The sequence below is a fragment of the Pseudoalteromonas sp. SR41-8 genome (assembly GCF_014163915.1).
GTDB classification, from domain to species: domain Bacteria; phylum Pseudomonadota; class Gammaproteobacteria; order Enterobacterales; family Alteromonadaceae; genus Pseudoalteromonas; species Pseudoalteromonas rhizosphaerae.
The window spans coordinates 115,344-173,014 of sequence record NZ_JACJEE010000004.1 but is presented as its reverse complement, the minus strand read 5'-3'; the positions used below and the strand labels follow the sequence as shown (position 1 = coordinate 173,014).

The window sequence follows — 57,671 nt, the reverse complement described above, 5'->3', positions numbered from 1 at the left end:
TGCTGCATGTAGCGAAATAAATAGAATCAAATCCCAGCCAGTTGTTTTTTGCTGGGATTTTTACCATTTGCAATGATACAATCTTTGTATATCTTGCATAAATTTTTGATCTGCTCTCCCTTTCTGCCTTGCAGAAACATGGCAGTTAAACTTTAGGGCAGTGTCCCGTTCAAACAATTAAGGTAAAAGCATGAGCAACGAATTAAAAACTCAAGTTGTTGTACTAGGCGGTGGTCCTGGTGGTTATTCTGCGGCTTTCCGTGCTGCTGACTTGGGCTTAGAAGTAACAGTAGTAGAATCTCGCGACACATTAGGCGGTGTATGTCTTAATGTTGGTTGTATTCCTTCGAAAGCACTTTTACACGTAGCTAAAGTAATTGATGATGCAGCAGAAATGTCATCTCATGGTGTTACTTTTGGCGCACCACAAATTGATTTAGATAAAATTCGTTCGTGGAAAGAGTCAGTTGTTAGCCAACTTACTGGTGGCCTAGACGGCATGGCTAAAATGCGTAAAGTTAAAGTGGTTTACGGTTACGGTAAATTCACAGGTAGCAACACGCTTGATGTTGAAGGCGCTGACGGTAAAACAACAATTACTTTTGATAACGCTATCATTGCTGCTGGTTCTAAACCTGTAAACTTACCTTTCATTCCTGAAGATGACCGCGTAATTGATTCAACCGGTGCACTAGAGCTTAAAGACATCCCTGAAAAGCTATTAGTATTAGGTGGTGGTATTATTGGTCTTGAAATGGGTACTGTGTATCGCGCACTAGGTTCTGCAATCGACGTGGTTGAATTTGCTGACCAACTAGTACCAGCTGCTGATAAAGACATCATCAAGATTTACCAAAAATACGTAAGTGATAAATTTAACGTTATGCTATCAACTAAAGTTGTTGGCGTAGAAGCGAAAGATGACGGCTTATACGTTACATTTGAAGGTAAAAACGCACCAGCTGAACCAGTACGTTATGACAAAGTATTAGTTGCTGTTGGTCGTACACCAAACGGTAACTTATTAGATGCTGACAAAGCGGGTGTTAATGTTGATGAGCGTGGCTTCATTAATGTTGATAAGCAACTTAAAACTAACGTTGACCACATCTTCGCGATTGGTGACTTAGTTGGCCAACCTATGCTTGCGCACAAAGCGGTTCATGAAGGTCACGTTGCTGCTGAAGTTATCTCTGGTCAAAAACATTACTTTGATCCGAAATGTATTCCTTCAATTGCCTATACTGACCCAGAAATCGCTTGGGTTGGCGTAACTGAGAAAGAAGCAAAAGAGCAAGGCTTAAGCATCGAAACAGCTGTATTCCCATGGGCTGCATCAGGTCGTGCAATTGCATCTTCTCGTACTGAAGGTTCTACTAAACTGATCTTTGATAAAGAAAGTGGCCGTATTATCGGTGGTGCTATGATTGGTATTAACGCAGGTGAAATGCTGGGCGAAATCGGTCTAGGTATCGAAATGGGCGCTGACGGTGAAGATTTAGCATTAACTATTCATGCTCACCCAACATTGAACGAATCAATCGGCCTTGCAGCTGAAATATTTGAAGGTTCAATCACTGATTTACCAAATAAAAAAGCAGTTAAAAAGAAGAAGTAAGTTCTTTTAGTTAATTGTTTAAAAACCCAAGCCTCGGCTTGGGTTTTTTGTTTTTAATGGTCATAAGTTGATTAATATGACCCTTTAAAATTTACGGCTTATTGCTAAGTCCTGTTTACCTCGCTCCCACCCCTTTATGCTCAGCTTGCGCAAGTTGTATATATTTACGTTCGACTAGTTGTGATAGCGGCACGAGTTCAAAACCTTGTTGTTCAAGTTCGGGTAGCATGCGCTGTAAGAATTCAATGGTTTCAGGGTAAGGGTGGGCAATCGCGATGGCGAAGTTATAACGTTCGGCTTTATACTTTAGTTCGTTGAGGCGAAATTGTAACTGTTTCTCATTGGGAATATTATCTAAAAACACATGGCGGCCGACATTTTCAACGCCATATAAGTTGGCAACATTTTGCGCTTGGCTTAAGCCTGTAGTGCGGCTATCTAAAAAGTACAGGTTGCGCTTTTTCAGCACTTCCATAGTCCATTTCATGGGCAGGCTTTCTTGAGTAAGTGCTGAGCCCATATGATTATTTACACCTTTGACCTGCGGTAAGGTTGCAAGCGCATTGCCGAGGGTGATTTGTAATTGTTCTTTACTCATATTGCTGGTGAGTGCGCCGGGGCCAAGTGCTTTGCTGCTGTCGAGTGCTTGCATGGGAATATGCAGCAGTAATTCTTTATTCGACTTACTGGCTAGGCGCGCAAAAACTTGCGAATACGGGGTATGAGGCAAAATCGAGAACGATATTTTACCTGGTAAATTTAGGATTTCGAGGTCGCGTTGATGATTGCCAATATCATCAATCACAATCGCTATTTGCTTATTTGCGGCAAGCGTAGGCAAGCTAAAAAAAAGCCAGAACAACCAAGTTAATTTTTTCACGTTTATAATTTTTATTATCTTTTTTATAGTGAGCTAAAAGCTTTATTTCATAGTTAATAGCTGCTGTGCTTTTAATAACAGTGGATCAGCTGAGTCTTTGCGTGACCATGGCCGATCGTCATTTCCTTGTTCGTTTTTTATTATAACTACTTTATCAATTTGCGAAAGGGTTGATTGATTAATCGCCACATCGGGGGTGACTCCAATCCCCTCAATAGATTGACCCGATGGGGTAAAGTATTTTGCAGTGGTTAATTTTAGTGCTGTATTACCATTGCCTAATGGGATCAAAGATTGCACCGATCCTTTGCCAAATGATTGGCTGCCAATTAGTGTGGCACGGTGATTGTCTTTAAGTGCAGCGGCTAAAATCTCTGCTGCTGAGGCCGAGTTTTCATTAATAAGTACGACGATTGGCGCACCATTTAAAATATCACCTTTTTTGGCGCGAAAGTGCTGGTTTGCATCATAAAAGCGACCTTTGGTGGTGACTATGGTGCCACTTTGTAAAAATAGATCCGATACCGCTACAGCACTTTGTAATGTGCCGCCTGGATTGTCGCGTAAATCGAGCACTAAGCCTGTAAGTGGGTTACCGTAATGGCTTTGCAGTGCTGTTATTTGCCGCGCAACATCATGCAAGGTGTGATTGGTAAAGCTATTTATTGCCAAATAACCAATACCAAACTCTGATAATGAACTGGTGACACTCTCTAAGTTAATTTCTGATCTAGTCAGGGTAAAATAAATGGCTTGTGGTGAATTACTTCGTTCAACCGTTAAAGTAACCGTTGCTGTGTCACTAGCTTTAATCATTTGCGCAACTTGATTGATGTCTTTATGTGCGACTGTTTGCTGATTAACGGCAAGTAGCACATCATTTATTTGTACTCCGGCAATGGCTGCGGGAGAGTCTTTAATTGTGTTTACAATAATAACTTTTTGTTGTTGCTGTTTTATTTCAATCCCAAGGCCTGTGTAGCGGCCATTAGTGCTGCTAAATAGCGCTTCTAACTCGTGTTCATTAAGGTACTTAGAGTAAGGGTCTAGCTGTGCGAGCAGGGCTTCAAATTGTTGACTGCTTTCAAAGCTTTGTTGCAAAGCTAAGTCTTCAACATAATAGGCATGGATATTAAAGAGGATTTCGTTTTTTTGTTGGCTTTTTAAATCGCCCACCGAGGTCACTGCAAAGCTATTAAAACTCAGGCACAAAAAAACGCTAACGAGTAATAAATAGCTTATTAGGATGCGATTAAAAGCAGAGTATTGTAACTGCTGTATTTGTAATTGTGTATTTAGCATCAGCTGCTCCCAGTGGGGTGCAGCTGTTTAATCAATTAAATGCGTCTGCACCATGTTACAGGATTTACTGCGCGTCCTTTGTGGCGTATTTCAAAGTATAGACCAGAATTTGCTTGTCCGCCGCTTTGACCAACTAAAGCGATAATATCGCCTTGGCGTACTATATCACCTACGTCTTTTAGTAAGGTTTGAGTATGGCCGTATAAACTCATAAAGCCTTCACCGTGGTCAATAACAATAACCCAGCCGTAGCCTTTTAACCAATCAGCAAACACGACTTGACCGTTGTGGACGCTATGCACATTATTGCCTTCATTAGCGCCAATTAATACGCCTTTCCAGTCAATACCACCGTGCTTATGTTGGCCGAAGCTGTGCTCAATTTTACCTTTTGTTGGCCAGTTTAATTTACCTTTACTGGCTGATAGGCCCAGTAACTCAACCTTTTTAGTTTTTTCTTTTTCAAGTTCTTGCAAGGTAGCTACTAGGGTTTTTTCATTATCTTTTAAGTAATCAATTGAGTTTTTGGTTGAGCTAAGCTTGGTTTTTAATTCACTGATGTTGGCTTTTCGTTGTTGTTGCGCTGCAATGAGAGCTTGATGACGATTGGCTTGCTCTTCATGGAGCACAACTAAGTGTTGTTTGGTTTTTTCAAGTTCGGTTTGTACATCCGCTATTTCAATCAGGAGTGCTTTTAGCTCATCAATTTGCTCAATGCGCGCTTTGTTGAGGTAATTATAATAACTTAATGTGCGTTCAACCTGTGCGGTATTTTCTTGATTCAATAGCATTTTAGAGTAGTCATGTCCGCCAGACATATAGGCACTTTTAATTTGTGCGGCGAGTGCATGTTGCTGCTCTAGGCGTTTTTCCTCAAGTGCTTCAGCTTGCTGCTGTTGCTGTTGTTGTTGTTTTTCAGTATCGCGAATTGATTGCTCGGCAATATTTAGTGCCTTAGCGTTTTTTGCGATCTCGAGTTCGTGCTGTTGCAGGTTCTTTTGCGATTTTTCGATGTCTTTACGCTGGGCGGCAAGTTCAGCTTGGCTTTGCTTTAACGCCGTTTGGATTTCGCTGAGATCTTTTTTAGTACGATCTTCATTAGCGACGGCAGGCGCCGTCACTAATAAAGTGAGTATTAACGCAGTAACAACGAGCGTACTAAAAATTAATGGGTTAATACTTTTATTCATGGTTTATTTCAATGTCATGATTGGTGTGCCAGTCATCTCGCTTGGTTGTTCCATGCCCATTAAGTGCAACATGGTTGGCGCAACATCACTGAGCGCTTTGCCTTCGCTTGGTGTTGCATCACGACCAACATAAATGAAATGAACAGGTTCACTGGTGTGTGCTGTATGCGCTTGGCCAGTTTTAAGGTTAGCCATTTGTTCAGCATTACCGTGATCAGCTGTAATTAATGCTTCACCACCAAATTCTTCAAGGGCAGCAACAACACGACCAATACAATGATCGACTGCTTCACAGGCTTTTACTGCGGCTTCAAATACACCTGAGTGACCGACCATATCGCCATTTGGATAGTTACAAATAATTGCATCGTATTTACCGCTTTTAATCGCTTCGACGAGTTTATCGGTGAGCATTTCTGAATTCATTTCAGGTTGTAAATCGTAGGTCGCAACTTGTGGTGATGGGATCAGCTCGCGGGTTTCACCTTCAAATTCATCTTCACGTCCGCCACTGAAGAAAAACGTCACATGTGCATATTTTTCAGTTTCAGAAATACGTAGCTGTGTTTTATGGTGTTTTTCAAACCATTCACCCAATACATTAGTCAAAGGGACTGTGGCAAAGGCTGCTGGTGCGTCGATGTCTGCTGCGTATTCGGTCAACATAACAAAGCCGCTTAGTGCGGGGGCTTTTTTCTTGGCGAAACCTTCAAAGTCTTTATCAACAAATGCGCGGGTCATCTCACGAGCACGATCGGCTCTAAAGTTTAAGAAAATAACCGTATCGCCGTCATTAATTTGTACTGCGTCTTGGCCTTGTGCTGCTATGGTAGTTGCAGCAACAAACTCATCGTTTTCATCACGTTCGTAAGCCGCAGCTAATGCATCAACACCATTTTTGTAACTATGTTGCGCAATACCACTGACCATTAGGTCATAGGCTTGTTCTACTCGGTTCCAGCGATTATCGCGGTCCATTGCATAGTAGCGGCCAATGATCGATGCTAAGCGACCACAATTTAATTTGCTAAATAGCGCTTCAATACGTTCAATTGACGTTTTTGCGCTACGTGGTGGAGTGTCTCGGCCATCTAAAAATGCATGAAAGTACACTTCTTTAGCGCCGCGCGCTGCAGCTAATTCAATTGCAGCTACAATATGGTCTTCATGACTATGCACACCACCTGGGCTTAATAAGCCCATTAAATGCACTGCTTTAGCAGCATTCACAGCTTTATCAATGTTTTCAACTAGTGTTGGGTTATGCGCAAACTCACCGTCATTTATTGCTTTAGTGATGCGGGTGAAATCTTGATAAACCACACGGCCAGCACCTAAGTTGACATGGCCTACTTCTGAGTTGCCCATTTGCCCATCAGGAAGACCAACATCTAAACCAGAGGCTGAAATTAGGGTGTGCGGGCGAGTTGCCCAAAGTTCGTCTAAAACAGGGGTGTTTGCCGCTAAAATTGCGTTGCTTTGGGTATCTTCACGGTATCCCCAACCATCTAAAATCATGAGTACGAGAGGTTTTTTATGTTGTGTCATTTTTGTTCCTGAAAATTAGCTCCTGCTTAGCCTTAGCATACCGTGTTTTGTGGTTATGATCAGCAATCAAAAGGGCATATTAAAATATTTCACTCTCTGGTAATTTCTAATCAAGCACGTATACTTGCGTGGCTAGGGCATTACCCTTACGTTTAACCCCAGTGCTAAAGGCGCGGGACAATTTTCATAGTGGAAGACGCATGGATCAATATATTGAATTTGTCGGTAATCATCCGATATTAAGTTTAGCTTGGGTTGCTTTAGTAGCACTCATCGTGGGCGGCTGGTTTAAAAGTAAGTTTTCAGCAATTCGTCAAATAAATCCGCAACAATTAACATTATTAATTAACCGTGAAGACGGTGTCGTTGTAGATATACGCGCACAAAAAGAATTTAATAATGGCCGTATTGCAGGCGCTGAGCACCTTAGCTCTGAAAAAGCGAAACAATCTGACTTCTCAAGCCTTGAAAAGTCTAAGAGTAAACCCATTATATTGGTATGTACCACAGGCATGACAGCCTCAGGTATCGCAACTGCTATGCATAAAGCTGGTTTTGAATCAGTTTATGTTTTATCTGGTGGTATGGGTGCATGGCAAAGTGCTGGTCTACCAACGACAACAGGTCGCTAATTAAGTTAGTTAGGCCGATAGAGGAATTGTTATGAGTAATGTTGTTCTTTACACCAAAGCGTATTGCCCTTTTTGTCAGCGTGCTTTAGCGTTGCTAACAAATAAAGGTGTGCAATTTACAAATATCGACATTGGTGTACAGCCTGAATTACGTGATGAAATGATTGCCAAAGCAGGTGGCGCGAGCACAGTACCGCAAATTTTTATTAATGATGAGCATATCGGCGGTTGTGACGACATGATGGCGATTGAAGCCCAAGGCAAACTTGACGCTAAGTTAAACGCTTAAGCATTTATTATAAAAACGATTAAAAGTTAGGAATTATCATGAACGAAGAAAACCAGAACGTAGCAGCACAAGAAGAAACTGGCGCACAATTTACGATCCAACGTATTTACACAAAAGACGTGTCTTTTGAAACGCCTAATTCACCTGCTATTTTCCAAAAAGAATGGACACCAGAAGTTAAGCTTGACCTTGATACACGTTCTAATAAATTAGACGAAGGCGTGTTTGAAGTAGTATTAGCACTGACTGTTACTGCTTCTATCGGTGAAGAAACGGCTTTTTTATGTGAAATTCAACAAGCGGGTATTTTCACTATCGCTGAAGTTGAAGAAGTACAACTTGCACACATGCTTGGCGCATTCTGCCCGAACGTATTGTTCCCGTACGCACGTGAAGCGGTATCTAACTTAGTTAACCGTGGTACATTCCCACAGCTTAACCTTGCACCTGTGAACTTTGATGCGTTATTCGCTCAATACATGCAGCAACGTGCAGCGCAAGCTGAACAGGCAACTGCAGACGCATAACTTATGAGTACAGCCAATTCAGCTGTTACTGTATTAGGGGCGGGGTCTTATGGCACCGCCCTTGCTATTTGTTTAGCCCGAAACGGTCACCAAGTGACACTTTGGGGTCGCAATAGCGATGACGTTGCCACGCTTGCAGCTGAGCGGAAAAATCAACGTTACCTGCCCGATGTCACTTTTCCTGACACTTTACACCTTGAAGCCGACTTACACACCGCAGTAACTGCAAGCCAAGTGATTTTGGTTGTTGTACCAAGTCATGCATTTGGCGATACGCTACAGCAAATTAAGCCTTCATTACTTGAAGGGGCACAAGTTGCATGGGCAACCAAAGGGCTTGAACCAGATACAGGCCGACTTTTGCAAGAAGTTGCCCAGCAAGAATTAGGTGATGATGTGCCACTGGCAGTCGTATCAGGCCCTACATTTGCTAAAGAAATGGCGATGGGTTTACCTACTGCTATTTCAGTGTCGTCAACATCAACAGCCTTTGCAAAACAGTTAGCTGAACTATTGCATTGTGGTCGCTCATTTAGGGTCTATAACAATAATGATTTTATTGGTATTCAGCTCGGTGGCGCGGTTAAAAATGTGATTGCGATTGGCGCTGGTATGTCTGACGGCTTTGGTTTTGGTGCTAATGCACGGACAGCATTGATCACCCGTGGTTTAGCTGAGTTATGCCGGTTAGGCTGCGCGCTTGGTGCTAAGTCAGAAACCTTTATGGGCATGGCTGGGCTGGGGGATTTGATCCTAACGTGCACCGATAATCAGTCTCGTAACCGTCGTTTTGGTTTAGCACTGGGTAAAGGTGAAAAGGTAGAGCAGGCGATAGCATCAATTGGTCAAGTGGTCGAAGGTTATCGCAACACCAAAGAAGTCTATTTACTTGCACAACGTACTGGTATTGAAATGCCGATCACTGAGCAAATCTATCAGGTACTTTATGAAAATAAAGACGTGAAAGAAGCCGCGATGGCTTTATTAGGTCGCGAGCAAAAATCAGAGTAACAGTGCCTTGTAGCTGCCAGCGTTTATGGGATTGTATAAACGCTGGCAGTTAATCTAATAACTAACATGGTACTTAGTCATTCATCAAATTAGATTGTTTTCTCAGGTTGTTTTTTTCGAGATAAGCAGCTACTTTTTCAGCACAAAGCGGGCGACTATAATAATAGCCTTGCATCGTATTACAGCCCATAACATGCAACATATAAGCCTGCTCTTTAGTTTCAACCCCTTCGGCAACAACATCGATATGTAAGTATTTAGCGAGGCGAATAATTGTCGCGGTAATATTACGATCCTGCTCACTATCGACAATATCTTTTATGAAAGAGCGATCAATTTTTAAAGTATCAATTGGAAAACGTTTTAGATAGCCCAATGATGAATGACCAGTACCAAAGTCATCTAGCGCAATGGTAAATCCTAGTGCTTTTAAGCGATTCATTTGCTGTTGGGCAAATTCAGGGTTGTCCATCATGGCACTTTCAGTTATTTCTAACTCAACACAGCGCGCAGGTACGTCGTAGTTTGTTAAACACTCAGTGAGGGTTTCGACTAAACTACTTTGCTGAAAGTGCAGAGCTGAAACATTAATAGCTACTTTGCCAAAACTCACCCCTTCATTACGCCATAACTCTAGTTGCTTAAATAGCTGCTTCATTAGCAATAAAGTGAGAGGAATAATTGCGCCATTTTGTTCTGCAAGAGGGATAAATTCAACAGGACTAATTATACTGCCATCAACTTGTGGCCAACGGACTAAAGCTTCAAAACCATGTACTTGATCTTTATCTGCGTTATATTTTACTTGGTAGAATAATTGAAAATCCTGATGTTCGATAGCCCGAAAAAGTGCACTTTCTTTACTTAGCTCATTAGTATCAATCGTGTGTTTAGATTTATCAAAAAATTGATAATTATTGTGACCCATCTTTTTGGCGTGATTAAGCGCACTGTTGGCGCTGCGCATCAGCGCTTCGCTGTTATAACCATTTTCTGGGTACCCAGCGATGCCACAACAGGCAGAAATAAAGCTCTCTATACCATCAAGCATAAACGGTGTTTGGAATTGTTTAAGAATATTATCGGCCAGTTTTTTGGCGAAAAAGACGGTCTTACCTGAATATAAATAGGGCGGTACAAGTACAGCAAATTCATCTCCCCCTAAGCGGGCCAAGGTATAACCAGAATCAAGGTTTCGAGTGAGTCTGCCCGCAACTTCTTTTAATAGTTCATCACCGATTGCGTGACCAAGGGATTCGTTAATTTTATTAAAATTGTCTAAATCTATAAAAATAATCAGTAAATTAGGGAAGTTGTTATTACAGCTGGCAATTGCCTTATTTACAGATTCAATAAAAATAGTGCGATTGGATAGCCCAGTGACAGAATCTCGAGTGGTTAATTTAAGCATCGCACGTTCATTATTCTTACGTGCAGTTACATCTGAAAATAACCCAATATAATGCGCGCTACTAGTACGTAGGTTAGGGGTTTTTACTTTCGTTATCGATAAATCTAAGGCATAGGGTTGCCCGTCTTTACGCACATTCCAAATTTCACCAGACCAATAACCATCAACCTCTAGATCATTATAAATGAGGCTTTCTAATTTTTTATCGCGGCCGTTTACAGTAAAGGCTTTTGGTTTTTTACCCACTACATCAGCAAGAGTAAAGCCACAAATAGTTGTAAATGCTTGGTTTATGTTCGTTATTTGAAACTGTTCATTGGCGATCCAAATGGCATCTTTTGATTGCGTCATTAACGCGTTGACCAAATTATGTTTAGCACCACTTTTTAATCTATAAACAATTAACAGCAGTAAAATAGCGAAAATAGCCGCTAAAATGAGATAATTGATCCAGTGAGGGAAAGTAAAAGCAGTTTGTTTAATCATTAACACTAGCGGTTCGCTGTTTACTTGATTAAGGTTTTTAACTTCAAGATAAATATTCTTTTCACTACTTGCCAGTGACAGCATAGTTTGAGTCGGCGGCAGTGCTAGCCAATCGCCATTGGGATCAAGCCGGTAATTTAGCCGCATAGGTAAGAGGCTATTACTGCTAAACCAAACAGAAATCCCTTTTAGCGGTTGGCTGGTATTTACTGCGTTGGTTGCTAAGTGGTAATAGTCTTGGCTTTTATCTTTGTAGTGCAAAGTCAAATGACTGACTAAAAAAGAGCTGCTTTGAGGTTGTGCTTGTTTTGAATGTACTTCTAATAAAGTATTACCTGTTGGTGCAAACAACATTATTTTATCACGATAGCTAACGCTAAAGAGTGAACTCGGAAGTTGCTCATAACTTATAGAATCATCAATATAAGCGGCAATACTATGAGTGGCATTTTCAACCCATAGGTTAGTGCTGGGTTTGTAGAGTTTTATCGCTTGAGAATCAACTATCCACAAAGCATTTTGTGGTGCTTCGTAAATGGCTGTGGTGTTAAACGTACTTACTTTATCAAAATTTATCTCAAGTGTTATTTGCTGAGAATTTTCAGGTGCTTGCCATTGGCTCAGCCATAAGCCGTTACTTGTTGCAAGCCAAAGCCTTGAAGAGTTGCGTTGATAATAAATAGCGTTGATCTGCCCGAGGGCTTCAGTTTCAAGCACAAGGGCGGTGAGCTGTTGTTTAGCAATATAAAATAATTGCTCACCATTACTTGCTAGATATTGCTCGTCATTAAGGGATGTTAAAGCATTAATGTTATTAATTGGTAGTGTTTGGTTTTGTTGCTGCGTCGCAAAATCATATTTTATTAATTGCTTTTTGGTTGCTACCCAAAGTGTTGTTGGGGCGGTTGAATACAGGGCAGTAACTTGATCCTTTATTAATAAATCAAAAGTGAGGTTGCGGGCACTGTATAAATATAAACCAGTGTCGGTTGCAACAGCCCATTTATCTTCGCGCAGATAAGCGATGGTAATAATTTTTTTATGTTGTGTAAAATTATCTAACTGTTCCAACATGTCAAAGTATTGCTGCATACGCGGAGCAGGATTATCGGTGATAGGGGTTGTGATAATTTGCATTGCAGGGAGCTTTAGCCAGCTTTTAGTGGCAGTTTGCAGCCACAGTTGTTGGTTGTTTTGTTTAATTGATAAAAAGCGTGCAGGAGCACTATAAAATAAAGGATTAGTGTTTTTGGTCGTTAAATCATGTTTATAAGCGCGATTTTTATGCAAATAATAAAGCTGATCATCAAAGTAATTTAGTTGTTGAACATGCGCATGCTGGAGTTTTATTTCTTGCATAGAGTGCGTGTTGTTAAACAGGTAATGTTGGTCGTTATTGGTATTGATAAGGATCGCTGCTGAGGTTTGACTTGGACTCAACTGCGCGATAGGTGCGGGGACGATAAGCTGAGCTGTAATTGCATTACTTGCTAAATCAAAGTGACTAACTAAATTACTACCTGAATGTAGCCATAGGCTGTTGTTAAATCCCAATGCGAGTTCGACGATCTGCTCTGAAAAGGCGAATGGAGAATAGATTTTTTCGTCTTTTATAGTGTGGATCTGACCTTGGTACAGAAAGTAAAAGCCGAGCTCGGTGGTTAATATCGGCTGTTTTAGCGGTGTTGCTGTTAGTTGAATTAACTGGTTGTTAATTAAGTTTATTAAACTCAGCCCTTGCTCAGTGTTAATTAATAACCAGGATTTATAAGTAGCTACTTGTAAAATGGCTTGATTCGCAAATGATGAAAAAGGTGGTGCTTGGCCACTAAAAAGATGCACCGAGTCGTAATTAAACAGCCCTTTATTGGTAGCGAGCCAAAACGCATTACTCGGGTCTTGAGTAAAGTCATTAATGGCGGGTAGCGAAAGTTCATTCGCATTTAATTCAGCTACACTCGCGTTTGCATTTACAATAGATAACATGCTAATAAAACAGCATATTTGAAGGGAAAAACGCATTACAATCCATTGAATCAGTTTAAAAAGAACTTATTTAGAATAGTGTAGGAATAGAAATAATGCGAATCCACTCGAAGCAAATTTATTGCTATATGTAGTGCTAAATTATAATGGTGATTATAAAACAAGGCGCCCAACGATATAGGCGCATTTTAATATAATTTACTGCGCGTTAGGAAAGCCTAACTGACGCCATGATTCATAAACAAAAACAGCCACTGCGTTAGATAAGTTCATGCTTCTACTGTTAGCTTGCATAGGAATACGCACACGTTGTTCATTAGGTAGTGATTGAATTAAATCATCTGGTAAGCCACGGGTTTCTGGGCCAAACACTAAACAATCACCTGCTTCATAATTCGCTTGATGGTGAAATTGACTGCCTTTAGTGGTACATGCATATACTTTTTTAGGTTGGCATTTTTCTAAGTAAGCTGCAAATGACGGATGGCGTTGCACATGGCTAAATTCATGGTAATCAAGGCCAGCTCTTTTCACGCGCTTATCGTCCCACTCAAAGCCCAAAGGCTCGATTAAATGCAAAGCATAGCCCGTATTTGCACACAGGCGAATAATATTCCCTGTGTTAGGTGGAATTTCAGGTTGGTATAAAACGATATCAAGCATAACGAGCCTTATTGGTGATCTACATTTTGACGTTCGAGAGTATACACGAAACAGATAAAAAAAATGATATACTCATTTTAAGTAAACACTTTAAGCATAGGCAAAAACGTGCATCAGCGCAGTTATGAGTTTTGGGTAAAAACAGCAAGTGTGGTCACTATGGTGATGGTGAGTTTAATGATTGCTGCTAAATGTTGGGCATGGCTTGCGTCTGGCTCTGCCTCTATGCTCGGATCACTCACCGATTCCTTGATGGATATTACCGCTTCAGCAATGAGTTTTATGGTGCTCTTTTATGCACTGCGCCCAGCTGATGACGATCATCGTTTTGGCCATGGTAAAGCCGAAGCCTTGGCGGGTTTAGGGCAAGCGGCATTTATTGCAGGCTCTGGTTGTTTATTGGCGTTTCATGGTATAGAGCGATTATTTAATCCTGTGGTACTAAGTCATTCAATGCTCGGGGTATGGGTTAGTCTATTTGCGATTGCTTGCACCTTAGTGGTGGTTTATGTACAAACTCAAGTCATTAAGCACACCGAGTCAATTGCAGTTAAAGCAGACTCTGTGCATTACAAAGGTGATATAATTTTAAATGCAGCAGTACTGCTGGCCATACTGCTTGCGCAAAATGATATGCTGTACGCGGATCCTATTTTTGCCATTGGCGTTGCGGGTTATTTGCTTTATAACAGTTGGGATATTGCTAGGCAAAGCGCTGACCATTTAATGGATAAAGAGCTACCTGAGGACGAAAAAGCCAGTATTATATCAATCGCTAACAGCCATAACGATGTATTTGGCGTACATGACGTACGCACGCGACAAGGTGGTAAAGTTAAGTTTATTCAAATGCATTTAGAGCTTGAAGATCAACTCCCCTTGATCCGTGCTCATTATGTAGCGGATGAAGTAGTGGCGATGATCCAACAAGAATTTAATTGTGAAATGGATATTTTGATCCATCAAGATCCAATGTCATTGAGTAATAGCCGCGCTCAAGTTAATGAATCACAAAACTGATAAAAACGGCTAAGCACAGCTTTGCGAATGGTGTCTTGTTCAAATAGTAACTCGTGCTTAGCATTCGCAAATGTTTGTAAAATAGCATTACTTTGACGGTGAACTAAGGCTAATTGGGCTTGGTTATCAACCACAGTATCATTCTCAGCACTGGCTACAAAAAGTGGAATCGATAGCTGTTGTTTTTCAAGAGTTGCCATAAAGCCAAAAGCTTCATTCAACCAGCCGTAAGTCACCCCGCCTAATTGTAGCGCGCTATCCGTTTGGTAGGTTTGTCTAAATAAATCATAGCGAGTTTCGCTACTGGTAAGGTCATTCTGTGCGAATTCATCAGGCAGGTAATCTGCTTGGCCAAACGCATAGTGTTTATTAAAACCAAACAAACAGGCAGCACGGGCGGCAAGTTTAGCCAGTGGTTTGGGAGTACCTTTAGTGAAAATATCAAACATGGGCGAAGACAAAAATACCCCACTGTAGTTATGTTCAAACCGGGTCAGGAAATCAAAGGCAATCGCGCCGCCCATTGAATGCCCTAGGATGACTTTTTTGCCTTGGTAGAGTTTACTGACAATTAGACGGTCAAACAGTGCTAAATCATCAGCATAATCACTAAATTTATTAACAAAACCTTTATGAGGATTGGCTAAAGCGCGATAAGAGCGGCCTTGGCCTTGATGATCAATAATAAACACCGCATAGTTATTTTTGTATAACTCCCAGATTAGCTCTTGGTATTTATCTAATCCTTCAATGCGTCCAGAGCAAATAACAATAGCGGCCTTGGCATGCTCAGGTATCACATAGCCATAATATAAATCGCCATTATCGGTAGTCAGCTGCGCTTTGTGCAACTGCTGCTGAAAAAACTCTGTGATCTCAGGTTGTTGGGTAAGTAAGTTTTGCTCTGTGCTGTAAAACATAATGGCCATGATTATTTTTGTTTATCCAGAGGTAAGGCGATACGCACACATAACCCACTTGGTTGTTTATTATGCAGCGTTAAACTGCCAGAATGGGCGGCAATTGCATTTTTAGCAATTGCTAAGCCAAGTCCTGTGCCGCCGCTAGTTCTGTCTCGTGCATCCGATTGGCGAAAAAATGGCTCACATAATTTGGCTAAATTTTGCGGTTCGACGCCCGGGCCATCATCGCTGATCTCTATATAAATAGCATCACTTAAACTCAATGTTAGGGTGATTGTTTGCTCTGCATATTTTATTGCGTTGCGTAAAACATTCTCTAGCGCACTGGCAATGAGGCTCTCGTCACAATAAATATCAACATTGAGTTGACCATTTATAATTAATTGCTTATTGGTCTGTTTAGCTTCAAATTGCGCATCATTCAAAACATGATCAATAATGATCTGTAAGGATTGTTGATGCAGCGATAGCGCCTGACTTTTCGCCTCTAAGCGCGATACTTGCAGCACATCAGCGATCATTTTATCGAGCTGATTTGCTTCTTTTTCAATGCGTAATAAATAGGTTTGGTTTTCTTCTGGGGTCTGCATTTGCGCAAGACCCGTAGCCATTTTAAGGCGAGTTAGGGGGGAACGCAACTCGTGAGATATATCAGCCAATAAGCGCTTTTGTGCAGAAATCAGTTGCTCTAACTGACTTGCCATACTATTAAAGTCGCGGCCAAGTACGCCCAGTTCATCTTGCCTGTTTGGATCAATTTCAGCGCGCGCGGTTAAATCGCCGTCAGAGAGCTTAATTGCAGCTTGCTTTAAGTGATTAATAGGAGCAATTAGGTTACGACTAAATATAAAACTTAAAGTTAATGAAGCTAGTAAAGCAATGATCACTTTTAGCCAAATCGGCATCAGCTTTAACCGTATAAAAAAAGGTGGTTGATGATTCTCATCAATTTCGTATAGGTAAAATTGCCCCTCAGGAAGGTTTATTTTTATCGGTCCGAATGCTTGATAATACTCGGTAAAAATAATTTGTGGCGGCATGTTTTTAGTGAAATTAAGTAAACTTAAATCAATCTCACTTGATGGTACTCTGCTACTGATAGAATGATCTGGCTGATCTGAATTTAAATATAGTAACTTTTGTTTTGCAAGCCGCGGATGAGTTAAAATTTCGGCCGCTGGTTTATTGTGTTTTTCAATTATGCGTTCAATATTTTTGGCTGTGTATTGCAGGTTTTTTTTCATTGGCCCACGCAAGTCCTCATTACTAACTTGATTAGTCGCAATGTTACTTAAAAACACCAACGCAGTAATGGTGCCTATAATTGTCAGCCAAAACCAAGCAAAAATCTTAAAAAACAAAAAGTGCTGAGGGTTTTTTAACCAGGGGAATAGAGTTTTATTACTCTCCTTGGATAAAGACATAACCAGTCCCTCGCATGGTTTTTATTCGTTCTGCATTGTTGAACTCGGCAATTTTTTTACGAATATTACTCACATGCATATCAATTGAGCGATCAAAAGAGGCTAGGCGTCTACCGAGCACCTCTTCACTTATTTGCTCTTTACTGACTACTTCACCTGCATGTTTAACCAGTAAGGCTAGTACTTCATATTCAGTACCGGTGAAGCTTAGCGGGTGTTCATCTACATACGCTTCGCGGGCAGCTAAATTTATAACAATATTATTAACGGTTAACTTATTACTGCTGGTATTTGCTAGGCTAGTAATATGTTCTATACGACGAGTAATCGCTTTAACCCGCGCGAGTAATTCACGATGATTAAATGGTTTAGGAATGTAATCATCAGCGCCTAGTTCAAGACCAAAAATACGGTCAAAGTCTTCACCTTTGGCGGTTAGCATGATCACCGGCGTTAATTTTGTTTGCCTAAGCTGTTTTAATACTTCAAAACCATCTAGTTTCGGTAACATAACATCGAGTAAAATTAATGCATACTCTTGCTCAAGCGCTTGTTTTAAGCCTTGTTCACCATCATGGGCACATTCTATTTGAAAACCTTGCGCAGTTAAGTACTCCGAGAGTAATTCACATAAACCGGTATCATCATCAATCATTAATAGCTTCATTATTTGCTCACCTTAACCACGCTGGAATAACTTCATTTTACGCCTTAACGCACTTAAAAGTGAACCTTTACACAACCTTTACATTGCTTTGCGTTGCTTTGCACTTGGTTAGTTATAGTGAATATAACAACTGAACAGACACTAAGTTACAAGCAACTCAAAGGTAATGATTATGACTATTTCAAGTAAAGTTTCTAAACTAGTATTAATTTGTGGATTAGCGACAGCAACATTAGGCACTGGCGCCGTAATAGCAAAAGAGGGCATGGATCATAAACCAGGCCATTCTCAACAGCACAAACAAGCGCGCTTTTTACTCTCTGAGCGTGGCGTTAAAAAGCTTGATTTAACTGAGCAACAACAAACCCAGTTAAAAAGCATTTTTGATGCGCAAAAAGCACAATTTAAAGCGCTACGTGGCAACGATAAACAGGCCATGAAGCAAGAGCGTGCTGCCCATAAGGCACAAATGCAAGCATTGTTAGATATGCCAACCTTTGATGAAGCCGCAGCAAAAGAGTTATTAGCGCAGCGCCAAACCAAAGGCGAGCAATTTGGCTTAATTAACCTAAAAACGCAGCATCAAGTATGGCAAGTATTAAATGCTGAACAACGTGAAAAGTACCAAGAAATTAAAAAACACATGCGTAAAAAAGGTGACAAAAAACGCAGCCGTGACGAACAAATGGCAGGCTAAGTAATTACCAAAATTACTAAAGCGAAAAAAGAAGCGCGGGAGAGATCCCGCGCTTTTCTTTTTTAACGAGCCATATAGCAGCGATTTTATATCGCGTTATAGTTCTTTTCGAGGGATGAGTAAGCTTAAAGAGGATTATGTTATTTAAGAAAAAATGCCAAGGGGCCTCGAGCAATGAGCTCCGAGTACATCCCAGCACCTAGCCCCTATTTTTACAATTACTTCTCTAAAAGCGCAGCGCCTCATAACCTCTTTGTGAATAAACTTTAATTGCACGGGGTAAACCCGCGCCTACGAAATATCACCCATCTCGTAGCAGCGATTTTATATCGCGTCATAGTGTTAATTTGATAAGTGTACGTAATTTGCGTACATTTAAGCGCATGCACAAGGCAAGCTAACCTTACTCACTTATGCTATGAATGATGCAAATAAGCCCGCCATTTCATCCGATAAAATAATCAATATTCGCGAAGCGTTTAATATGTCGCGCTGAGTATTTGCAAACTTATTACGTACCTCAGCAAGAATGTTTGAAAACTGGGAACAAGGGCGCATTGTTCCTAATGGGCAAGCAATTACTTTACTAAAACTGGTGCAGCGTTATCCAGAAACATTGAATCATATAGCTGAGTTGTAGAGTTAGTTTTCCTAGCCCCTATAATCTAGCACCTATGTTAGCTCTTTTATCGCATTACTTATGCCATCTAAACTCAGTGGGTACATGCGTTTGTTCATTAGCTGCTTGATAAAATCAATTGATTGGTAGTAACGCCAGTGTTCAACCGGTTGTGGGTTGAGCCACGCGACTTTATCAAAGTGGTTGGTGATACGAGCAAGCCAGGCACTGCCGGGCTCTTCGTTGTAGTGTTCAACAGAGCCGCCGGGGTAGGCGATTTCATACGGGCCCATAGTGGCGTCGCCAACAAAGATCACTTTATAGTCACTGGTGAACTTGTTGATCAGCGTCATGGTGTCGATGACGTTGGAATGGCGGCGCTGGTTATCTTGCCATACGTGTTCGTATAAACAGTTATGAAAGTAGTAAAACTCTAAATGCTTAAACTCGCTATGCGCGGCGCTAAATAATTCTTCACAGGTGTGGATGTAATCATCCATTGAGCCGCCAATATCAAACAGCATCAATACTTTTACCGCGTTGTGGCGCTCTGGTGCCATTTTTACATCCAGCATGCCGCCTTGCTTGGCGGTAGCGCGAATGGTCTCGTTTAAGTCGAGGGTGTCGCTGGCGCCAGTGCGAGCAAACTTGCGCAGTTTTTTAAGGGCGAGCTTAATAGTGCGTGAGCCAATTTCACGATCGGAATCTAGGTTACGGTATTCGCGTTTATCCCATACTTTTACTGCTTGGCGATTGCGGTTGCCGTCTTGACCAATGCGCACTCCCTCAGGGTTATAGCCATACGCGCCAAATGGCGATGTACCACCCGTGCCCACCCATTTATTGCCACCAGCGTGGCGTTTTTGTTGTTCTTCTAGGCGCTCTTTGAGGGTTTTCATTAGCTCATCAAGGCCGCCCATGGCTTTAAGCTGGGCTTTTTCTTCATCGGTTAGGTGTTTTTCAAACTCTTTGCGCAGCCAATCTTCAGGTAAGTTGTGCTGCTGTTTTAAGCTTTCGAGTAAGTCCAGATCGGCAATGCCGCTAAAGTAATCAGCAAACGCTTTATCAAACCTGTCAAAGTGGGTTTCGTCTTTAACCATAATGGTACGGGCTAAATAGTAAAAACCGTCAACATCGGCAAATACCGCGCCTTTTTTTAGCGCGTTGATCAAATCAAGCAGCTCGCGCAAACTAACAGGTAAACGGTATTCACGCAGTTTGAAGAAAAACGCAACCAACATCTTAACGGCGACTCATAAAGGCAAGTTTTTCAATTAAGCTGATATCTTGCTCATTTTTAAGTAGTGCGCCAAACATTGGCATTAAACCGCCTTTTTGAGTTTTGTCATGCAGAGTTTTTGCATCGATGTCTTCAGCCATAAGCAGTTTTAACCAATCAAGTAACTCGCTGGTGGAAGGCTTTTTCTTAATGCCGTTGACTTCACGTAGATTAAAAAATACTTCTAGCGCTTGGCGAACTAAATCTTGTTTTACGTGTGGGTGGTGAACATCGATAATTTGCTGCATTTCATCACTAGATGGAAAATCAATGTAATGGAAAAAACAACGGCGTAAAAAGGCATCGGGCAGTTCTTTTTCGTTGTTTGAGGTGATGATCACAATAGGGCGTTGTTTTGCGATTACACGCTCACCGGTTTCATAAACATGAAATTCCATTTTATCGAGTTCTAATAGTAAGTCGTTCGGGAATTCGATGTCGGCTTTGTCTATTTCATCAATTAATAATACCGGGCGTTTGTTATGTTCTTCACCATAGGTAAATGCCTGCCACAACTTGCCTTTAATAATATAGTTACCAATGTCGTTTACCCGGGCATCACCTAATTGGCTGTCGCGTAGGCGTGATACCGCATCGTATTCATATAAGCCTTGCTGCGCTTTAGTGGTCGATTTGATATGCCATTGGATAAGTGTGGTGTCTAAGCTTTTAGCCAACTCCTCAGCCAGCATGGTTTTACCTGTGCCGGGCTCGCCTTTGATCAAAAGTGGCTTTTCCAGCAAAATAGCCGCATTAACCGCTTGTTTTAACGCTGAACTTGCGATGTAGTTATCAGTAGAATTAAATTGCACGTAAATACCTATCTGGTCTGAGCAGTAAACAATATGCCTATCATGCCATAGTTAATCGGCTTCACCAAGGTAGCTAAAGCGTGGAATAATTTGGCCGTCTTTTTCAATCGTTTCGCTAAACATACTAAGCGGTCTTGCCCAAATGCCAAACTCACCATACAAGGCTTGGTAAATAACTAATTGTTCGTCTGTTTCACTGTGAGTGGCGACGTACAGAACTTTGTACTTTGGGCCTTTGTAGTGTTGGTATATGCCTGATTTGAGGGTATGTGGTTTTATTGCTGTAGTCATGTTTTGATCTCTTGTATAATTTGTCTTTGCACTTTTAATGCTAACTAATTTGCCAATACTATGAACTATATTTCGTTAGATGATTACAAAAAAGCGTGGGTTTTTCGTCATAAAGATGCGCCAGTAACAGAACAAGACCTTGCCTTAATTAAACCTATGAGCCATGAGCGTGCCGCTGTTTTATGGAGCACCATGGTGAGCCGTGAACATGACCATCCTGATTTTTTTGAAAAAACAGACTGGTGTGGTAACGAAGACAATTTCTCGCAAACTATTCACTGGGAAGCTGCATGGGAAGCCGGCGCTGAGCAACTGCCAGCTGAGATCCTTGCGCACTTAGGTTGGCAAGCTAATACCACAGTGTATTTTTGTATCGCCCGCGATAATATTATCGAAACCAGCTTTGATGTGTTTAAACGCAATTGGCAAAATTTTATGTTTTTAGCTGATGGTAGTCTGTTATTAGGTAAGAAACGTGATGAAGTAGTGCAGTTTTTAGAAACTGGCGATGCTAAATTAGGTATAAAGTCACAAGTTAAGTAACCTGAGCTTTGCTTTTGTAAAGAGCAGAGCTTAAAAAGCAGTCAATACTGTGCTATAAAACAAGCAACTAGATGTTTTAGAGTATGATCGTTGGCTGCAAGCGACCCCTTTCAACAAGTCGATATTTGGCAATCAGATACACAACGTGTGCTATATGCACAGTTGTGCAATGCTTTTTATGCGCGGGAAATAGGTCAATTAGTTGTTGAAGTTAATGAACAGCGTTTACGCAAGCGATTAAAAAGTCTTCCTTATTATATAGAACGCGCAGCAACGGCCGTGGTAAATGGTCAAGTTCCTTTTCAGTTAGATCCGCACAATGGCTGTTGGCTTGATAAGCAAAAAGCTCAGCCTCCCAACGCAAAAAATAATGATGATTTTTATCAAACACATAAAAATGTAGGTTTAATTGTTCCGCTTTTACTCAATAGCGCAAATCAAACCCGTGTTGCAATAGACAGCATCGACCAAGTAAGCGACAATAAACTTCATTGTAATGAGCATGGTTGGTTTGACTGCCAAGGTCAGCCGCTTGAAGGGCAGTCGGTGGTGTTATTAAAGCCCACAAAGGCAACAATGGCCGCTGCTTGTTGTGGCCATCAGTGGTCTTTTGATAAACGCACGACACCGCGAACGTTATCACTGAGAGAAATGCTGCTAGCAGGCAATATCAATTGGCGTAATTTAAAACGTCCCCATGTTCGAGTTAAAAAAATATAATACCAGTAGCCTTAATCGCATTATAAATTTGTACTGGTAGAGTAAAATCAAGGAGTGTTTAATGCGACTGTTTCAATTCACGCTGCTGTGCTTAGCGTTATTTGTACAATATCGATTATGGTTTGGCCACAACGGTGTACAAGATTATAGTCGTTTAAAAGCTGCTGTTACTTCACATCACGATACTAATGCTCAATTGATCAAACGTAATAAAGTGCTTAAAGCCGATATTGAGGATTTAAAGCTTGGTCAAGAAGGTGTGGAAGAGCGCGCTCGAAATGAATTAGGGATGATCAAACCCGGCGAAACATTTATTCGTGTTTTACCTGGGCAGCAACAAAATGACAACTAATTATACCCTTGCAGCCATAGTCCCAGCCGCTGGCGTGGGAAGCCGTATGCAACATAGCGCACCGAAGCAATACATTCGCTTGGCTGGTAAAACAATTCTTGAACATACACTTGCTAAACTAGCGCAACTCAAACAATTAACGACTATTGTGGTGGCCGTCAGCGATGATGATCCTTATTTTGCTACACTGGAGTTTATTGATCAGCGCATTGTCCGTGCAAGTGGCGGCAAAGAGCGAGCCGACTCGGTACTTAATGGCTTATTAGCGCTTGCAGATAACCCGCCTGATTGGGTGTTAGTGCATGATGCGGCAAGGCCGCTGGTTACCTTGGCTGATATTGGGCGCTTACTTAGTGAGTGTATTAACGCTGACGAGGGCGGTATATTAGCAAGCAAAGTGAAAGATACCATTAAGCGCGGTGCAACTCATAGCCAACAAACAGTACCACGGGATGACTTATGGCAGGCGTTGACCCCGCAATTATTTAAGTACCACGATTTAATGCAGGCATTGCAAACTGCGCTTGCTCAGCAGGTTACGATCACTGACGAAGCATCGGCAATAGAATGGGCGAATAAGCCTGTAAAGCTGGTGGCTGGGCGTAGCGATAATATTAAAATAACCACTCCAGAAGATTTAGATTTAGCCAACTTTTTACTCCAAAAACAACACAGTGAGAATGCATCATGATTCGAATCGGCCATGGCTTCGATGTCCATAAATTTGGTGGCGAAGGCCCGTTAACTATTTGTGGTGAAAAGATTGCTTACCCACAAGGCTTTTTAGCGCACTCTGATGGTGATGTTGCGATTCATGCACTATGCGATGCTATTTTAGGCTCATTAGCAATGGGTGATATTGGCAAGCACTTTCCTGATACCGCCAGTGAATATGAGAATATAGATAGCCGTATTTTATTACGCCATGTTGTTGATTTAGCTAAGCAGCAAGGCTATGTACTGGGTAATGCGGATGTAACGATAGTAGCGCAAGCGCCAAAAATGCTGCCGCATATTCAAGCCATGCGTAAAAATTTAGCCGCCGATTTAAACGCTGAACTGGGCCAGGTAAATGTCAAAGCAACAACCACTGAAAAGCTCGGTTTTGAAGGGCGAAAAGAAGGTATTTCAAGTCATGCAGTGGTTATCATGAGCAAGCAATCACTATGAGCGAGTTAAATTATTTATACGGTGCACCATTATCTAAAGCAGATTTTAAAACCACTGCTGAAGATTTTATGGTTGATGAGGATTTAGGCATAGAGTTTACAGGCAGTGGTGAACACGTCTGTTTACAGGTCGTTAAAAAAGGCGAAAATACCCAATACGTTGCTAAATTACTTGCCCAAAAAGCGGGGATTTCGCCACGTGATGTCAGCTTCGCTGGTATGAAAGATCGCCACGGAGTATGTAGTCAGTGGTTTAGTGTGCCAGTACCCATTAAAAAAGACATTGATTTTACTGAGCTAAACAGTGAATCACTGTTTATCATTGCTCAGCAACGGCATAATCGTAAGCTGCGGACTGGCTGCCACAAAGGTAATAAATTCAGCATTATTCTACGTAATGTAACTCAGCCGTTAGACATTCTTTGTCGTATCAACGCGGTACGCGCCGGGGTGCCTAACTATTTTGGCGAACAACGCTTTGGTCACGATGGTCATAATTTAGTGATGGCTAAAAAGATGTTTGCCGGTGAGCGCATTCGTGACAAAAAACTACGTGGTTTAATTATCTCTGCTGCACGTTCTTATGTGTTTAATCAAATAGTGAATTTGCGTGTTGCTGAGCACGGCTTAGCTAAAACCATGCACCGTGAAGTGTTTATGCTCAGTGGTAGCAATGCATTTTTTGAAGATGCCATTAGCGATGAAAATATCGCTCGTCTTGCCTCTGGCGATATTATGATGTCTGCGCCATTGGTCGGCACTAGCGAAAAAGGCCTCACCGAACAAGAAAAAATATGGCTAGAGCCGTATCAAGATTGGTGTGAAGGGCTTGGTAAGTTAGGGCTGAAAAATGAGCGCAGAATGTTGCGTTTGATCCCACAAGATTTAACCGTTGAAACGATTGATGAAACTACCATTAAATTGAGCTTTGGTTTACCCAAAGGCACCTTTGCCACGGCATTGTTACGTGAGCTGGTGGATTACACAGATGCAAGCCCACGAGTACATAAAGAACAGGACGCTGAAAATGAAAATTCTTCTAAGTAACGATGATGGTGTTAATGCAAAAGGTATTGCAGTGTTGTATCAGGCATTGACGCAAATTGCAGACGTAACGTTAGTTGCACCTGATCGCAATTGCAGTGGCGCAAGTAACTCACTGACGCTACTTAATCCACTGCGTGCTACCACGCTAGATAACGGGTTTATTTCGGTCAATGGTACGCCCACTGATTGTGTACATTTGGGCGTGAATGAATTACTTAATGAAAAGCCCGATTTAGTTGTGGCTGGCATTAACCACGGTGCAAATTTAGGTGACGATACTTTGTACTCAGGGACTGTTGCAGCAGCAACCGAAGGACGTCATTTAGGCTTGCCCGCAGTGGCGGTGTCTTTGTGCTCAAAAGAAGGCAATCATTTTGAAACGGCAGCAGCGGTGACTGTCAGCATAATTAAAGAGCTGGCGTCACATCCATTGCCAAAAGATCAAATCATCAACATTAATGTGCCAGATATTCCGTTATCTGAGCTAAAAGGCGTGCAAGTAACGCGTTTAGGTGCGCGTCATAAAGCAGAAACCATGACTAAACAACAAGATCCATGGGGACGAGACATTTATTGGTATGGGGTTTTAGGTGCCGAAAGTGATGCCGGAGAAGGTACAGACTTTTATGCTATCAATAATGGCTATGCATCGGTTACGCCACTAAGTGTTGATATGACAGCGAAAGATAGTTTGGCTGCGGTTGGTGAGTGGCTTAAAACAATGGAGATCAACGGTGCTGGCTAATTATACTCGAAGTGCCCGTGCGCTCGCTGACCTATTACAGCGTGAAGGTGTTGAAGATAAATTGGTACTCAGCGCTATTGCTGATATTCCACGTCATGTATTTGTTGATGATGTACTTAAGCATAAAGCGTATCAAAATACGGCGTTGCCAATAGGTCAAGGACAAACAATTTCACAGCCATATATTGTTGCCCGTATGACCGAGTTACTGCGTTTGGCTGGCGTGCGCGATAAAGTACTTGAGATAGGCACGGGTTCAGGCTATCAAACAGCGGTACTGGCGAAAACCTTTTCAAAAGTATTTTCGGTAGAGCGAATTAAAGCGTTACAATGGCAGGCTAAGCGCCGTTTACATAACCTAGACTTATACAACGTTTCCATGAAACATGGCGATGGTTGGCAAGGCTGGCAGTCACAAGCGCCGTTTGATGGCATCATTGTAACCGCCGCTGCATCGCAAGTCCCGCAGGCATTACTTGATCAACTCAGTGATGGTGGGGTGATGATTGCGCCAATCGGTAATGAAGATCAACAACTGGTTATGGTTGTGCGCGAAGGCGAAAAATTTACTCAACATGTTATTGCGCCAGTTAGATTTGTACCTTTAGTCCCTGGCGACATTGAATAGGAAGTCACTTTGAAATTGTTTACTAAGTTATACGATATGGCATTAGTGTGGGCAAAACATCGCCACGCAGAGCGTTATTTAGCTGGGATGAGTTTTGCTGAATCGGTTATTTTTCCTATTCCACCCGATGTAATGCTTGCGCCGATGTCGCTTGCACAACCGAGCAAAGCATGGCGCTATGCTACTTTTGCTACAGTTGCTTCGGTGCTTGGCGGTATTTTAGGTTATTTGCTCGGGTTTTGGTTGTTTGAACCTGTAGTAGAGCCATTAATAGCGCAAATGGGTTGGCAAGAAAAGTTTAATACCGCTTTAAGCTGGTTTAAAGATTATGGCGTATGGGTGGTGTTTTTAGCCGGTTTTTCGCCAATACCCTATAAAGTATTTACTATTGGTGCTGGGCTTTTGCACATGGCGTTTTTACCTTTTTTATTAGCCTCTGCTGTCGGGCGTGGTGCGCGGTTCTTTTTAGTTTCAGCGCTAATGAAGTGGGGCGGAGTAAAAATGGAGCAAAAATTACGTCAATATGTTGAGGTACTTGGCTGGGGGGTAGTGATTTTAGTGGTGGTTGCATACTTTTTATTACGTTAAGCATCTAAATAACTACTTTTAGCACAAGGAGCAAAACACCATGAATAAACAGTACGTCTTCTATGTTACTTTATTTACAAGTGTTTTGCTCAGTGCCTGCTCATCTCGACATGCCCCTGCTCCGGTCAGTAGTTTAAATACCAGTGTTAAACCTTATACTAGTAAAGTAAATATTAATGGTGACCGCTACACGGTTAAAAAAGGTGATACGTTATATTCGATAGCCTTTAGCGCCCAGCAAGATTTCCGCACGTTGGCAAAAAATAATGGCATACCAGCCCCTTACATAATCCAACCGGGGCAAACAATTTCTTTTAATAATGTACCTGAAAAAATAAAAAGGCATAAAAAATATACGAAACCGAGTAAAAAGTCTACAAGTGACATACAAAAAAATAACAAAAAATTAAAGAAAGAGCTTGATCAGCCAAAACAACGAGAGTATGTTCAAAAACAAGCCAATAGGAAAATTAGTAAAAATAACAGTTTGTCCTCGACCCAAGTTAAGTGGTCGTGGCCAGCTAAAGGAACAGTAACTCAGCGTTTTTCAACCAAGGAAAGCGGGTATAAAGGGTTACAAATTACTAATAAAAAAGGTGTCGCTGTTTTTGCCGCAGCACAAGGGACTGTAGTTTATGCGGGTAACGCACTTAGAGGATACGGTAATTTAATTATTTTGAAACATAATGATGATTATCTTAGTGCCTATGCACATAACTCTAAGTTGCTAGTTAAAGAAAAACAGGATGTGAAAGCTGGGCAAAAAATAGCCGAGATTGGCAGTTCAGACTCTGAAGTGACGGCATTGCGTTTTGAAATCCGTTACCGAGGACAAGCTGTTAATCCTGAGAAGTATTTGCCTTAGCTATCGGTCGGGTATTGATCATAGTGATTAAGATCACTTGTTTGCTTGAGGGTACGCTCATGGGTAACACAGCAAAAATAGAAAAAACGAAAGATGCGATTGATGATAAATTTGATGATATAGCTGTCGCTGATACAGACTCTGAATTATTAGATGACGTCGATAAAGATGATGACAAAGAAGATGAAATATTTGCCAAAGAGGAAATCACTAAGAATTTAGATGCGACTCAGCTGTATTTAGGTGAAATTGGTTTTTCGCCATTATTAAGTGCTGAAGAAGAAGTCTTTTTTGCTCGCAAAGCATTAAAAGGCTGTAGCGCTTCTCGTAAACGAATGATTGAAAGTAATTTACGTTTAGTTGTTAAAATCGCCCGCCGTTATAATAATCGTGGCCTTGCGTTACTTGATTTAATTGAAGAAGGTAATCTTGGTTTGATCCGCGCCGTTGAAAAATTTGATCCTGAACGTGGTTTTAGATTTTCGACCTATGCGACTTGGTGGATCCGTCAAACAATTGAACGCGCCATCATGAATCAAACCCGCACAATTCGCTTACCAATCCATGTAGTGAAAGAACTTAACGTTTATTTACGCACCGCACGTGAACTAACGCAAAAGCTGGACCATGAGCCCACTGCCGAAGAAATTGCAGCGTGTTTAGACCGACCAGTTGAAGACGTAACTAAAATGCTGCGTTTAAACGAGAAAATCACCTCTGTAGATACACCTATTGGTGGTGAAAACGATAAAGCATTGTTAGATATTATTGCCGATGAAAAAGGCTTTGGCCCGGAAGGCGAAGTACAAAATAATGATATCAATAAGCACATTGTAGACTGGTTAGGTGAGCTTAATCCTAAGCAACGTGAAGTGCTTGCACGTCGTTTTGGTTTGTTAGGTTATGAGCCATCAACGCTTGAAGATGTGGGTCGTGAAATCGGTTTAACGCGTGAGCGAGTAAGACAAATTCAAGTAGAAGCACTGCGCCGCTTAAAAGATATTTTGCAGCATGAAGGATTAAGCACTGATAGCTTGTTTGATCAGTTTTCATAACATTGATAGAGCAATAGACGCAGCAACACAAATACACACAGAAAATAATTATTAAAAGCTGAGGAGCTAACTCTTCAGCTTTTTTTGTGCTTAAAGCATGCTACAGCAGCGATTTTAGCTTATATAGTAAATCTTGAGCTTGGCGTGGGCTTAAGTTATCTAGGTCAACCTCAGCGAGTTGTGCTTCTACCTGTGATGGTTCAGCTGCAAACAATGATGGCTGTACTGCATTGATATCAGCAGTGACTGGCTGATGATTCTCCAGCATTTTAAGCTTTTGTTTTGCCTGCTTTATAACTGCTTTTGGCACCCCAGCTAAGGCCGCTACTTGCAAGCCAAAACTTTTACTTGCGGCACCATCAAGTACGGTATGCATAAAGGCGATTGTGTCGTTGTGCTCTATCGCATCTAAGTGAACATTCACCAGTCCCGCTTGTTGCTCGGCTAGTTCGGTAAGTTCAAAATAATGGGTTGCAAATAAAGTTTTAGCGGATATTTTTGATGCTAAATGATCCGCTGTTGCATAAGCTAATGATAGACCATCGTAGGTACTCGTCCCTCGGCCAATTTCATCCATTAACACCAGTGACTGCGCGGTAGCATTGTTTAAAATGGTGGCTGTTTCGGTCATTTCGACCATGAAGGTTGAGCGACCTGATGCTAAGTCATCACTGGCGCCAATACGTGTAAATATACGGTCGATATTACCAATCTTAGCGCTGTCTGCTGGCACAAAGCTACCAATGTGTGCCATTAATACAATCAGTGCAGTTTGGCGCATATAGGTTGATTTACCGCCCATATTTGGTCCCGTAATGATCAGCATTTTACGCTGAGCATTAAGCTCTACAGGATTGGCAATGAAAGGGTCTTTCATTACTTGTTCAACAACTGGGTGGCGACCTTGCTTAATACTAATGTCATCGTTATCGCACAGTAGCGGTTTTGCATAGTTCAATGCAATTGCACGCTCGGCAAGGTTATTTAGCACATCTAAATCTGCCAGTGCTGCCGCCATTATTTGTAGCTGTTCAATGTGCGGGGCAATAAATTCAAACAGTTGTTCGTAAAGTTGCTTTTCAAGCGCCAGAGCTTTTGATTGGCTACCTAACACTTTATCTTCATGCTCTTTAAGCTCTGGAATTATATAACGTTCGTTATTTTTAAGCGTTTGGCGACGAATATAATCAGCAGGCACTAAATGTGCGTTGGCACGACTTACTTCAATAAAAAAGCCATGCACACGGTTATAACCGATTTTAAGGGTGCTAATACCGGTGCGTTCACGCTCGCGCTGTTCGAGTTGCTCAAGAATGTCGGTAGCGCCTTGGCTGAGTGAACGCCATTCATCGAGTTCACTGTTGTAACCCGGTGCAATTACGCCACCATCACGAATAAGTACCGGTGGGTTTTCAATCACTGCTTGCTCAAGTAATTGCTGTAAATCAGGTAATTCAGGAGATTGCGCGATGATCTGACTAATGCGAGGATCGCTGGCATCGGTTAATAGCTCGTGCAGTGGAGCTAGGGCTTGTAGTGCGCTACGCAGACGGGTTAAATCGCGCGGACGAGCGGTCCACAATGCTAAACGAGCAATAACACGCTCAATATCACCTATTTGTTTTAACGACTCATGTAGCTCACCACACAGCTGTACATCGATAATGGCACTAATCGCATTAAGGCGAGCGTTAAGCTCAGGTTTAGAACGTATTGGTGTATGAATACGACGCTTTAATAGCCGTGAGCCCATCGCTGTTGCTGTTTTATCAAGTACTTGTGCTAAGGTGTTTTCAAAGCCACCAGAGAGGTTAACGGTCAACTCTAAATTTTTACGAGTGGCAGCATCTAAGATTACTGCATGTTCGTTATGTTCTAATGTGATGGCGCGAATATGGGGTAGAGCAATACGTTGCGTGTCTTTCACATATTGCATAAGGCAACCGGCGGCAACTAATGCAGCAGTTGCTTTATCAACCCCAAAACCGACTAAATCTTTGGTGCCAAACTGCTCGCATAACAAATGTTGTGCAGTGTCTAAGTCAAACTCCCATTCAGGACGACGGCGAATACCTTTGATATGCTCAATCAAATGAAAGTTGGCAAAGTCTTCGCTATAGAGTAACTCTGCTGGTGCTAAGCGTTGTAAAGTTGAACTAAATGCTTCTTCAGTATTTACTTCAACAATATTAAAACGGCCTGAGTTAATATCTAAGTAAGCAATGCCATACACGCCTTTTTTACTTTGCCAAACGCTGGTCAGTAAATTATCTTGGCGCTCTTGTAATAGTGCTTCATCAGAAATGGTGCCAGGGGTAACAATGCGTACAACTTTGCGCTCAACAGGCCCTTTGCTGGTTGCAGGATCGCCTATTTGCTCACAAATAGCGACGGATTCACCCATTTGTACCAAACGAGCTAAATAGTTCTCTACCGCATGATAAGGGACGCCTGCCATAGGAATAGGATCGCCGCCGGCTTTACCACGGTGAGTTTGTGAAATATCAAGCAGTTGTGCTGCACGTTTTGCATCATCAAAAAATAGCTCGTAAAAATCGCCCATGCGATAAAACAGTAGAATATCACGATGCTCAGATTTTATTTTTAGATACTGCTGCATCATCGGAGTTTGTTGACTTATATTGTGCGGTGCATAAAGATCGAACGACATGTATTTACCCAAAGGCTGAATATGGAATTACATCAAGAGATTAAAACACTTGCTGCGCAGTTAGGCGCTATTTTAACGGATAAACGCTTATGGATCACTAGTGCTGAATCATGTACTGGTGGTGGAGTGAGTTATGCGTTAACAGATACCCCTGGCAGCTCGGCTTATATTGACCGTGCATTTGTAACATACAGTAATCAAGCTAAGCAGGATTTACTAGGGGTTACAGAGCAAACCTTAACTTTATACGGCGCAGTGAGTGAGCAAACTGTTTTGCAAATGGCCGCGGGTGCGTGTAAGGCCGCAGGGGCAGATATTTCGGTTGCAGTATCGGGGATTGCAGGTCCAGGTGGTGGCAGTACAGAAAAACCAGTAGGTTTAGTATGGTTTTGTATTCAAATTGGCGAGAAACAGTATCCGAGCCAACAGATATTCGCAGGCGATAGAGCGCAAGTTAGGTTGCAAGCTATTGTTTACTCATTAAAAACCATTATAGAAAAGATAAATTAATAAAATTAGCTTGATACTGTGATTTCATACAGTATACTTGTCTGTATTAGCCGGATTTGGAGAGTAAAATGAACGATAACAAACAAAAAGCGTTGGACGCTGCTTTATCTCAAATTGAACGTCAATTTGGTAAAGGCTCAATAATGAAATTGGGTGACAATAAAGCGTTAGATATTGATGCTATATCAACAGGCTCTCTGGGCATTGATATCGCATTAGGCATAGGTGGTTTACCTATGGGGCGTATTGTTGAGATTTATGGCCCTGAATCATCAGGTAAAACAACGCTAACATTACAAGTTATTGCTGAAGCACAAAAAGAAGGTAAAACCTGTGCTTTCGTTGATGCTGAGCATGCACTTGATCCAATTTATGCCCAAAAATTGGGTGTAAATATTGATGAGTTATTAGTTTCACAACCTGATACAGGTGAACAAGCACTTGAAATTTGTGACATGTTAGTACGCTCAAGCGCTGTTGATGTGGTTGTTGTCGATTCGGTTGCGGCATTAACACCGAAAGCTGAAATTGAAGGCGACATGGGTGATTCACACATGGGCCTACAAGCACGTTTAATGTCACAAGCATTACGTAAGCTAACTGGTAATATCAAACGTTCAAACACTTTATGTATTTTCATTAACCAAATCCGCATGAAAATTGGTGTTATGTTTGGTAACCCAGAAACCACTACTGGTGGTAACGCACTTAAATTTTACGCGTCAGTACGTTTAGATATTCGTCGTATCGGTTCTGTTAAAGAGGGCGACGAAGTGGTGGGTAACGAAACCCGCGTTAAAGTGGTGAAAAACAAAGTTGCTCCTCCGTTTAAGCAAGCTGAATTTATCATCATGTATGGTGAAGGCATCTCTAAGCATGGCGAGTTAATTGACTTAGGTGTTAAGCATAAGCTGGTTGAAAAAGCAGGTGCTTGGTATAGCTACAATGGTAGTAAAGTTGGTCAAGGTAAATCAAACTCAATTAAGTTCTTGAAAGAGAACCCTGAGATTTCTAACGAGATTGAAGGTAAATTGCGTGATATGTTGTTATTAAAAGCAACAATTAAGCCTGACGATATTGAAGACACAGTGTTAGCAGATGATGCTGAGCTTTAAAAGTATTTAATAAGCGCGATTTGACCCGCACTTAACATTAAAAAAGCCGCTAAATAATATTTAGCGGCTTTTTTGTATTTGTATTTTTGTTAGCGAGTTATAACTGCCAATTCACTGAGACAGTGAAGTTACGTGGTGCACCATAGTAGCCTTGCTCCCAATACAGGCTGTGGATGTATTTTTCATTGGTTACATTATTAATATTGAACGACAAACCGACATTATCCGTAATATCGTAAGTAGTCATAAGGTTTAAGATACCGAATGCATCTTGTTTGGTAACTGGAGTAACACCCAGTGCTGTAATTGGCTGAATGCGTTTAGTGTCATCTTGCCAGCGGTAATTTAAGCCAAATGTTAGCCCTTCAATCTCAGTCACTTTATGAGTGATGGCAAGTTTATACTGGTTTTTAGGGGTGTAATTCTTAACAAGCTCATCACCATCAATATTGATGGTGCTATAACTAAAACTAGTACTGAGGGTTTCAGTAATTTTACCGCTAAGCTCCACTTCAAAACCATCACTGTTAATACCATCAGCACCATAGTAACGGGTGTCATCAGGTTTTGAGCCTGGAATTGCAACCGCAAGGCCAACTTGCTTAGCATCAAAATAAGCAAGGGTAACAAACAGGTTACTGTCTAATAACTGTGCTTTTACGCCTATTTCACTGCTTTTACCTGTGATTGGATCGAGGTAATCACCATTGATCTCACGCTCAGTTTGCGGCACAAATGTTTCTGTGTAGCTGGCATACGCTGCTAGATCGTCGTTAATATCGTACACAGTGCCAAAATAAGGAATGGTTTTATCCGCATTTTTATCTTTGGCAACACCATACGACATACCTTTAGATTGCCAGTTAACTTGGCTAACACCGGCTAAAAAGCTGAGTGAGTCGGTAGCACGAATACGCGTAGAAATATAAGCAGAACGTTGTCTGTTAGTAACATCACCTCCGGTCAAACCATCCGTAAGCGTTGCCACTGGCGCTGCGCCATCCCAGCCACCAAGCTCTGGCATTGGAGGATAACCATTGCCTGTCGTGTTGTCATAAAGTGACTTATCATAATTATCCATATCAGCCTGGTTTACACCAAATGATAAATCATGCGCCATGCCGAATAAATCGAACTTACCCGCAACGTATAAATCAAAAATGTCGTGCTTGTCTTTATGGTCATACTCACTTGCATAACCCGTTAAGCCAAGGCCGGTTTCACGATCGGGAGTACCAAAAACGTAAAATAGCTCAGAATCTTGCTCATTTACTAAATGCGCGTAATTTGCTTTTAAAAACCAAGTATTAGTAATGTTTTGTTCAACTGAGACGAAAAGTTGCTCAGTAGAGTTATTCCAATATGACCAATCTGACGCTGTACTTGTCGATACATCAAAATTTGTTGCACTACCATCGCTATAATAAAGCGGTAATGCTCCCCAAAGCGGGCTGTCGGCATCTTTTTGTTGATTGACATAGTTTACCGATAAAGTCGTACTGTTGGTAAGCTGGCCTTCATAGGCAAGGTAATAAATGGTTTTGTCTTGTTCGTAGCGATCTAGGTATGAATCTGTTTTTTGTTTTGTAAACGCAACACGTACGGCCTGATTTTCAGTTAACGCCGTTGAGGCGTCGAGTTCCAAGCGTTTGTTACTCCATGAACCAAACGATGCAGAAGCGCTTACTTTTGTTTGATAAGTTGGCTTTTTAAGTACCATGTTAACGGTAGCTGACGGGTTACCTGCACCAGTCATCAAACCATTTGCGCCGCGAACAACTTCTACGCTTTCAAAAATAGAGGTATCAAGTGTACCTTGAATCGAGCCGTTATCTTGCGGGGTACCCATGCCATTTACTTGGAAGTTAGTAATTTCAAAACCACGGGCTTTAAAATATGTGCGATCTGTTTCTATTTGTTCAACAGTTACGCCTGGCGTGCTTTCTAGTACGGCATTAATATCATCGAGAGAGAAGTCGTCCATTAAGGCGCGCGATATAACAGAGATCGACTGCGGTGTTTCTTTAATTGTTAAGCCCAATTTGGTTGCTGACTGCGCATCTTCCGTAATGTAATTTTTATGGTGTTGTCCATACACAGCTATTTTTTCAAGGGATTCATGATTGTTATTTTCTTCGGTTGCGTGAACAACACCACTTATAGCTAGCGAAGTAAAAGCTGCTAATTTAGATAAACGTAAAAACTGCGGGGCAGACATGTGACATCCCATAAATTAAAAAGAAGTACGCAATTTAATCTAAATGCCAACGATTTGCAATTGCATTGTTGTGTTTTATTCGATAAAGAGTTTGATTTTGGAGTAATAAAAAAGCGGCCAAAGCCGCTTAAGGAAGTAATATAATTTAGTTTTAGCTTAGAACGCGTATTTAACTGAGAACTGCAGGCGATCTAAATCACCATCAACGCCACTTTCTGTTTCGCGTTCTGCATGCTTTAACTCAGCACCAAACGTTAAACGTTTAACTGGTGAGTATAAAATATTAGCGCTATAGCTTTGGCTAGATTCAGTTGGGTCACCGGTAATCGTAAGCAAATCAGTGTTATTGTCTGCTGAGAAGAACGAGTAAAGGAATGTTGAGCGCCATTGGTTATTCCAATTGTGCTGGTAAGCAATAAACCCTGATGTAGAGTCAATTGCATCTAGCTCATCACCATTAAGCACTGCACCATGCGCAACATTTAAGCCAACGTAACGACCTAAGCCTTTACCTTGGGTAAGCATAAATTTAACGTTGTCTTGGCCAACTTTAAACATACCTGATGCACTAATGCCAATTGATGTTTCATCAGCGTCAAGGCCGCCCACTTTATAAGTAAGTTGACGAGCAAGCGCTGCAACCACTAAGTTACCCCAATCAGCAGTATGTGTGTAACGTGCTGTGAAATCCGGTAATGATGCATCATCGGTTACAGCCATACCATTTGAAGTTGTAATTGTACTTTCAGGGTTTTCTAGCGAGAAAGACCATGCGCCAGTTGTGTATTTAACTTGTGCTTGGCGAACAAATACCGTGCCTTCAGCTGGACCTACAAAATCAAGAGTTTCAGGCAGTGCACCAACATTTTGGAAGTTTGACCATGTTTGACCAAACAACCAGCCGTCGTAAGAAATAAATGCGTGGCGAATACGTGGCGCGTATGAGTTAGATACGCGCTCATTACCGCCAGCAGCAGATGCTAAAAAGTCTATTTCGATTTTACTACTTATGGTTTTGCCGTTGTCTAGGAGTGTTGATGTGCCAAAATTAAAACGAGACTGACGTGCGTGCATATCAAATACAGCATCAGAGTTGTTGTCGGCACCGACTGTTAATGTACTTGGTACATAAAAGTCACGCCCTACATTTGTTCCTGCAGGCGCGCCAGCTGAATAATCACTCCACATTGCATCGAGTTTTATATAACCACCATAAGTAACATCAGTGCCACCAATGGTTGCGGCTTGTGCTGTAGCTGAGAGCGCGCACAATACGGCAGTGGCAGTAAGTGTTTTTAATACTGTTGATTTTGTTGTCATAGTCAAAGTCCTATTCGGGGCTGCTTGTTGCATCATGATACTTGTGTTGTGATACCACTTTTGATTAAGTATGCTTTTTACTCAATTACCTATTGGTCTATTAGACTAAGGTGGCAAGCTTGCTACCCTAGTTTAAACATATCATTAACATTTTGTATTAATAGCGTAAAATGATGAAATTTTAAAACAATTAGAGCGTTCAGTGAAATAAATCAAAGATAATACAACTAAGGTCTAATACTTTCGCCCGCTATGCTGGGTGATCCTTAAGATAGGCCTTAGGCAAGTAATTAAAATGGAGACGACTATGTCACAAAGTATCTATCCAGTTCCTGCACATATCAAGAATGCAGCCTTAGTTGATAACGATAAATATAATACACTTTACAAGCAATCTATTGATGATCCAGAAGGTTTTTGGGCAGAGCACGGTAAACGTCTCGATTGGTCAACACCTTTTACTAAAGTAAAAAATACCTCTTTTGATAAAGGCCATATCAGTATTAAATGGTATGAAGATGGCGAACTTAATGCTTCGTATAACTGTATTGACCGCCATCTGGCAACTAAAGCAGATAAAACGGCATTGATCTGGGAAGGCGACGATCCATCGCAAAGTGAACATATTTCTTATCAACAGCTGCATGACGAAGTGGCAAAATTTGCCAATGGTTTGAAAAAACTCGGTGTTAAAAAAGGCGATCGTATTGCTATTTACATGCCTATGTCACCGCAAGCTGTTTATGCAATGCAAGCATGTGCGCGTTTAGGTGCAATTCACTCGGTAGTCTTTGGTGGTTTCTCACCATCAGCAATTGCTGATCGTATTAAAGATTCTGGTGCTAAAATTGTTATTACTTCTGATGAAGGGCGTCGTGCAGGCAATACAGTGCCGCTTAAAGCAAATGTTGATGAAGCCGTTGCACAACAGTCGGTCACTACCATCGAACACGTTGTTGTACATCAGTTAACGGGTGGCGAGGTACAATGGCATGAACATGATGTATGGTGGCATGATTTAGTTGCTGATCAAGCCCCAGACTGTGCACCAGAGCCGATGAATGCAGAAGATCCACTCTTTATTCTTTACACTTCAGGTTCAACAGGTCAGCCTAAAGGGGTGGTTCATACGACTGGTGGTTATTTAGTATATGCATCGATGACTCACGAATATGTGTTTGATCTAAAAGAAGATGATATCTTTTGGTGTAGCGCCGATGTGGGCTGGATCACAGGTCACAGTTACATTGCTTACGGCCCATTAGTTAATGGTTGTACGCAAGTCTTATTTGAAGGTGTACCCACTTACCCAACCGCAGGACGTATGGGTGAAGTAGTCGATAAGCATAATGTTACAATTTTATACACAGCGCCAACGGCAATTCGTGCACTGATGGCCAAAGGCGATGAACCAACAGCGACCTCAAACCGCGATAGCCTACGTATTTTGGGCTCGGTGGGTGAGCCAATCAACCCAGAAGCATGGACTTGGTATTACGAAAACATGGGTAAAGGTAACTGCCCAATTGTTGATACTTGGTGGCAAACTGAAACTGGTGGCATCATGATCACACCTTTACCAGGTGCAATTGATATGAAGCCAGGTTCTGCAACCCGTCCATTCTTTGGTATTGCGCCAGCATTATTTGATGCTGAAGGTAATGCTCTGGAAGGCGCAGTTGATGGTAACTTAGTTATTCTTGATAGCTGGCCATCACAAGCTCGAACAGTTTATGGCGATCATGAACGTTTTGAACAAACTTACTTCTCTGCTTATCCGGGTGTGTACTTTACTGGAGACGGTTGTCGCCGTGATGAAGATGGTTACTACTGGATCACCGGCCGTGTTGATGATGTATTAAACGTATCAGGACATCGCTTAGGTACTGCCGAGATTGAGAGTGCACTGGTTGCTCACCCTGCGGTTGCCGAAGCTGCTGTAGTAGGTTACCCGCACGATATTAAAGGCCAAGGTATTTATGTTTACCTAACGCCAAACGAGGGTGTAACGGTCAGTGACGAATTAACCAAAGAGGTACGTAATTGGGTTCGTAAAGAGCTTAGCCCAATTGCATCGCCAGATATGATCCAATGGTCACCAGGTTTACCTAAAACCCGCTCAGGTAAGATCATGCGTCGTATTTTACGTAAGATCGCTGCAAATGAGCACGAGCAATTAGGTGATACCTCAACACTTGCAGACCCTGGTGTGGTTGATGAATTAATCGAGAACCGATTAAATCGTTAAATATGCGTTAAAAACTTGATTAGAAGTTGATTCTAAACGTAGTATATCGGCTGTCAGCTATTTGATAGATGGCAGCCGAATTCATTAGGAGTGAACCATGAGTCAGTTTTTAATAGCGGATGACCACCCGTTATTTCGCGAAGCACTAAAAGGGGCATTAACGGCAAAGTTTGATGGTTTAGAGGTTTTTGAATCTGAAAATTTTGAAACTACATTGCAAGTGCTTAGTGAACAAGAAGATTTAGATATCTTATTACTAGACCTACATATGCCTGGTAGTGGCGATTTATACGGCCTGATCCGCATTCGCGAAGATTACCCAAGTTTACCGATTGCCGTTGTCTCTGGCAGTGAAGATATCAATATTGTTTCAAAAGTTATGAGCTACGGGGCGATGGGATTCATTCCTAAGTCATCATCATCAGATGATATTGCCGGAGCAATTAATCAAATACTCGATGGCGATGTATGGCTACCACCTGAGCTTAAAGACAAAGTAGCGAGCGTTACCAATGAAGATAAAGAAATCGCCGCTCAAGTAGCCTCCCTTACCCCACAGCAATATAAAGTGCTGCAGTACTTGCACGAAGGTTTGTTGAATAAACAGATCGCTTATGAACTACATATTTCAGAAGCAACGATCAAAGCGCACATCACCGCGATATTCCGTAAGCTTGGAGTGTATAACCGCACGCAAGCGGTGTTGATAGCTGCAAAATTACAACTCGAACCTATCGAGCAAACACATTAAGTACAGTATAAAAGTGTCAATAATAATAAAAATAAAGAGGCGTTGCGCCTCTTCATTCTACTCTATTTCTAGAGCCTAGCTAAATACGACGGTTCTATTACCATTAATAAATAGCTTATGTTCTGATGCTAATTGCAGTGCCTTACAAAACACTGTTTTCTCTACATCTTTGCCCATTTTAGCCATCATTTCGGCAGTGTTTGCGTGGTTTACATGGGTGACGTCTTGCATAATAATCGGCCCTTCATCGAGCTCATTATTAACAAAATGCGCTGTTGCACCAATGATCTTAACTCCTCGTTCAAATGCCTGATGATATGGTTTTGCACCGATAAAAGCAGGTAAAAATGAATGATGAATATTGATAATTTTACCATCAAAGCGGCCTACAAATTCAGGACTTAAAATCCGCATATATTTGGCAAGGCCAATGATATCGGGATTGTAGCTGGCAATTAAGTCACCCACTTGCAGGTCGTGTTCAGCGCGTGATAGCCCTTCATGGCTGACCACATGAAACGGCACATCAAAGCCCTTCGCCAATGGCGCTAAGTCAGGATAATTAGCAATCACAGCCAATACTTCAATATTCAGTGCTTGCTCAAATTGCTTTAGCAATACGCCCCCTAAGCAGTGGGCTTCTTTAGTCGCTAGTAACACCACTTTAGTTTTCTCGTCAGTGTGCAGTGCTAATTGCGCGCCATCGGGTAACAAAGCTTGTAATTGATTTAAAAAATCTGGATCTGGTTGGCCCGTTAGTTCAGTGCGCATAAAAAAGCGCTGAGCATCTTTATCTACAAATTCATTATTGCGGGTAATATTTAAATTATGCTGATGACAAAGTCCGGTGATTTTCGCTATTAAGCCGACATCATCGGCACATTGCGTGGTTAGTATCGTGTTCATTTTTCCTCATTCTAATCCCGTGAACAGTGGCTCCATTATTTGTTAATTTGTCACAATAGCAAGGGCTTTATTGAGAAATTCAGTATTACCTAAATTGCTATAAGTGGAAAATAAAAAAATATTTTAATTTTGTGAGAAATTATTATACAGATTTCGTTATGGGTTATTTATTGTTCATTATCTTATTATCGTCAGGTAGACAAAATATAACAACGAAAGGGATAATTTTATGAATCTAATTAAATCAATGCTTGCGGCATCTATTTCGCTGGCTTTATTGTCTGGCTGTGAATCTGATTTTGTTGATCACCCTGATGAGCCTATAAATACCGCACCAGTTATTAGCGTAAGCGATACAGCAGTAGTTGAAAAACAAGCTATTTCAATCAGTGCCACAGTGCAAGATGAAGGCCCCGTTACTTATCTTTGGAGCCAAAATGCAGGGTTGTCAGTTGCATTAGAGAACACCAATACAGGGACTGTTAGCTTTATTGCGCCAAGTGTTAGCGAAGATAAAAAAATATCTTTAAATTTAACTGTTACAGACAGTGAAGGTTTAACGAGTGAAAAAAATGTTGTAGTTGATATTCAACAGCAGCTGGTTAAATTATCACTGGAAGGCATAGCAACAGATTCCCCCTTAATTGACGCGGCTATAAAAGCCAAAATAGGATCGCAAGAGTTCACGACAACGACAAATAGCGATGGTTATTATAGCTTAGAGTTAGCACTTGACGATGATGCTGATATGAGTCAATTGGTGACAATTGAAGCACAGGGTAAAGAGCAACAACAAGCCGCTTTGTTGCAGTCACGACTAATGAGCTTTGCAAGCTTGAAAACGAAAGCGGGCGATGACGCTGTACTTACTAATGACGAAGACTTTTCGGTAAATATTACTAATCTAACCACAGCAAAGTCGGCGCTTTTGGCGCGAGAAAATTTATTCGTAGACATTAAAAGCGAGCAAGACTTGAAACGCTTGTCGAATGAGATTAGTGCTGATGAGCTCGTTAAGGTTGCTACGGCTATAAAAGTTATTTTGGACAAATCAACGAGCAATGAATTATTTGCTTTACCCGAGGGAGTAAATAATGTTTTAGAGCTGGCTTTAGATAATGAAAAAATGACTCAGTATATTAAAAAAGTGGAGCAAACGCCCGAGTTTAGCCAGGCCCAAGAAGAAATGCTAGCTGATGAGAAGGTTGTTCAGTCTACAAAGACTAATAACATTAAAACTTTTTACTATAATCGTGGCAATTTATCTATTAATCAAGTTATTGAATTAGATAACGACGGCACTGGTCGTTACCTTCTTCAAAATTATGATGGTCGCTTCGACTGGATATATCAAAACGATGTGTATACCTTAAATAATCCTGAAGGTTTTTATGCTTATCAGACTACTGCTGATATTGAAATTGATGGTGAAACAAAGCGGGTTCGCCAAGAGGTTACTACTTATAAAGCAGAGCTAAAGTTAATTGCGGCAACTGAAAATGGTTTTTTAGTCAAAGAAACTGAGTATAAAAATGTAGAGTACCCAGATGGTGAGTTAGAAAATTATCAACTCACTAACGAGTCTATCCTTAAAGTATTCAGTCAAAATGAGCAAGTTGATTTTACCTTCGCGCAAACTCAAAACCCTATTGCATTGCCTGCACCGCATATTTTCGTTGATCAAGTATCTCTTGGTGCGATTACGTTAATGTTAAATGACGATGGAACAGGTGCTGTTTCAGAGCTTGGAAATACGCCTATTACTTGGCGAATGATAGAAGATAATAACAAACAGTCATTACATATCACACTGAGTGATTACGATAATGAAACAATACTATTTAGGCAATTAACAAGTGATGGTGATATTGCAACGTTTGCTGCATTTAGTGAATTTGACGGAATTAAAAATGCGAGTGTAGGTACTGGCAGCATTATCGACGAATCAGAGACATTCAATATTGCAACAATCCCTGGAATATATAGCTACAACTTTGATGGTAAGAGTTTAGATGAGTTTTGGTTTGAGCTTTGGCCTGATGGCAAAGCTATTTCGATGAGTGTGAACGACAGCAATGAGGATGGGCAATTATCAGTTGCTGAAAGTCGAATTTATGCTGGTAACTGGCATCTTGATGATGACATTCTTACAATAACGCGAAACCTAAATGGACGAGATGATTGTTACTACGTTGAGCAAGATCCTAATTGCTGGTTGTGGAATACTCGGCAATGGAAGCTAATTGAACAGATCGAAGATACTATTTATGTAAATAACATGCATCAATTTACCTATAGCCAAGGTGAGGAACCAAGAGAGAAAACGTTCGATAATCGCAAGTTTAATCGAGCAACTGAGCGGCCTATTTCGTCTCCACTACCTGATGAAATTTTACAACAGATAGGCTATCAGCCCCCTGTTTCTTTGACTGGCCTAATTAGCCCTAATAACTACTTGGGTAAGCGTTTGTATTTTACAGATCATGATTATAAAGTGGAAGGCGAGCTTGGTTATTTTCAATTTGATGACAATAACTCATTTCAATATTATCAAGATAACAACCTATCAACAGGGACTTACCAGATATTTTCTGATAATCAATTAATATTACGCGATGGTTCATCATTAATGTATGGGGCTAATTATAGTTTATTAATTGGCTCGAGTAATGTGGTAATTGCTACTTTTGAAGAGCATATTTGGCCGCATTTTACTAGCGAAAACGATGCCAAAGAATACATGAGTATTGTTGCCGACAATAAACCAGTAAGTAACGTCGAACATTTAATCGGGCGCGATATATATATGGTTGACCGAGATCAAGATGATCAGTGGGTGGTTAGTTATTTGAAGTTTGATGAAGATAAAATCACAATTTATAGTGATGAAAGTTTCACAACCATTAATACAGAGCTTGATTACAGTGTTGATGACACAGGCATGATTAGCTTCCCTGATGATCAAAATACAATGTACTTATCGTTAGTGACTGATGAGTTTAATATTATTATTACTAATGATGTAGGAAATAGCAGTAAAGATTTTAACTATTTCTTATTTGATCAGCAAAAAGCAAAAGATTTTGTTAACAACACAAATGCATTAAGAGAAAGCGCACAGCGTTAACTCCACTTACAATCTTTTAGTTTTAACAAAAATAAAGCGCGATAATTTTTATCGCGCTTTTATTCGTTTTAGTGGCCTGCAAAATTACCGTCGCAGAGATTTTATATCACGTAAAATGTGTAAATGTTAGGTTATAAGGCCGACGCGGGGTAAACCCTTAAAAGAACGGGGGTAAACCCGCTGTTATGGTGTTGTATGGAGGTGATTGTGGCTCGTTTAATTTTTTGTTGTTTGATGGTTGGTGTTTTACCAGGGTGCGCGATGAGTGACCCATCTGCAGAGATTGATGAAAATCAGTATGTATATCCTTATAAATGTACACATAAAGGAGAGGTTGAATATCATTCAATCACGGCACGTGAGCCTTTAAGTAAAGCGTTTTTAGCTAAAATGCAAAATGCATTGCACGAGGGCTTTGAGCTAGACCCTAATAGTTGCGTGCCTGTAGAGGCAATACCAGACGCTAAGAATAAGTAATTCGTCTCAACGATTTAGTAACGCCATTAAGACAGATAAAAATATTTTAAATTTATGAGAAAAATTTAACTGCTATTCGTGTCTGTCATTGTTGTGATTTCTTCGTAAAATTTATTTAGCTATAAATAATAACTATCTAAGGAATTACATGAAGTTACAGTTTGAATCACCTAAAGTTAAAACATCAATTTTATTCACGTTCAGTCTTCTTCTATCTGCTTGTGGAGGTGGTAGCGATGACTCACAAACTACAAAATCTGATGCAGATAAACAGCCAGATAAAGTAGAAGCGTCGCGCTTAGTGTGGGAAAAATTATTACCAACAACAAGCTTTGCTTATTACTCGTCACCGGCACTTAGTGCTGATGAGCAAACAATTTATATAGGCACAGCTAAGAATGTACGCAATGACCCCGCAGGCAGTGATTTGATGGTAGCTTATAACCGCAATGGCAGTGAAAAGTGGCGTTACACTTTGCCTAATGGTGAAGAAGTGCGTTCAAGCCCTGTTGTACATAATGAAAATATTTATTTCACTGTTGATAAGCGAGTAGGTGAGTTTGAAAAAGCATATCGCGATTTAGTAGCTCTAAATAGTAGCGGCGAGCAAATGTGGCGTCAACGCGTATCTGATTATGGCTTTCAAACAGGTTCTGGTTTAACCAAGGTTGCGGCTTTTGAAGGCCAAGTTATATATACCGGTTTAGATATCCGCGCTTTTAATGCGCAAACGGGTGAGAGCTTGTTTGAGCGTTTATGTAACTGTGTAGAGCGACAAGACCGATTTGTAAATGGAGCGGTAAATCACAATGGAGAATTGGTATTTTATGATGAAGGCCGCGTACTTAAGCTTGATTTAAATAGTTATGAGTTAGTTGGCGAATTCAAAGATATAGACACCTTTGAAGGTGACTTGGTTTACTCTACTCCAGCTATTGATTCTAACAATAATATTTACTTTGGGTCTGAAGCCGGAGTTTTATACAGCTTTGATGATAATTTGGATCTTCGTTGGCAGTTTGAGTTACCAAACCCGCAGGTGTTCGAGGCGCCATACATTCGCTCATCGGTAGCGATAGATGAGTCGCGTAGTACGATTTATTTTGGTACAAAAAATAATGATGATAGTGAGTTTTACGCACTCGATATCAATGATAAAAGTATAAAATGGCAAGTGGCAATTACCGGTGATGTTTATGTGTCTCCTACCATTGGCGATAATGGTAATGTGTACTTTTCTTCAGAAAGTAATTTACTTTATACATATAAACCAGATGGCACGCTTGCATGGCAATATGATTTAAAAGCAAATGTAACTTGGTCTTCTCCAGCTATCGATAGTCAGGGGGTTTTATACATAGGTACTTTATCTGAAAGTAATGTATCGGCCGCAAGTGCAACAGGTAAGCTTGTGGCTATTCAAACCGACAGCACAGGTTTAATGCCTAATACTTGGTCTAAAATTCACCGGGATAATCAAAATAGTGGCGTGGTTAAGTAAAGTTAAAGTAAAGCAGTCGCACTAGTGTGCGATTGCTTTAACTAAAATTACAACGGGTTTACCACTGAGAACCGTTTATCAGAAACACTCCAGTAACCCAGATCAGAGACGATTAAAATTTTATAATTGTTACCTCGGCCATTAAAGAGTGCAGGGTCTAAGTTAAACTCTCCTGTATTTGGCAGTTCTTCAGCGAACTGGTACCAGCGCCTATTATTCACGATATTTAAATCCACTTGTTGCTTATCGCCAATTCCGCGAGAGTCATCATGCAGAACATACATAGCAACGGTTTGTCCGTAGAGTTTATTGGCGTTCCAGGTTATCGTTTTTTGCTGACCTACAGGGTAAATATCAAGGGCTTTAGGTGTGATAATAGTTGTAACCAATTTGTCTTTTAGTAAAAAGTGCTCTAAACCGTTATCAACAGTTTTACCTGAAGCAATACTAAAGAAACCATCAGATAGGCTCCAATAGCCTAAATCGCTGATGAGCATAAGTTTAAAGCGATTTGTGCCATTGGCCATAAAATGATAAGGGTCAATTTGGGCTGTTCCCGTGTTTTTTAAATTAGTTGCCGCTGGGTGCCAATCAATTTTCTTCAAATTATTAAAATCATCAAAGCTGTTAACTTTATAGTTGACGGTATGATTGACTAATACACTTATCGTATTGCCAATTAATCGTTTGCTATCCCATTCAATCGTAAATTCAGAGCCTATTTTTAGTTGGCTTGCATGTTTAGGGGCCGTGATCGAGCTAACTCGCTTTGTTTCACTTATCGCGTTGATATCTCTGGCAGGGCTAAATTGGTTCTTTGTGGAGTGTGATATATGGTTTTGCTTTTCGAGTTGTGCTAACCACTGTGTGTGTGGATTATTGTTTAGCTTATTAATAGTCGCTATTAATTCAAATGCCAAGGGAGAGTTTGATTTAGCATAAACAATGAGCTGCTGCATTTGCTGTGAAGTTAAAGTATTAAACATATTTGTTTTTATCACAAGCTCTAACCATTGAACTTGCTGTTGCTTGCTTAGTTGTGTTAGGTCAATATCAAATAATGCTGTTTTATTCAGTGTATTTTGTTCATATTGCGCCGTGTATTTTGCTAAGGTGATATCGTAATATTGGCTTGATTGTTGTGTACCATTGGCAAGCCATAGCTCTGCATTCTTTAAGGTTTGTGAGTACTTACGCAAACTTAAACCTAGCATGGTACTTTCATAACGCCCCTTCATGCATTTTTGATCACTTGTCGAACAATGTAGTAGCTGTTTATTTAAAAAGTTATTTGCTTGCAAATAATCACGTTCTTTTAAGTAATATTGATATTGCTCATATAGTACAGTACTAAGTTCATGTTCAAAGTTTGGGAGTAGCTGTTGATAGATAAACATGGCTTTATTCAGGGCTTGTTCTTGCGCAAGTTGTGCACCTGCTTGAGCATATAAATTTGCCGCAAAATGGTTTAATTTTGCGAGCTCACAATGTAGTGGGTGGTAGTTATTCGCAGCATTTTTTAATGTTGAGTCTAGTAACTTAATTGCTTGGTCTATTTGATTATCTTCTATCAGTAGGCTGCTTTTCATTAACGATTGCCATGCTTTTTGCGAGGCAGACGTTGCTGTCGTATTTTCATTCTCGAGAATTAATTGACGGCTGAGTATAGGGTGATTATCACGATGAGTAAAAATATGTATTAATAATTCCAGTTTTAGTTCGGATGCATCGCTATTTTGAAAAGCTATTTTGATCTGCTTTATGTCACCAGCTAAATAGCTATCTTTAGTAAGCCAACCAAGCAATTTAATGTTGCTGTTTTGAGGGTTTTGCTGCGATAGTTTTTGCCAAAGAATTCGTGCTTTTTGTTGTTGATTTAATTTAATTAAACTTTTAATTTTTAATATTTGCATGTCAATCGAACTATCGCACAACGCCAATATATCTAAAGCTGCTGTAAAATTTCCATGCAAGTATAAGCTTTGGGCAACGGTTAAGAGTACGCTTTGTTGGTTTTTTGGGCTTAATTGACTCTGCATTACTTGTTCAACACCAGCAAGTAACAAGGCCGATACCGACAGTTTTGCACCTTGCGGCGCTAGCGGTGTGCTACTAATTAGTAAGTTTTGATAAAAGTTGAGCAGTTCATACTGTTGCTTTGCGGCTTGCTTTTGTTCATATTGATAAAGAAATAAGCTAATACAGGCGACACCCAAAAAAGCGATAGTTGAGGTTATTAGAGCAGCAGTAAGAGGGGAGCGTCTTATAAACTTACCTAATATATATGTTTTTGAGTGTTTAAACCAAAGTAATGGACGATGCGCCAGATAAGCGGCGATATTTTGTTTTAATGTATCTGCTGATGCAAAGCGTTGCTGTGGTAGTGGCGCCAGTGATTTATTGATGATTTCTTGAAGCTCTGTACTAATAGGTTGTATAAGTAGTTTTTCTAAAATACGCCCAAGGCTATAGATATCAGCTTGGGTTGTTAAGCTTTCACCAGCCAGTTGCTCTGGGCTTGCAAACTCGTGACTAAGCGCTTTTATATATGCGTTATGTAATGGTATTTCATGATTCATGGAACTGGAACGCGCAACCCCAAAATCAACAAGTTTAGGTTCACCATTGTTATCTACTAGGATATTTGAAGGCTTTAAATCTGCATGGATCACCCTATTTTGGTGAGCATACTCAACGGCATCACATACTTTTTGAAATACCTCTAACCTTGCTTTTTGCGAAAGGTTTTTTGCGTAGTTAATTAATGTATCACCGGCTATATATTGAATGATGATGTAAGTGCCAATAATGCATTTACCGACATCTAATACGCTAGCTATATTGGGATGTGATAATTTGGCAAGATATTGCGCTTCTTGTAAAACATGTTTTTGTCCATGTAATTGTAAAATGGATGGATAAAATAACTTAATCGCTACCTTTTGATTTAACTGGCCATCATTTCTAGTCGCCAAGTAAACTGCACCCATTCCCCCATAGCCAATTAATTGCTCTAACCTAAAGTGACTTATTTCGCCGCCTTGCAGTTGTAAAAGCTGATGATCATTAGTAAGTAAATTTAATTGGCCATGTAATAAGTCATTAAACAATGAGCTTTGATCATTACTTGTATGTGCATTTATTAATTGCTTCACTTCAATGATGAATTGTTCATCAGATAGTTGTAATTGCAGCAATCCTGAGGTTAAGTTGTTGGCATGGTGTGTAAGTAAGTGTTCAAAACACGAAAGCGCGTCTTTAAATTGATTCATTAATTATCTTAATTTGTTTGAATACGCACTTTTATAAACGCTTTAGCAGCATCTAATTCGCGATAAATAGTAGCAAGTGAGACCTTGAATTGTTTAGCTAGCACTTTAGTATCTAGGCCCAAAAAGTAATGTTGAGAGAATATTTGAGCTTTTTGCGGATGATTTTTTTCTAGATGATTTAGGGCGCTATCTAATGCTAAAAAATCCTCTTGGTGTTTTAGTTGATCGTTTTGTTGCTGGATTTTTTCTGCGTTAGGAGTGCGTTTGAGAGTTTGAAACTTGCGAATTTCATCGCGTAAAATATTACGGATAAATACACTTAAATAAGTATTAAATTGTGTTTGGTGATTAATGCTTTGTTGTGGCGGAATTAACTCAATAAGTGACTGATGTAGTAGCGATCCAGTATGCGGTAAGTGCTGCAATACATAGGTTGAATCGATTTCATTACGGTAACCTTCTAAATGTACATGACAAACTTGTTTCAGGTGGTAGTAAAGCCGAGCTTTAAGTTCATCAGCACTTTGCGGGCAACCATTTTGCCAGCCATTGATTAGATCTTCTAATGATGCCTGCATCGATCTTCCTTATTTCGATATTTCAATTAATAAGGTACATTTGCGGGACTTTAATTACAAGTGTTAACTTAATGTTCGTTAATCAATTCTCTCAGCTGTGAGGGAGTCGTCCCAGTCCAGCGTTTAAATGCGCGGCGAAAGTTAGTTAAGTCGCTAAAGTTAAGTTCGCCTGCTAGGGTTTCGTTACTTTGCGCTAAAGTGGCGATATTAAACACCGCGGTTTGGCGATTGATACAATCTTGCAAGGCGCTAAAACGAGTATGATGTTGTTTTAGTTTTCGCTTAAAAGTGGCGGGGCTCATAGCGAAATGCTGGGCAACTGTTTCGAGGTTTTGTTGTGGTTGAGCACTAATATGATTGCGCACTAATTGCAGCCAAGGCGCAGCGGGTAAAGGGTGCTGCTTTATGGTTGCTAATGATTGCTGCAGTAGGCTCGGACAGCTATCTATTAAGTGTTTGTTATAAAGTTCATCACTAATACTGACCATAAATAATTGTTGTGAAAACTTGCAGTTGGCTTGTAGGTTAGTTTGATATTGCTCTATGTGTGAGGGCTGCGCATAGGGAAACGAAAAACATAAATCACTGTTATTACCTATTCGCCATTTACATGTTGCAGCGATAAAACTGGCAAATAATTCGCAGCAAAATTGTTCTACGGCTGCATTTATTGCCCCGAAGCTGAGGTTGATAATGAAGTAATGTCGGCCTTGGTGGTATTTATGTTCGGCATTAAATAAGTTAAAGCCATGCAAAGGAGTGCGTGTGAGTAGTTTTTGCAGTGTGCGTAAACTTTCTGCTTGAGAAAATGCGCTATATAACGGATTGTGATTAAGTAGTTTTCGCCCTAGTAAAAAACTGAGTTGGTGTTGATTATCAAATTGACGACAGTTTTCTTGTAATCGATAAAATTGCTCAACACTGATCGAAGCCGTTCCAGCTGCAAAATCTTGATAAAATAATCGAGTTCCTTTGAGTAACTTATCAGGGTGTACCCCTCGGTGTTTGGCTAAATCAACTAATTGCGCTGCCCATGACTGTAAACCTTGATAAGGAGAGTCGATATAACTGCTGTTACTAAGGCTTGCACTCACGCAGTATGTCCATGTAAGTTTTTGTTCGTTAGTAATTTTTGATGCAATTGACTGAGTAAACCAGAGGTCGAATCACGGTGCGTTGCGGCTACTAAACTGGTGTGTACTTTTTGTTTGTAGCTCACTGCTTTGTCGCTGCTATTAAACGAAAACGCTTCTAAAGCACTGACTAACGATACGCTTAGCTGCTCTGCGACAGCGAGTTCGGTATTGGGCAACATGACAATAAAGCAATCACTGGCGTAACGGCAGACTAAATCTTGTTCACGTACATTCAAGGTGATCACTTGAGCAAACTCTTGTAACAGCTTATCGCCTTCTGCATCACCAAATTGACGATTAAACCGATCAAACTGAGCAATATCTAACATCAGTAATGAAAATCCATGCAGGCTATGGTGGAGCAAATTTAGCTCGCGGCTGATCTGGCTTTTCATATAATCGGCGCTAGCTAGGCCGCTGATAGCATCACTGAGTTGATGCTCTCGATAAAAGCGCTCGCGATTACGTAATTGTTGATTAATGGTCATTTGCTCTTGGTGCCAATGATACAAAGCCATGGTCATTAAAATCATCCCAAATGGTGCAGGAATGGATTCAATGGTACTGAGCCATGCTTGTTCATTGCTGTAATATACAAATTCATCAATAAAATCGAGGGTCATCGATAGATTCATAATCGCAAGGCCTGAGAATAATAAGTTAGTTACTCGTCCCTTTGGCCTACTTAATAGAATAAAAAAGATCCACAGCAGGGTCATGGCAGTAATACCGCCTTCGCCACCTACATCAAACCAATCGATCTGGCTATGGCCTTTATAGTGACCGTAGCTAAGTGTCAGGGTTAATACGCTGGTTAACATCACCACTAAGATAAGCAGTAATGAGCGATGTAATTTTAAAAACGATAAATTCATTGTCAGCTCAATAGGTATATTTGATAGGCAGAATAAGCAAACAGCTTAAACACCACTAGGGTCAGATTAGCTCACAGTGATGACATATTTTTTACGTTGGCAACTTTTCAAACGGATTATTGTTGATTTTTGAATTAAAAAACCATAAAAACAGGGGGTCAAATCAGCTCATTTTGCCGTATTTAACTACTTAAAATGCCCTTACAATGGCTAATTATCAAGGACGTAACGGGTACTGACATATTTCTTTCATGATTGCCCCTTAGGGTGTTGCTGCGAGCCAAGCATGGCCAAGTAAACAATCAAAATCATTAGCAGCAACCAAGAGAACAATTATGAACCCTTTTATCAAATCGAGTATTGCATTAGCGTGTTGTGGTATTTTATATGCGACCCCAGCCTTAGCGGATGGTCGTGTGCAAGGTCGCATCACTGATGCCAGCCAAAGTGTGTATTTTGGCGGCGCGAAAGTATCGGTTAAAGAGTTAAACTTAAATACGGTAAGTAACCGCGATGGTTCTTTTTCATTTAATAAGTTGCCAGCGGGTGATTACACCCTAGTGGTTGATTACATTGGTGCCCCCTCGGTAGAACAAAAAATTACGGTGGTTGATTCACAAGTTTTTACACAACAAATTATAATTGGTGAGCAACAAGAAGCCATCGACAATATCATTGTTTATGGCCAAAGTGCTGGCCAAGCAGGCGCAATTAACCGCCAAAAAAACGCAACTAATTTAAAATCGGTAGTCAGTGCAGACTCGATTGGCCAGTTCCCTGATCAAAACGCAGCAGAAGCATTACAGCGTTTACCGGGTATTTTTATCGCTCGCGACCAAGGTGAAGGGCGATTTGTTGGTATTCGCGGTATTGATCCAAATTTAAACAACGTTACGGTTAATGGCTTAAATGTGCCGTCGCCTGAGGCCGGTGTTCGCTCTGTGGCGATGGATGTATTGCCAAGTGAACTAATTCAAAGTTTAGAAGTAAGTAAAACTGTTACCCCAGACATGGATGCCAGTGCTATTGGTGGCTCTATCGAAGTAAAAAGCTTAAGTGCCTTTGATAAAGCAGGTGAGAGCTATAGTTTTACTGCACAGGGCTCATATAACGAATTAGAGTCAAAAACTAGCCCTAAGCTTTCAGGTAGTTACACTAATGTTTATGAGCTTGATGGTGGTCTTGATCTAGGTGTAGCAACAGCTATTTCTTGGTTTAAGCGTGATTTTGGTTCACGTAATATGGAGACCGACGGTGGTTGGAGTGAATTTGATGTTGAAGATGCAGCAACTGGCGACAAGGTCTCATTATTTGGCGCTGAAGAAATTGAGCAACGCCAGTATCAAATTACCCGTGAGCGTTTAGGTGCAGCACTTAATTTAGATTTACACAGCGGCGCCACTGATAAATATTATTTACGCACACTATATAGTGACTTTTCTGATGATGAGTATCGCCAACGTAATGAGTATAAGTTTAGCGATGGCAAACTATTAGATAGCAACGAGAGCGGTGCAAACTTTAGTGGTGCAGAAATGGACCGCGATACCAAAGACCGTTATGAAGAACAAAGTATTCTTTCACTGGTGCTTGGTGGTGAAAATCAATTAGATAATTGGTTTGTTGAATATAATGTTGGTTATTCTAAATCAGAAGAAAAAGAGCCAAACCGCTTAGATGTGACCTTCGCTGGTAAAGATATTGATATGGGCTACATTGCGCGCGTTGATACTCCATTATTAAGCCAATCGACTAATGCCCACGATTTAAGCCTGTTTGAGATGGATAAAATTGAAGCGGCCAATAACCTTAGTGAAGACGAAGAGCTTAGCTTTAAACTCGACTTCAGCCGTGATTTTGTGTGGCAAAATAATAATGGTGAATTTAAGTTTGGTTTCAAACATCAAAATCGCGAAAAGCGTAATGATGTAAAGGTTGCTATTTATGATGGCGACTTTTTAGATGCTCTTGGTAGCGACTTTGTCGCGCCTGCACCTGACTTTGATTTGGGAAGTTTTGGACCGGGCCTTGATCGCGGCGCGATTCAAGCCTTTGTGAGAAAAAATAAAGAGGCGTTTGCTTTCAATAGTAATGAGTCACAAGTTGAATCTGATGGTCAAAGTTATGTAAGTAATGAAGATATTACCGCCGCTTATGCGATGGTTAGCATGGATATTGATAAGTTACATGTTGTCGCGGGCGTGCGTTATGAAGGTACTAGGTTTGAAACGCAAGGTAACCAAGTTGACTTAGTAGTCGATAAAGTAAGTGATACAGAAACTGTTACCACAACGCCTTGGCAAGTAAGTAAAGATTATGACTACTTTTTACCAAGCTTAAATTTACGCTATAACATCAGCGATAAACTAGTGACCCGTTTTGCTTACACCAATACTATCGCGCGGCCAACCTTTGGCGATTCGGCCGCTTACCAATTAATTGAAACTGAAACAGTTGAAGATGAAGGCGTAATGGTTACAGAGCGTAAAGCTGAAGTCGGTAATCCAGCTCTCGACCCTTATGAATCAATGAACTTAGACGCATCAATCGAATATTACCCAGGTTCCATTGGGGTGTTATCTGCTGGTGTTTTCTATAAAGACATCGACAACTTTATTATTCAACAAGAAGTACAAGATAACGGTGATTGGGATGGTTTTGACGAAGTAGTGCAAATGGTTAATGGCGGTAAAGCGTCATTAACGGGGATCGAGCTAAACTGGAACAAAACCTTTAAATCAGGATTTGTGCTTGGTGCAAACGGAACCTTTATTGATGCGGATGAAAAATTACCAAATCAAGCAGACACAGTGGCAAATATCATTGTGGGCTTTGAAAATCATGCTATTAGCACTCGTTTAAGCGCATCATATAAGAGTGAGAGTTTCCAGTTTGATGATGCTGATATGGCGGTTTATGAAGATAGCCACATGCAATTGGATTTCAGCAGTAAATATTACTTAAACGATAATATGAACGTGTATTTCAATGCCACCAACCTAACAGATGAACCAATGTACTTGTACCACGGCGAAAAACGTTACAACTACCAGTACGAATCTTACGGTCGTACATTTGAGCTAGGTTTTACGTTTTCTTCTTTGTAAGGTGAACATATGAGCCTGCTTAACAGTAGGCTCATTGTTGAGGGTATTATGATTAATAAAACTATTTTGTATATTGCACTAACCGCATGTTTAGCAACGGTTGGTTGCACAGCTCAAAGTAACAAACAAAGCAGTACTGACGTCGCAAGTACCAGTAAAAAAGCCTCCGACAAGATTGAGTTTTTAGCTTTTGGTGATGGTGGTTATCATGTTGACTATCCAAAAACTAAACACATAACCAACCCTAAAAACAAGCAACAGTTTATAGCCGCAGAGCTTGCTGATTGGTTAGAAGATTATCGCCCTCGCGATGAATTTGACCATGCACCAATATATATTTATCCAGGCACTGAGATTGCTACAGAGCAAGGGGGCGCTCAGGCTGTGGGGATCGCAATGGCAAAATTGTGTGAAACAAAAGCGTGCCAATTTGCTATTCAGCTCGGTGATAACGTATACCCTGATGGTGCCGATGCTAATGATGGTAAAGACGACCAAAAACGTTTACACGACTTAGTGTATGCGCCGCTTGAGCCATTATTTAAAGCTGAGCCTAATTTAGTGGTGTATTCCGCATTAGGTAATCATGATTGGAAAAGCTCGCGCAAAGGCGTAGCGGTACAAACGCAATGGATGGCAGAGCAAGCGAACTTTCACCTAGACGAAAAAGGCTACTATAGCTACAAAATAGGTGAGCCGGGTAACGATGTAGAGTTTTTTGTACTCGATACCAATATGTTACTGGCAGGGCAAAGTTATTATGATGTGCCGCTAAACCCAGATGGCAGCGAAGCAGATGAGCAACAATCAATACGTGATGGCCGCGCAGATCTTGAAGTACACGACCCCCATGAAGGGCCACAAAATGATGAAGACCTAGCTCAGCTTATATGGCTTGAACAAGGCATTGCAAACTCGACTGCTAAATGGAAACTGGTTTATGGGCATCATATTTTATGGTCAATTGGGGGCACTAAATATAGTGAAGGCCACGTACTGCGTAAATTACTAATGCCAACTCTTTGCAAATATGCAGATGGTTATATTGCCGGCCACGAGCATGACTTAGAGTTACTAACCGATGATTGCTCAAAGTTTGATACCGGTAATAGCGTTGGCAAATTGCCGCTGATCATTTCTGGCGCTGCGTCTAAAATGCGTGGTAAACATACCCCGTTTGCACAGTTTCAAGAACGCCAATATCCTGAATATGATTTGCTTTGGTCAAAAAGCTTTGTATGGGGGTTTAGTCATATCAGTTTGGATAATCAAGCCAATAAGCTTGATGTGAGCTTTTATACCACGCCACGAGATTTAACGGGCAGTATTATTGATGAAGGTAGTTTTAGTTTTTCTAAACGCACTCGATAAACTTATATTTTGCATAAAAACCAGTGTAACTACGCTGGTTTTTTGTTGTTTTAATGTGTAAAACTGTGCATTTTTATTGCATATTTGTACATTTATTTACGGTTACGTAAATATTTGTAAGTTGAGGTAATGCTTTGTAAATCATGGAATTATTGCTTTTGTTAATGGTCAAATTTAAACTATTAACAATAAGGAATTGATTACATGCGTGGCCCGTTATTTAAAACTGCACTAACAACCTCTTTACTTGCAACCCTTACTGCGTGCTCTGGCGATGACTCAAGCTCGAGTAAAAGTGGTTATATCCAATTATACAATGGCTCTTATAATAGCCCGTACACCCGTTTATTTATCGAAGATGCTGAGCGCTCAGGCACTGATTTTGGTGGCGTTACCACTCGTCATAATTACAGTACTAATAACTATGATGTGAGCTTTAAGTACCTTGATGCAAACGACAGCTATATAACGATCAGTGAAAAAGCAGTTTCGGTAAAAGACGACATGACCCAATTATGGGTGATGAATGGCGATTTTTCAGAGCCAACATTCAGTGAGTTAAGTGTACCAACCGGCAGTGATGAAGGGGCTATTAATTTAGGCTTCTTTAATATTGCCGGAGAAGACATTAGTTTTGATGTGTATTTAGCAAATGATGATGGCTTATTTGAAACCGCTGAGTTAATTGCATCACCACGGTATTTAAACGAACTGGCACTGCAAAGCTTTGATGAAGGATATTACACACTGTATTTAACTCAAAGCGGCAGTACTGATGTGCTATTTGAGTCTGCTTCGATTTACCTAAATGATGATGCCAGTTATGTTGCGATGATCAGATCAAGTTACGCCACTGAAGAACATGGTATTACGCTAGATCTCGTTACTTCAAGCAATACCGTAACCACGCTCAAACATCAAAATGCCCAAGGGCAATTGCGTTTTATCAATACTATTGATGATTACCCGCAAACTAGCTTTAGTGCAACGCGGGGGAGCGCAAGCAGCACTTCGCAAGTAACCGCTAATGACAGCTACTCAAACTACATTGAGCTTGCTCCAAACAGTTACAGTATTGCTATGTTAGATGAGCAAGGAAATGCAATTGTTGATAACTTTTTACTAACCCTTGAGCGCGAGCAAAGTAATGTTGGTGTTTTTTATAAAGATAAAGATTACGGCCCGCGAATGATGACAGTAAAAGAAACCTTAACGCCAAGTAGCTACAGTCATAAGGTGACAGTCGTTAACTTAATTGATAGTTACGCGGGGCAAAATATTACTGACGTTGATGTGGTATTTACCCTCAATGGTGAAACCGTAGATGATGCTAAAAATATTATTGATGGCATCGATCAGTATGATCAAGAAGATCAGGTTGTCGATAATGAAATTTACACCACTTATGTGCTTTATGAAGATAATGGCCAGCAAATTGTACTCATGCAACAAGGCGATATGGACTTTAGCCAAGAAGGTAACTACATATTAATTCTTGAGC

Annotated in this window: 48 protein-coding genes (1 of these 48 only partly in view); 28 read left to right on the top strand and 20 right to left on the bottom strand. The window is 40.7% G+C overall.

Translation table 11 applies throughout. The features are described from left to right. Positions 1-190: 190 nt before the first annotated feature. Positions 191-1,618, top strand: coding sequence for a dihydrolipoyl dehydrogenase (gene lpdA / locus H5162_RS04815; RefSeq protein ID WP_145235220.1), 1,428 nt, complete (start codon positions 191-193; stop codon positions 1,616-1,618). Positions 1,619-1,733: 115 nt separating this feature from the next. On the opposite strand, the gene H5162_RS04810 is transcribed toward lpdA, so the two are convergent. Genes H5162_RS04810 through gpmM form a run of 4 tightly spaced genes read right to left on the bottom strand, consistent with a single transcriptional unit; the run spans position 1,734 to position 6,538 of the window. After that, a complete protein-coding gene (locus H5162_RS04810; RefSeq protein WP_182731556.1) occupies positions 1,734-2,498 on the bottom strand; it encodes a divergent polysaccharide deacetylase family protein in 765 nt (254 codons plus the stop codon). 42 nt (positions 2,499-2,540) lie between these two features. Further along, positions 2,541-3,800: a S41 family peptidase gene (locus tag H5162_RS04805; protein WP_182777824.1), complete on the bottom strand. Its 1,260-nt coding sequence runs from the start codon at positions 3,798-3,800 to the stop codon at positions 2,541-2,543. Positions 3,801-3,835: 35 nt separating this feature from the next. Continuing rightward, a complete protein-coding gene (locus tag H5162_RS04800) occupies positions 3,836-4,990 on the bottom strand; it encodes a murein hydrolase activator EnvC (protein WP_145235227.1) in 1,155 nt (384 codons plus the stop codon). Between the two features lie 3 nt (positions 4,991-4,993). Beyond that, positions 4,994-6,538, bottom strand: coding sequence for a 2,3-bisphosphoglycerate-independent phosphoglycerate mutase (gene gpmM, locus H5162_RS04795; protein WP_182777822.1), 1,545 nt, complete (start codon positions 6,536-6,538; stop codon positions 4,994-4,996). Between the two features lie 200 nt (positions 6,539-6,738). On the opposite strand from gpmM, the gene H5162_RS04790 reads away from it, so the two are divergent. The 4 genes from H5162_RS04790 to gpsA are packed head-to-tail and all read left to right on the top strand — an operon-like array spanning position 6,739 to position 8,997. Continuing rightward, a complete protein-coding gene (locus tag H5162_RS04790; RefSeq protein ID WP_145235231.1) occupies positions 6,739-7,170 on the top strand; it encodes a rhodanese-like domain-containing protein in 432 nt (143 codons plus the stop codon). A gap of 31 nt (positions 7,171-7,201) precedes the next feature. After that, on the top strand, positions 7,202-7,459 hold the full coding sequence (gene grxC, locus H5162_RS04785; protein ID WP_145235234.1) for a glutaredoxin 3: 258 nt from the start codon (positions 7,202-7,204) through the stop codon (positions 7,457-7,459). Positions 7,460-7,497: 38 nt separating this feature from the next. Continuing rightward, complete coding sequence (gene secB, locus H5162_RS04780) at positions 7,498-7,986, top strand: protein-export chaperone SecB (RefSeq protein ID WP_145235236.1); 489 nt, start codon at positions 7,498-7,500, stop codon at positions 7,984-7,986. 3 nt (positions 7,987-7,989) lie between these two features. Beyond that, entirely contained in the window at positions 7,990-8,997 is a 1,008-nt protein-coding gene (gpsA, locus tag H5162_RS04775; protein ID WP_145235238.1) for an NAD(P)H-dependent glycerol-3-phosphate dehydrogenase, read from the top strand. Between the two features lie 73 nt (positions 8,998-9,070). On the opposite strand, the gene H5162_RS04770 is transcribed toward gpsA, so the two are convergent. Together H5162_RS04770 and trmL are read right to left on the bottom strand one after the other, a co-directional pair. Next, complete coding sequence (locus H5162_RS04770) at positions 9,071-12,916, bottom strand: EAL domain-containing protein (RefSeq protein WP_182777820.1); 3,846 nt, start codon at positions 12,914-12,916, stop codon at positions 9,071-9,073. A 162-nt stretch (positions 12,917-13,078) separates the two neighbouring features. Beyond that, positions 13,079-13,543, bottom strand: a complete 465-nt coding sequence (gene trmL, locus H5162_RS04765) for a tRNA (uridine(34)/cytosine(34)/5-carboxymethylaminomethyluridine(34)-2'-O)-methyltransferase TrmL (protein ID WP_182777818.1) — start codon at positions 13,541-13,543, stop codon at positions 13,079-13,081. A 108-nt stretch (positions 13,544-13,651) separates the two neighbouring features. Between trmL and H5162_RS04760 the strand changes: the two genes are divergently transcribed. Further along, positions 13,652-14,563, top strand: a complete 912-nt coding sequence (locus tag H5162_RS04760; protein WP_145235244.1) for a cation diffusion facilitator family transporter — start codon at positions 13,652-13,654, stop codon at positions 14,561-14,563. On the opposite strand, the gene H5162_RS04755 is transcribed toward H5162_RS04760, so the two are convergent. From H5162_RS04755 to H5162_RS04745, 3 genes are read right to left on the bottom strand one after another with little or no spacing between them, the layout of a single operon-like run. Further along, positions 14,539-15,483, bottom strand: a complete 945-nt coding sequence (locus H5162_RS04755) for an alpha/beta fold hydrolase (RefSeq protein ID WP_145235527.1) — start codon at positions 15,481-15,483, stop codon at positions 14,539-14,541. The two genes, H5162_RS04760 and H5162_RS04755, sit on opposite strands and share 25 nt — an antisense overlap. A gap of 11 nt (positions 15,484-15,494) precedes the next feature. After that, a complete protein-coding gene (locus tag H5162_RS04750; RefSeq protein ID WP_182777816.1) occupies positions 15,495-16,910 on the bottom strand; it encodes an ATP-binding protein in 1,416 nt (471 codons plus the stop codon). Beyond that, entirely contained in the window at positions 16,888-17,577 is a 690-nt protein-coding gene (locus H5162_RS04745; RefSeq protein ID WP_182777814.1) for a response regulator, read from the bottom strand. The genes H5162_RS04750 and H5162_RS04745 overlap by 23 nt, the downstream gene beginning before the upstream one ends. A gap of 172 nt (positions 17,578-17,749) precedes the next feature. On the opposite strand from H5162_RS04745, the gene H5162_RS04740 reads away from it, so the two are divergent. Then, complete coding sequence (locus tag H5162_RS04740; protein ID WP_182777812.1) at positions 17,750-18,274, top strand: Spy/CpxP family protein refolding chaperone; 525 nt, start codon at positions 17,750-17,752, stop codon at positions 18,272-18,274. Positions 18,275-18,946: 672 nt separating this feature from the next. Here the strand turns inward: H5162_RS04740 and H5162_RS04730 are convergent. The 3 genes from H5162_RS04730 to H5162_RS04720 are packed head-to-tail and all read right to left on the bottom strand — an operon-like array spanning position 18,947 to position 21,275. Then, on the bottom strand, positions 18,947-20,134 hold the full coding sequence (locus H5162_RS04730) for a VWA domain-containing protein (RefSeq protein ID WP_182777810.1): 1,188 nt from the start codon (positions 20,132-20,134) through the stop codon (positions 18,947-18,949). Position 20,135: 1 nt separating this feature from the next. Further along, positions 20,136-20,984: a MoxR family ATPase gene (locus H5162_RS04725; protein WP_182731547.1), complete on the bottom strand. Its 849-nt coding sequence runs from the start codon at positions 20,982-20,984 to the stop codon at positions 20,136-20,138. Positions 20,985-21,035: 51 nt separating this feature from the next. After that, complete coding sequence (locus H5162_RS04720; protein ID WP_182767256.1) at positions 21,036-21,275, bottom strand: DUF1653 domain-containing protein; 240 nt, start codon at positions 21,273-21,275, stop codon at positions 21,036-21,038. A gap of 60 nt (positions 21,276-21,335) precedes the next feature. On the opposite strand from H5162_RS04720, the gene H5162_RS04715 reads away from it, so the two are divergent. From H5162_RS04715 to rpoS, 11 genes are all read left to right on the top strand, one after another. Then, positions 21,336-21,818: a DUF2947 domain-containing protein gene (locus H5162_RS04715; protein WP_145235259.1), complete on the top strand. Its 483-nt coding sequence runs from the start codon at positions 21,336-21,338 to the stop codon at positions 21,816-21,818. Positions 21,819-21,908: 90 nt separating this feature from the next. Beyond that, a complete protein-coding gene (locus tag H5162_RS04710) occupies positions 21,909-22,538 on the top strand; it encodes a hypothetical protein (protein WP_182731534.1) in 630 nt (209 codons plus the stop codon). A 61-nt stretch (positions 22,539-22,599) separates the two neighbouring features. Next, complete coding sequence (gene ftsB, locus H5162_RS04705; protein ID WP_145235264.1) at positions 22,600-22,890, top strand: cell division protein FtsB; 291 nt, start codon at positions 22,600-22,602, stop codon at positions 22,888-22,890. After that, positions 22,880-23,581 (top strand): 2-C-methyl-D-erythritol 4-phosphate cytidylyltransferase, encoded by a 702-nt coding sequence (ispD, locus tag H5162_RS04700; RefSeq protein WP_182777808.1) that lies wholly within the window; start codon positions 22,880-22,882, stop codon positions 23,579-23,581. The genes ftsB and ispD overlap by 11 nt, the downstream gene beginning before the upstream one ends. Beyond that, positions 23,578-24,060: a 2-C-methyl-D-erythritol 2,4-cyclodiphosphate synthase gene (ispF, locus tag H5162_RS04695; RefSeq protein ID WP_182735495.1), complete on the top strand. Its 483-nt coding sequence runs from the start codon at positions 23,578-23,580 to the stop codon at positions 24,058-24,060. Before ispD ends, ispF begins: the two co-directional genes overlap by 4 nt. Next, the gene (gene truD / locus H5162_RS04690; protein ID WP_182731531.1) at positions 24,057-25,106 is read left to right on the top strand and encodes a tRNA pseudouridine(13) synthase TruD; all 1,050 of its coding nucleotides are present in this window, start codon (positions 24,057-24,059) and stop codon (positions 25,104-25,106) included. Before ispF ends, truD begins: the two co-directional genes overlap by 4 nt. Beyond that, positions 25,087-25,851, top strand: coding sequence for a 5'/3'-nucleotidase SurE (gene surE / locus H5162_RS04685; RefSeq protein WP_145235272.1), 765 nt, complete (start codon positions 25,087-25,089; stop codon positions 25,849-25,851). Before truD ends, surE begins: the two co-directional genes overlap by 20 nt. Beyond that, a complete protein-coding gene (locus H5162_RS04680) occupies positions 25,841-26,479 on the top strand; it encodes a protein-L-isoaspartate(D-aspartate) O-methyltransferase (RefSeq protein WP_145235274.1) in 639 nt (212 codons plus the stop codon). The genes surE and H5162_RS04680 overlap by 11 nt, the downstream gene beginning before the upstream one ends. Before the next feature lie 9 nt (positions 26,480-26,488). Continuing rightward, entirely contained in the window at positions 26,489-27,067 is a 579-nt protein-coding gene (locus tag H5162_RS04675; protein ID WP_145235276.1) for a YqaA family protein, read from the top strand. 40 nt (positions 27,068-27,107) lie between these two features. Next, positions 27,108-27,932, top strand: a complete 825-nt coding sequence (locus tag H5162_RS04670) for a peptidoglycan DD-metalloendopeptidase family protein (protein ID WP_182731530.1) — start codon at positions 27,108-27,110, stop codon at positions 27,930-27,932. A gap of 59 nt (positions 27,933-27,991) precedes the next feature. Continuing rightward, entirely contained in the window at positions 27,992-28,987 is a 996-nt protein-coding gene (gene rpoS, locus H5162_RS04665) for an RNA polymerase sigma factor RpoS (RefSeq protein ID WP_145235280.1), read from the top strand. A 100-nt stretch (positions 28,988-29,087) separates the two neighbouring features. Here the strand turns inward: rpoS and mutS are convergent, their stop codons facing one another. Beyond that, complete coding sequence (mutS, locus tag H5162_RS04660; protein WP_182731529.1) at positions 29,088-31,658, bottom strand: DNA mismatch repair protein MutS; 2,571 nt, start codon at positions 31,656-31,658, stop codon at positions 29,088-29,090. A gap of 21 nt (positions 31,659-31,679) precedes the next feature. Between mutS and H5162_RS04655 the strand changes: the two genes are divergently transcribed. Both H5162_RS04655 and recA read left to right on the top strand, forming a co-directional pair. Next, positions 31,680-32,168: a CinA family protein gene (locus H5162_RS04655; protein ID WP_145235284.1), complete on the top strand. Its 489-nt coding sequence runs from the start codon at positions 31,680-31,682 to the stop codon at positions 32,166-32,168. Positions 32,169-32,236: 68 nt separating this feature from the next. Next, on the top strand, positions 32,237-33,283 hold the full coding sequence (recA, locus tag H5162_RS04650) for a recombinase RecA (protein WP_149982137.1): 1,047 nt from the start codon (positions 32,237-32,239) through the stop codon (positions 33,281-33,283). Between the two features lie 97 nt (positions 33,284-33,380). Here recA and H5162_RS04645 read toward each other — a convergent pair whose 3' ends face one another. Then, a complete protein-coding gene (locus H5162_RS04645; protein WP_182777806.1) occupies positions 33,381-35,501 on the bottom strand; it encodes a TonB-dependent siderophore receptor in 2,121 nt (706 codons plus the stop codon). A gap of 156 nt (positions 35,502-35,657) precedes the next feature. Further along, positions 35,658-36,821 carry a DcaP family trimeric outer membrane transporter gene (locus tag H5162_RS04640; RefSeq protein ID WP_145235291.1) on the bottom strand — a complete coding sequence of 388 codons (1,164 nt, stop codon included), beginning with the start codon at positions 36,819-36,821 and terminating at the stop codon, positions 35,658-35,660. A 307-nt stretch (positions 36,822-37,128) separates the two neighbouring features. On the opposite strand from H5162_RS04640, the gene acs reads away from it, so the two are divergent. Together acs and H5162_RS04630 are read left to right on the top strand one after the other, a co-directional pair. Further along, positions 37,129-39,069, top strand: a complete 1,941-nt coding sequence (acs, locus tag H5162_RS04635) for an acetate--CoA ligase (protein ID WP_182731527.1) — start codon at positions 37,129-37,131, stop codon at positions 39,067-39,069. A 97-nt stretch (positions 39,070-39,166) separates the two neighbouring features. Continuing rightward, positions 39,167-39,820, top strand: coding sequence for a response regulator transcription factor (locus H5162_RS04630; RefSeq protein ID WP_145235295.1), 654 nt, complete (start codon positions 39,167-39,169; stop codon positions 39,818-39,820). Between the two features lie 75 nt (positions 39,821-39,895). On the opposite strand, the gene purU is transcribed toward H5162_RS04630, so the two are convergent. Continuing rightward, the gene (gene purU / locus H5162_RS04625) at positions 39,896-40,726 is read right to left on the bottom strand and encodes a formyltetrahydrofolate deformylase (protein WP_145235297.1); all 831 of its coding nucleotides are present in this window, start codon (positions 40,724-40,726) and stop codon (positions 39,896-39,898) included. Between the two features lie 229 nt (positions 40,727-40,955). Between purU and H5162_RS04620 the strand changes: the two genes are divergently transcribed. The 3 genes from H5162_RS04620 to H5162_RS21245 all read left to right on the top strand — a co-directional run bounded on the left by H5162_RS04620 (position 40,956) and on the right by H5162_RS21245 (position 45,831). Beyond that, on the top strand, positions 40,956-43,853 hold the full coding sequence (locus H5162_RS04620) for a PKD domain-containing protein (RefSeq protein WP_182777804.1): 2,898 nt from the start codon (positions 40,956-40,958) through the stop codon (positions 43,851-43,853). A gap of 207 nt (positions 43,854-44,060) precedes the next feature. Then, positions 44,061-44,330 carry a hypothetical protein gene (locus H5162_RS04615; RefSeq protein ID WP_145235301.1) on the top strand — a complete coding sequence of 90 codons (270 nt, stop codon included), beginning with the start codon at positions 44,061-44,063 and terminating at the stop codon, positions 44,328-44,330. Between the two features lie 148 nt (positions 44,331-44,478). Further along, the gene (locus H5162_RS21245; RefSeq protein ID WP_220493513.1) at positions 44,479-45,831 is read left to right on the top strand and encodes a PQQ-binding-like beta-propeller repeat protein; all 1,353 of its coding nucleotides are present in this window, start codon (positions 44,479-44,481) and stop codon (positions 45,829-45,831) included. A gap of 47 nt (positions 45,832-45,878) precedes the next feature. On the opposite strand, the gene H5162_RS04605 is transcribed toward H5162_RS21245, so the two are convergent. The 4 genes from H5162_RS04605 to H5162_RS04590 form a co-directional block, all read right to left on the bottom strand. After that, a complete protein-coding gene (locus H5162_RS04605; RefSeq protein WP_182777802.1) occupies positions 45,879-49,103 on the bottom strand; it encodes a serine/threonine-protein kinase in 3,225 nt (1,074 codons plus the stop codon). Positions 49,104-49,111: 8 nt separating this feature from the next. Then, positions 49,112-49,681, bottom strand: a complete 570-nt coding sequence (locus H5162_RS04600) for a sigma-70 family RNA polymerase sigma factor (protein ID WP_145235307.1) — start codon at positions 49,679-49,681, stop codon at positions 49,112-49,114. A 68-nt stretch (positions 49,682-49,749) separates the two neighbouring features. Beyond that, positions 49,750-50,775: an AraC family transcriptional regulator gene (locus tag H5162_RS21505; protein WP_182731522.1), complete on the bottom strand. Its 1,026-nt coding sequence runs from the start codon at positions 50,773-50,775 to the stop codon at positions 49,750-49,752. Then, entirely contained in the window at positions 50,772-51,692 is a 921-nt protein-coding gene (locus H5162_RS04590) for a GGDEF domain-containing protein (RefSeq protein ID WP_182731521.1), read from the bottom strand. Before H5162_RS04590 ends, H5162_RS21505 begins: the two co-directional genes overlap by 4 nt. A 335-nt stretch (positions 51,693-52,027) precedes the next feature. Here H5162_RS04590 and H5162_RS04585 point away from each other — a divergent pair, with 335 nt between their 5' ends. From H5162_RS04585 to H5162_RS04575, 3 genes are all read left to right on the top strand, one after another. Beyond that, a complete protein-coding gene (locus tag H5162_RS04585) occupies positions 52,028-54,799 on the top strand; it encodes a TonB-dependent receptor (RefSeq protein WP_182759688.1) in 2,772 nt (923 codons plus the stop codon). Between the two features lie 48 nt (positions 54,800-54,847). After that, entirely contained in the window at positions 54,848-56,170 is a 1,323-nt protein-coding gene (locus tag H5162_RS04580; RefSeq protein WP_182759726.1) for a metallophosphoesterase, read from the top strand. A gap of 204 nt (positions 56,171-56,374) precedes the next feature. After that, positions 56,375-57,671 carry the 5' portion of a hypothetical protein gene (locus tag H5162_RS04575; protein WP_145235315.1) on the top strand. The gene runs 68 nt beyond the window's last position, so only the first 1,297 of its 1,365 coding nucleotides appear in the window; it begins with the start codon at positions 56,375-56,377; its stop codon lies off the right edge, out of view.

Bases quoted from the DNA above. Each gene is read 5' to 3' on its own strand.
- lpdA (WP_145235220.1), top strand. From the start codon at position 191: ATGAGCAACGAATTAAAAACTCAAGTTGTTGTACTAGGCGGTGGTCCT.
- H5162_RS04805 (WP_182777824.1), bottom strand. From the start codon at position 3,800: ATGCTAAATACACAATTACAAATACAGCAGTTACAATACTCTGCTTTT.
- H5162_RS04800 (WP_145235227.1), bottom strand. From the start codon at position 4,990: ATGAATAAAAGTATTAACCCATTAATTTTTAGTACGCTCGTTGTTACT.
- gpmM (WP_182777822.1), bottom strand. From the start codon at position 6,538: ATGACACAACATAAAAAACCTCTCGTACTCATGATTTTAGATGGTTGG.
- H5162_RS04790 (WP_145235231.1), top strand. From the start codon at position 6,739: ATGGATCAATATATTGAATTTGTCGGTAATCATCCGATATTAAGTTTA.
- grxC (WP_145235234.1), top strand. From the start codon at position 7,202: ATGAGTAATGTTGTTCTTTACACCAAAGCGTATTGCCCTTTTTGTCAG.
- secB (WP_145235236.1), top strand. From the start codon at position 7,498: ATGAACGAAGAAAACCAGAACGTAGCAGCACAAGAAGAAACTGGCGCA.
- gpsA (WP_145235238.1), top strand. From the start codon at position 7,990: ATGAGTACAGCCAATTCAGCTGTTACTGTATTAGGGGCGGGGTCTTAT.
- H5162_RS04770 (WP_182777820.1), bottom strand. From the start codon at position 12,916: ATGCGTTTTTCCCTTCAAATATGCTGTTTTATTAGCATGTTATCTATT.
- trmL (WP_182777818.1), bottom strand. From the start codon at position 13,543: ATGCTTGATATCGTTTTATACCAACCTGAAATTCCACCTAACACAGGG.
- H5162_RS04755 (WP_145235527.1), bottom strand. From the start codon at position 15,483: ATGTTTTACAGCACAGAGCAAAACTTACTTACCCAACAACCTGAGATC.
- H5162_RS04750 (WP_182777816.1), bottom strand. From the start codon at position 16,910: ATGTCTTTATCCAAGGAGAGTAATAAAACTCTATTCCCCTGGTTAAAA.
- H5162_RS04745 (WP_182777814.1), bottom strand. From the start codon at position 17,577: ATGAAGCTATTAATGATTGATGATGATACCGGTTTATGTGAATTACTC.
- H5162_RS04740 (WP_182777812.1), top strand. From the start codon at position 17,750: ATGACTATTTCAAGTAAAGTTTCTAAACTAGTATTAATTTGTGGATTA.
- H5162_RS04730 (WP_182777810.1), bottom strand. From the start codon at position 20,134: ATGTTGGTTGCGTTTTTCTTCAAACTGCGTGAATACCGTTTACCTGTT.
- H5162_RS04720 (WP_182767256.1), bottom strand. From the start codon at position 21,275: ATGACTACAGCAATAAAACCACATACCCTCAAATCAGGCATATACCAA.
- H5162_RS04715 (WP_145235259.1), top strand. From the start codon at position 21,336: ATGAACTATATTTCGTTAGATGATTACAAAAAAGCGTGGGTTTTTCGT.
- ftsB (WP_145235264.1), top strand. From the start codon at position 22,600: ATGCGACTGTTTCAATTCACGCTGCTGTGCTTAGCGTTATTTGTACAA.
- ispD (WP_182777808.1), top strand. From the start codon at position 22,880: ATGACAACTAATTATACCCTTGCAGCCATAGTCCCAGCCGCTGGCGTG.
- ispF (WP_182735495.1), top strand. From the start codon at position 23,578: ATGATTCGAATCGGCCATGGCTTCGATGTCCATAAATTTGGTGGCGAA.
- truD (WP_182731531.1), top strand. From the start codon at position 24,057: ATGAGCGAGTTAAATTATTTATACGGTGCACCATTATCTAAAGCAGAT.
- surE (WP_145235272.1), top strand. From the start codon at position 25,087: ATGAAAATTCTTCTAAGTAACGATGATGGTGTTAATGCAAAAGGTATT.
- H5162_RS04670 (WP_182731530.1), top strand. From the start codon at position 27,108: ATGAATAAACAGTACGTCTTCTATGTTACTTTATTTACAAGTGTTTTG.
- rpoS (WP_145235280.1), top strand. From the start codon at position 27,992: ATGGGTAACACAGCAAAAATAGAAAAAACGAAAGATGCGATTGATGAT.
- mutS (WP_182731529.1), bottom strand. From the start codon at position 31,658: ATGTCGTTCGATCTTTATGCACCGCACAATATAAGTCAACAAACTCCG.
- H5162_RS04655 (WP_145235284.1), top strand. From the start codon at position 31,680: ATGGAATTACATCAAGAGATTAAAACACTTGCTGCGCAGTTAGGCGCT.
- recA (WP_149982137.1), top strand. From the start codon at position 32,237: ATGAACGATAACAAACAAAAAGCGTTGGACGCTGCTTTATCTCAAATT.
- H5162_RS04645 (WP_182777806.1), bottom strand. From the start codon at position 35,501: ATGTCTGCCCCGCAGTTTTTACGTTTATCTAAATTAGCAGCTTTTACT.
- H5162_RS04640 (WP_145235291.1), bottom strand. From the start codon at position 36,821: ATGACAACAAAATCAACAGTATTAAAAACACTTACTGCCACTGCCGTA.
- acs (WP_182731527.1), top strand. From the start codon at position 37,129: ATGTCACAAAGTATCTATCCAGTTCCTGCACATATCAAGAATGCAGCC.
- H5162_RS04630 (WP_145235295.1), top strand. From the start codon at position 39,167: ATGAGTCAGTTTTTAATAGCGGATGACCACCCGTTATTTCGCGAAGCA.
- purU (WP_145235297.1), bottom strand. From the start codon at position 40,726: ATGAACACGATACTAACCACGCAATGTGCCGATGATGTCGGCTTAATA.
- H5162_RS04620 (WP_182777804.1), top strand. From the start codon at position 40,956: ATGAATCTAATTAAATCAATGCTTGCGGCATCTATTTCGCTGGCTTTA.
- H5162_RS21245 (WP_220493513.1), top strand. From the start codon at position 44,479: ATGAAGTTACAGTTTGAATCACCTAAAGTTAAAACATCAATTTTATTC.
- H5162_RS04605 (WP_182777802.1), bottom strand. From the start codon at position 49,103: ATGAATCAATTTAAAGACGCGCTTTCGTGTTTTGAACACTTACTTACA.
- H5162_RS04600 (WP_145235307.1), bottom strand. From the start codon at position 49,681: ATGCAGGCATCATTAGAAGATCTAATCAATGGCTGGCAAAATGGTTGC.
- H5162_RS04590 (WP_182731521.1), bottom strand. From the start codon at position 51,692: ATGAATTTATCGTTTTTAAAATTACATCGCTCATTACTGCTTATCTTA.
- H5162_RS04585 (WP_182759688.1), top strand. From the start codon at position 52,028: ATGAACCCTTTTATCAAATCGAGTATTGCATTAGCGTGTTGTGGTATT.
- H5162_RS04580 (WP_182759726.1), top strand. From the start codon at position 54,848: ATGATTAATAAAACTATTTTGTATATTGCACTAACCGCATGTTTAGCA.